We start from the raw sequence: 46240 nt of genomic DNA on the forward strand, positions 1-46240 counted from the left end.
CATTATCGGGGACACTCACAAGGTAACGGGCAACACCTGCGAAAGTATGACACCAATTGGGGTAAGTCATTCACCATTCACTCGCTAGGTGACTAACCTCACAAAACGCGAAATAATTACACAACACGCATGTTCTCTAATTGCGAGTTGCCAAGGTGGCGCCACATTTCCTAAAACACAGATTTGGGCACCCTTACCTAAAGCTAGGGAACTTCACAGTGAGCGAAAGTTGCCCGCGGTGCTTAAGGCCAGCTCATAACTAGGAGAAAGGCCCATATCCTGCGTAAAGTCGAGGTTGACTATGGAGGTGTCATGACTTTGAAGAAACCTGACCGTGAGGCAATCGCTCACGGTCGTATTAGTGAAGAACCGATTCGCCAGACCCCCGGCGTCCCGTCGTGGGTTCTCAAGCTCATCATGGCGGTCAGCGGTCTCTTGTTCGCCCTGTTCGTCGTCGGCCACATGGCCGGCAATCTGAAGCTGTACTTGCCGGCACATGACGGCGAGGAAGCCTTGGACGTCTACGGCGAGTTCCTGCGGTCCCTAGGGGAGCCGCTGCTGCCGCACGGCTCCGCCCTTTGGATCATCCGCATCGTGCTCATCGTCGCCCTCATCGGGCACATCTACGGTGCAATCGCGCTGCATTCCCGCTCCAAGGCTTCGCGTGGCAGTTTCCGCCGTTCCAACCTGATGGGCGGCCTAGACTCTTTCGCGACCAAGTCCATGCTGGTCACCGGCATCGTGCTGCTGCTGTTCCTCATCTTCCACCTGCTGGACCTGACCATGGGCGTGGCCCCGGCCGCTCCGGACGCCTTCGTCCACGGCGCCGTCAAGGCCAACATGATTGCTACCTTCAGCCGCTGGCCCGTGACCATTTTCTACGTGCTGGCCATGTGCTGCTTGTTCCTGCACCTGACCCACGGCATCAAGCTGGCTGCGTCTGACCTGGGTATCACCGGCTACAAGTGGCGTCAGACCTTCCTGGTGTTGGCCTACCTGATTCCGGCCATCGTCTGCATTGGCAACATCGTTATGCCCCTGTCCGTCGCCTTTGGCTTCGTCAGTTAGTAACTAGGACTGATAGGAATATTTGAACCCATGACTAATACCGAACTGAAGCGAGAGCACCCGGACTTCTCGCACCCAGAGTCCATCGTCGAGGGTGTGCGCCCCGGCAAGATCCTGGAGTCGAACGAGCCCCACGGCGTCCCGATGAAGGATATGTGGAGCTACCAGAAGGACCACATGCAGCTGGTCTCCCCGCTGAACCGTCGCAAATTCGAGGTCCTCGTGGTCGGCACCGGCCTGTCCGCCGGCGCCGCCGCTGCCGCCCTGGGCGAGCTCGGCTACAACGTGAAGGTCTTCACCTACCACGACTCCCCGCGCCGCGCGCACTCCATCGCGGCCCAGGGCGGCGTGAACTCTTCGCGCTCCAAGAAGGTCGACAATGACTCGGCCTACCGCCACACCAAGGACACCGTGAAGGGTGGCGACTACCGCTGCCGCGAGTCCGATTGCTGGCGCCTGGCCTCCGAGTCCGGCCGCGTCATCGACCACATGAACGCCATCGGCGCCCCGTTCGCCCGTGAGTACGGCGGCACCCTGGCCACCCGTTCCTTCGGCGGCGTGCAGGTCTCCCGCACCTACTACACCCGTGGCCAAACGGGCCAGCAGCTGCAGCTGTCGACCACCTCGGCGCTGTACCGCCAGATCGGCCTGGGGAATGTGGAGCTGTTCTCCCACCACGATCTGCAGGACATCATCACCTACGATGACAATGGCACCAAGCGCGCCGGCGGCATCGTCACCCGTAACCTGATTACCGGCGAGCTGAAGGCCTTCACCGGCCACGCCGTCATCCTGGGTACCGGTGGCTACGGCAACGTCTTCCACATGTCCACCCTGGCGAAGAACTCGAACGCCGGCGCCATGATGCGCGCTTACGAGCAGGGCGCCTACCTGGCCTCCCCGTCGTTCATCCAGTTCCACCCGACGGGCCTGCCGGTCAACTCCGAATGGCAGTCGAAGACCATCCTGATGTCCGAGTCGCTGCGTAACGACGGCCGCATCTGGTCCCCCAAGACCGAAGGCGATGACCGCGACCCGAACTCCATCCCGGAGGAGGAGCGCGACTACTTCCTGGAGCGCCGCTACCCGGCCTTCGGCAACTTGGTCCCGCGTGACGTCGCTTCCCGCGCCATCTCCCAGCAGATCAACGCCGGCCTCGGCGTGGGCCCGCTGAAGAACTCGGTCTACCTGGACTTCCGCGACGCCATCGAGCGCCTCGGTAAGGACAAAATCCGCGAGCGCTACTCGAACCTGATCGAGATGTACAAGGAAGCCATCGGCGAGGACGCCTACGAGACCCCGATGCGCATCGCCCCGACCTGCCACTTCACCATGGGTGGCCTGTGGAGCGACTTCAACGAGATGACCTCCATCGACGGCCTGTTCGCCGCCGGTGAGTGCTCCTGGACCTACCACGGTGCTAACCGCCTAGGCGCGAACTCGCTGCTGTCGGCTTCCGTGGATGGCTGGTTCACCCTGCCGTTCACCATCCCGAACTACCTGGCCGACCACCTCGGTGAGGACAAGCTGGCCGAGGATTCCGAGGTCGCCCAGCGCGCCCTGCAGCGCGCTCAGGGCCGCATCGACCGCCTGATGAACGTCCGCGGCAACGACCCGCACGGCCCGGCCTATTACCACCGCAAGCTGGGCGAGCTCCTCTACTGGGGCTGCGGCGTGTCCCGCAACGTCGAGGATCTGAAGACCACCATCGGCAAGATCCGCGAGCTGCGCGCGGAGTTCTGGGCCAACGTCCGGATCCCGGGTTCCGCCGAGGACATGAACCAGGTGCTTGAGTACGGCGCCCGCGTGGCCGACTACCTGGACCTGGGTGAGCTGATGTGCATCGACGCCCTGGACCGCGACGAGTCCTGTGGTGCGCACTTCCGCGACGATCACCTGTCCGAGGACGGCGAGGCCGAGCGCGACGACGAGCGTTGGTGCTTCGTCTCCGCTTGGGAGGCTGGCGAGGGTGAGCACGAGTTCATCCGCCACGCCGAGCCCCTGTACTTTGATTCGATCCCGCTGATGACAAGGAACTACAAGTAATGAAACTGACACTTGAGATCTGGCGTCAGGCCGGACCGACCCAAGAGGGCAAGTTTGAGACGGTCCAGGTCGACGACGCCGCAGAGCAGATGTCCATCTTGGAGCTGCTCGACCACGTCAATGACGGAATGATTGAGCGCGGTGAGGAACCTTACGCGTTCGCTTCCGACTGCCGCGAGGGCATCTGCGGTACCTGTGGTCTGACTGTTAACGGCCGCCCGCACGGCCCGGGCCAGAACACCCCGGCCTGCCAGCAGCGCCTGTTCCAGTTCAACGACGGCGACACCCTCAAGATCGAGCCCTTCCGCTCCGCGGCCTACCCGGTCATCAAGGACATGGTGGTCGACCGCAGCGCTCTTGATCACGTGATGGAGCAGGGTGGCTACGTCTCCATGGACGCCGGCACCGCCCCGGATGCCGACACCATGCATATCAACCACGAGACCGCCGAGTACTCGCTGGACCATGCGGCCTGCATCGGCTGCGGTGCCTGCGTGGCGGCGTGCCCGAACGGCGCAGCCCACCTGTTCACCGGCGCCAAGCTGGTGCACCTGTCGCTGATGCCGCTGGGCAAGGAAGAGCGCGGTCGTCGCGCCCGCAACATGGTCGACGACCTGGAGCAGAACTTCGGCCACTGCTCGCTGTACGGCGAGTGCGCCGACGTCTGTCCGGCCGGCGTTCCGCTGACCGCGGTCTCCGCGGTCACCCGCGAACGTGCCCGTGCTGCTTTCCGCGGCAAGGACGACTAGACTATAGTCAGTAGAGAAACACCAGTAACAACCGATTCCGGCAGAAAGTTCATCCCTATGAGCACTCATTCCCAGGCAATCGCGGATCACGCGAGCGAGACCTACCCGGAGTTTTCCGGCAAGATCCAGGACAACTACATCGAAGGCTACGAGCCCATGTCGTTCGCCGCGCCGCACTCTTCGCTGCTGCGCACCTCCACCTGGGTGGGCATGGGCCTCATCATGGGCATCCTGCCGGCCATCGGCATCATCACCTGGGGCCTCGGCATTTACCTGTTCCCGAACGGCACCGCCTCCGAAGCGCACGTGGACACCACCATCATCATCGGTGTGGTCTTGGCCGTCATCATCTCCATCGCGGCCATCGTCTCCGTGAAGTTCGGGCGCCGCTACTACCACCAGTACCGCAAGGAAACTGGTCGCGTAAACTAGCTAAATCCCAAGAACACAAGCCGTACCCGCTGCTGGCGGGTACGGTTTTTTCTTGCCTTGCCGGGCTTGACTCTCCGGACTTGACGATGCCGCCCTGCCCCAGACCCAGCACCTCGGCGCCGGTGGCAGCCAGGCCAGGGCACCGCCGTGCTAGGCCGGCGCCGGGGCCGGCCCCGAAATGAGGCAGAATGGTTGAGAGGATCGACACAGCGCATAAAGAGCGGCAGTTAAGGAGTATTCACGTTGGGCAAGCACAGCACTGCTGCGAACTACGAGGGGGCTAGCCATGAGGGCGTTAGCAACGCCGGGGCTAGCCGCGAAGGCCAGGCCGCGGAAGCAACCGCCGGCAGCGCTAGCCGCCCCGTGCCGGGGCCGTCGCCGGAGGTGGAGCAGGAGCGGCGCCGCACGCTGCGGAACCACAAGATTTTCGTCACCGCGCTGCTGGGCCTGGCGGCCGTCATCTTCTTCGCGTGCTCCTGGTGGCAGAACCAGCCCGGGGGCGCGCCGGTGTGGGTCGGCTACGTGCGCGCGGCCGCGGAGGCCGGCATGGTCGGTGGCCTGGCGGACTGGTTCGCCGTCACGGCTCTTTTCCGTCACCCAATGGGCATTCCCATCCCGCACACGGCGCTCATCCCGCGCAAGAAGGACCAGGTGGGCGAGGCTCTGTCGGAGTTCGTCGGGGAGAACTTCCTCAACGCCGAGCTGATCACGGACAAGGTCTCCCAGGCGCAGCTGCCGGACAAGCTGGGTCGCTGGCTGTCTCAGGAGGACAACGCCGCGAAGGTCTCTCGGGAGGCGGGCAAGCTGACGGCCAACGTCATCCGCGCGCTGGACCCAAAGGACGCCGAGGCGCTCATCCAGTCCCAGATCCTGGACCGGCTGGCCGAGCCCGAGTGGGGCCCGCCGGCCGGACGCCTGCTGGAGGGGCTTATCGCCGACGGTAAGGTCGAGCCCGTCGTCGACGAGCTCATTGACTACGCCCACGCCAAGGTCGGTCAGATGGAAGAACCCGTGGTGCGGCTCATCGACGAGCGCATGCCGCAGTGGGCGCCGCGCTTCGCGCGCTCGCTGGTGGGCGAGAAGGTCTACCGGGAGCTGGTCCAGTTCGCCGACGAGGTCAAGGCGGACAAGAACCACCCGGCCCGCCAGTCCATCCGCCGCAACCTGGACAAGTTCGCCGACGACCTGCAAAACGACCCGGGCATCATCCGCCGCGTGGAGGAGCTCAAGGTGGACCTGATGGGCTCGGAGCGCATGCAGCGCGCCCCGCAGGCCATCTGGCGCCAGTCGGCGGCCGCCATCATCGCGCAGGCCGAAGACCCGGACTCGATGCTGCGTGAGAAGATCCGGGATCTGTGTCTGCAGTGGGGCACCAATATCTGCGAGGACCCGCAGCTGCGCGCTAGCCTGGACCGCCGCATCAACGGCACCGCGGCCTTCCTGGCGGACAACTACTCCGGCGAGGTCACCGCGATCATCTCGGAGACCATCGAGCGCTGGGACGCGGAGGAGGCCTCCGAGAAGATCGAGCTCATGGTGGGCAAGGACCTGCAGTTCATCCGCCTGAACGGCACCATCGTCGGTGCGCTGGCCGGCTTGGTCATCTACACTGTTAATCACCTCATATTTGGCGTTTAGGGACGGCGTTCTAGGACTTTCCTCTGGGACTTTCCACTAGGACCCTCTCCCCGGCGCCGAATCCGCCTGCACGACCAGTTTTCACAATCTCATACCGGCACGACCTAAGACCCCGAAAAGACAAATATCTGAGGAGAAAAACCATGGCCGAGCACACCCAGCAGCCGAACAACGGAAACATCGGAGACAACGACAAGTCGATTACGGATTCCCTGAAGGAATCTTGGGGCCCAATCAAGGAGGCCGGTGCCTCCGCACTGGGCGTGGCGAAGGACTTCACGGACCGCTTCCGCGAGGACCGCACTGCCCACGCCGCCGACAAGCCGGAGGTCGGCGAGGACGCCTCCCTGGTGGACAAGGCGAAGGCCGCCGCGAAGGACTACGGCGGATCCCTGCGCCGCGCGGCGGAGGGCACCAAGGACTCCGAGTCCTTCAACGCCGCCAAGGACAACTTCGGCCAGGCCTACAACGCCACCAAGGACGGCGTGAACGAGGCCGTCAACACCGCGCAGGAACGCCGCCGCGCCAACGGGGCCACCGCCGAGCCGGAAAGCACCGGCAAGCGCGCCAAGGGCGCGGATTCGGTGGCGGATCCGACGCAAGATATCATCGATGGAGAGGTAATCTCCGCCGAGGACAATCAAGAGAAGTAGGTTTAACAGCTAGTGTTCTTTCTCGATAATCCCGTTATTTTCGTACTGACCGCGATCGAGATGGTGCTGTTCTGGGGCGTGGCCATCGCCGCCATCGTGGGCGCCGTGATGGCTGCCAACACCCGGGAAGACGCGTTCACGGCCGGGGACCGCCAGTCTAAGATGACGTGGGTTGCGATCATGGCAGGCTCGGCCCTGGCACTGCTGCTGAACCTGCCCTTCCTGAAGTGGATCGCGGCGGTCTGCGTGGGCGTGTACTGGTTCGACGTGCGCCCGCAGCTGCGCGCCCTCATCAACGGCGACTACCGCTACTAGGCCAGGCGCAGCTATGTCGCTCAACGATGCCGAGTGGCTCGCCCAGCGCGTCTTCCACGACCTGACCAGCGCGTCCCGGCCGCAGGTGGAGCGCACCCTGCAGGAATTCTCCGGCCCCGTGCTGCTTAGCCCGCACCACCTGCCGCAGGCCGCAGCCGGCCACGTGGCCGCCGTCGCGGGCTTTCCCACCGGCCGCCACCACAGTCTGGTCAAGGCCACGGAGGCCCGCCTGGCGGTCCAGAACGGAGCCGCCGAAATCTGGCTGGCTGTCGATGCCACCTTGAACGACCCCAACTCCCTGCTCACCGATCTGGTCACGGTCCGTGAGGCCTGCCCCGACCCGGTCGTGCTGGGCGTCATCCTGCCGGCTGCCGATGCCGCCCCGGCCGACTCGGCCCTCGTACTAGGTATGGCCGAGAAGGCCGGCTACCAGCGCGCCATCACCCGCGGCGCGCAAACACCGGGGGCGGAAGCGACCCGACTCGAGCAGGTCTACTGGGCGGATGCCGCCTTGGATACCGCGCAGCAGGTGGACGCGCTGGCCGCCGGCTGCGTGGCCATCGCCACGCCTTAGGCCACGGCGTTTGGCCACGGCCTAGGGCGCTTTGAGGTTTAGGCCGGCTGCGAGTCCTGCTCGTTGGCGGCCCCGCCGGCGGCGTTCTGTGCCTCGGAGAGGTTGACGTTGTCCCCGGCGACGGTAATTTTCAGTGTGCCGTCCTGGACCTGCACGTCCTCGATGGTCAGCGCGTTCCCGGCCATTTGCTCGGACAGGCCGTCGGACAGCGACTGGGTGATCTGCTCCGTGACCTCCGCGGGCAGCTCCATGCCGAAGAGGGTGGACTTGGTGGCCTCAATTTTAAGGTTGCCGTCGACGGCGTGCGGAGAAAGCGACAGGGTGGCCAGCCCGCCGCCCAGCTGCACCTCGAGGACGTTTTCGGCGTCCTGGGAGGTGATGTCGGTGACCACGATATCGCCCAGCATGTCCAGGCCGGACTGCTCGCGCAGGCTGTCCTGGAAGGTCTTGAGCAGGAAATCGTCGGGCAGGGTAGTGGTGGCCACCAGGTGCCCGGCGGTCTCGGAGTTCATCTCCAAGTCGGTGACCTCGAGCTGCGCGGCGGGCTGGCCCTTGATGCCCGCGTCCGAGATATCCAGCGTGGAGGGCACGTCCATGTTGATCTGCCCGATGGTGCCACTGAGCACGCCGATGACCAGCGGGCTGGCGCCGAAGTTCACGGAAGGATCTTCCTGCATGACCACGCCGTCGGACTCGGCGTTCTCGCGCAGCTGCGTCTTCATTTTGTCGCCGACGAACCAGCGCAGGCCGAACTCGGCCACGAGGACGAGGACGAGGAGGGCGACGAGCACCCCGACGATAATCTTCCAGGCCGTCGATGCGGCAGATTTGTTTTGAGCCATGCTCACCAGTTTCGCCCATAACGGTGGGTTTCGGCAACGCGGGGCGGCAAATTCGGCCTAGGGGGCGACGAATTCCCAGCCAACGGTCAGGTGGTTGTCGCGCAGGCGGCGGCGTGCGGGCGCGATGGGTAGGCCGGCATCGCGAAGCAGGGCTTGGGCCATCCGCCAGCGGACGCGCGGGCCGTGCGGCGCCCAGCCGGCGCAGTGATCCCAGGCGCGGTCCGCGGCCGATAGCAGCTCGTGGATGCCCTCTCCCGGCACGTTGCGGTGGATGAGCGCCTTCGGCAGGCGCTCGGCGAGCTGGGAGGGGCGCTCCACGTCGAAGGGATCCCACGCCAGGGTCAGCGTCTGCGGGCCGGCAGCGTCCAGCAGGATCCAGGTGGAGCGGCGGCCCAGCTCGTCGCAGGTACCCTCCACGAAGACCCCGCCCGGGGCCAGCCGCGCGCAGACCGTCTCCCAGGCCTCCGGAACTTGGTCGACGTCGTACTGGCGCAGCACGTTGAAGGCGCGCACCAGGTGCGGGCGGTAGCCGGCCAGCTCGAAGCCGCCGAGTTCGAATTCCACGCCGTCGCGCGGCGGCAGGACCCGCTCCGGGTTGACCTCCAGCCCCGTGACCCGCGTGTGCGGGTTGACTCGGCGCAGCCAGCGCGCCCATTCCACGGTGGTGGTGTGGGACGCGCCGTAGCCGACGTCGATGGCGTGCGGGACCGGGTGGCTGCGCAGCAGCGAGGCGATGTCCGGGTGGGCGTGCATCCACCTGTCGCAGCGCCGCAGCCGGTTGACCGCGGTGGTGCCGCGGGTGATGACGCCAAAAGGCCGACCCGCGCTGGGGTTAGCCTTCAGGTTATGCGCGTGGTCGGCCATTTAAGGAGTGGGTGTTTTAGAGGTTGTCGGTGATCCACTTGTCGGTCAGGGCGCCCTCGTTGTTGAAGAGCTCCTCGAGAGCCTCGCCCACCTTGGGCTCGATGGCGGCGCCCATCATCGGGATGTTGACGGAGATCTCGTTGGTGTAGGCCAGGATGGTGGTCTCTCCCTCGCCGGTCAGCTTGATCTCGCCCTTGAAGTCCACCGGGGTACCCTTGACGTCGGCGGTGTAGTTGGCATCGGCCGCGTTGCCGTCCAGGTCGGAGGTGGTGAACACGCGCTTGACCTTCAGGTCCTGGGAAACCATGGCGCGCACGGCCTCCGGCAGGAGGGTGGTCGGCAGGATCTCGTACAGGATCGCGGTGTCGTTGGTGAAGTCGTGCACCTGGCCCGGATCCGGCGACAGGTTGGCTACCACGTACTCCCAGTAAGCCTCGGTACGCAGAGCTTCGTGCACCTTCTCGATGGGCTGATTGATAGTCACGGTGTTTTCGCTACGAGTTGACATGGTATACAGACTACCGTGGATAACGTGCCTGAAGAATTATTGACCCAGCAGCTGAATGAAATTGACGGGGTGGAGCTCGATCCACAGGTGACGTTCGCGGACCTGACCACCTTGCGCATCGGCGGCTCCCCGCGGGCCTGCGTGCGCGCCGCGACACCCGAGGCGGCCGCCCAAGCCATCGCTGCTATCGATGCCTCCCGCGCGCCCCTCGTCATCGTCGGCGGCGGCTCCAACCTGGTCGTCGCCGACGGCCAGCTCGACCACGTCGCCGTGCTGCTCGACTTCGACGCCGTGGCCATCGATACCGAGTCCGGCATCGTTCGCGCCCAAGCCGGCGCCAACTGGGACGCCGTGGTGGCTGCCACCGTCGAGGCGGGCCTGGGCGGCATCGAGTGCCTGTCCGGCATTCCGGGTAACGCGGGGGCTGTTCCCGTGCAGAACGTCGGCGCCTACGGGGCGGAGATTTCCGACGTGCTCACCCAAGTCAAGCTCTACCACCGTGAGAGCGGACAGACCGAGTGGGTGGCGGCTGCCGACCTGGAACTGGCCTACCGCTACTCCAACCTGAAGTTCACCGGCCGCGCCGTCGTGCTGGAAATCGAGTTGCGGCTGACCACCGACGGGCTCTCCCGGCCCCTGCGCTTCGGTCAGCTCACTGACACCCCGGGCGAGCAGCGTCCCGTCGCCGACGTGCGCGATCAGGTCCTCAGCCTGCGCCGCGGCAAGGGCATGGTCTTAGACGCCAGCGACCACGACACCTGGTCCGCCGGCTCCTTTTTCACCAACCCCATCGTGCCCAGCGCTATTGCCGATTCCATTCAGGCCGCCACCGGGGAAGACTCCATGCCGCGCCATGTCGTTTCTGCGGTTTCTGCCGGTTCTGCTGACCCTGCCGTTTCTGGTGGAGACAGCGAAAGCGGCACCCAGGAGAAACTGAGTGCCGCGTGGCTCATCCAGCGCGCCGGCTTCGACAAGGGCTACCCCGGTCACGGGGCCGCCACCCTGTCCACCAAGCACACGCTGGCGCTGACCAACCGGGGTGGGGCCAGCGCGGACGACATCGTTCGGCTAGCCCGCGACATCCGCGCCGGGGTCCAGGAGGCCTTCGGCGTGGAGCTGGTGCCCGAGCCGGTCTGGCTGGGCGTGAGTATCTAGCTACTTGTACTCTAGCTAGTTGTCCTCTAGCTAGTTGCCCTCGGCCATGACCTGGTCCCACTCGTCCTTCTTATCCAGGAAGGCGCGGGCGGCTTCCTGCGCGCCCTCGAGGGAGTGGTTAGCGCCCCAGCCGCACTGGACCTCGTTGGCGGCGGGGACCTCGGCAGCGTTCAGGATGTCGTTCAGCCCGCCCTCGAGCGCGCGCAGCAGCTCCTCGCGGCCCATGCCGTTGGTGATGGCATAAAAGCCGGTTAGGCAGCCCATCGGGGCAAAGCCGATGAGCTTGTCGGTGTAATTGCGCATGAACTGGGCCATCATGTGCTCGATGGAGTGCATGGCCTTCGGGTCTAGGTGCTCCTTGTTGGGCTGGCAGAAGCGCAGGTCATACTTGATGACCTCCTTGCCATCGTCCAGATCCGTCTTGCCGGCCACGCGCACGTACGGCGCGGCCACTAGGCGGTGGTCCAGCTCGAAGGATTCGACGTTCGACGGGGTCTTTTCGGAAGCATTGTTCTTCTCAGTCATACCTCCCAGTCTAACGACACCCCGCCGGGGAGGGTGTCCATTTCTTGCGCACCCAGTGGGTGCTTTAAGGTCTATAGCTGTGACTAAGCACGAACCGGTGGACGCTGTACCCGTGGAGACCGTTGTCCCCACGGACGGCTCCGACATCCTGCGCGTGGCCGGCCACTCGGAGGACGCCGATCCCTTAGCGCGCAGCAACCGGCTGCGCAAGGACAGCTGGGCGCTGGTCGTGCGGCGCACCTGGCGCGACTTCTTCCACGACGGCTTCTTGGACCGCGCCGCCGCGATGACCTACTTCACCCTCATGGCCTTTGCCCCGACGGTGCTGGCGGCCTATTCCATCGCCACGCTGCTTTTCGCCAGCCGCAAAGAGGAAGTCCTGCGGGTGACCTCCGATTTCATCGACCAGTACCTGCCGCAGACCTTCGAGGACCAAGCCAATTCCATCGTCGGCTCCATCATCGGCTCGACGGCTGAAGGCACCCTGGCGCTGGTGATCTCGGTGCTCATCTCCCTGTTTTCCGCCTCTGCCTACGTGCGGGCCTTTTCACGGACCGCGAACCTGGTCTACGGCCGGATGGAGGGCCGCAGCTTAATCCGCACCTGGTCGCTGATGTGGGGGCTGACGCTGGTTCTGGTCATCGGCGCGGTCATCGTGCTTTTTGCCAACCTGCTGCGCGATACCATCGTCACCGGCGCCATCCAGCCCGTCGCGGAGCAGCTCGGGCTACAGGAAACCGCCGATTTCCTCATCAGCATCTTCCTACCGGTGTGGAACTGGCTGCGCTTGCCCATCACGCTGCTAGTCGTTTTGGCCCTGGTGGCGGTGCTCTACCACTTCGCGCCCAACGTGCGCCCCAAGCGCTTCCGCTGGCTGACCCTGGGCTCCATCGTCGCCGTCGGGGTCAACGGTCTGGTCTGGTTCGCCTTCAGCCTGTTCGTGCAGTACGTGGCCAGCATGAGCGCTTACGGCGCCATCAGTACCGTCATGGCCTTGTTCGCCGCGATCTGGATCATGAACACGGTGCTCATCGTGGGTATCAAGATCGACGCCGAGATCCTGCGCGCCAAGGAACTGCAGCTGGGCCTGCACTCGGAGCAGCACATCCAGGCGGCCCCGCGTGACGACACCGCCGCCCGCGCCCAACTCGCTGCCCAGGAAGACCTCTGGGCCCGGTCCGAAGGCATCCGCGATGCCGCCGAGGCCGACAGCCCCGAAGCCCCGGACGAGTCCTAGGGGGCCGTTGGCCATGCGCGATGAATTCACGACACCATTCGGCGATTCGTCGCTGTCTGCCAAACTACAGAGTGCGTTGAGCGGCGTGGACTGCCGCGGGGCCTGTGCCGCGGTGCTGAGCCCTGAGCTTCCGGGCGGGCAGTCAACCGCCGGCCAGGGATTTTCTCCCGAGCGTACTTTCCACATCGGCTCCGTTGGCAAAGCATTAAACGGGCTCATCTTCTCCGCGATGGTTGCCGAGGAGGCAATCTCCCGCTCAGCGTCCTTGTCAGACTTCTTGCCTTTGGCTGGGGCGCCCGCTGGGGACGTCACCCTGGAAGCGCTGGTCAATCACACCTCTGGGCTGCCCAGCGTGGGCGGTGGCCGGGTGGCCGCCCTGCGGTCCCTGTGGCGGTTGATCCGGAAGAAGGATCCGCAGCCCGAGGGCTTTAGCGATCTGATGGCTCAGCTGTGGCGGGCTCGCCTCGGACCGCCGGAGTTCCACTACTCGAATCTGGGCGGCGCCGCGCTCGGGCACGCGCTGGCTGCTGCCGACGGCGTTTCCTACCCACAGCTGATCGCACAGCGCATTGCGCAACCGCTGGGGTGTCCGACCCTCGCAGTTCTAGACCCGGGCGCGGCGGAACGTGAGGCCGATGTCCCAGGCCTGAGCGTGTACAACACCGCGCAAGAGCCCTGGTCAGGGGAGGGGTACGCCCCGGCGGGTGGGATTCGCGCATCCGCGCAGGACATGGTCATCGTGCTCGAGGCCGTTCTCGATGGCCGGCTACCAGGGCAGGGGCCGGGGCCATCGCAGCGGTACTCCACGGGCATGGAGGACCCCAACGGCGGTGAACATCTTGTCTCGGATGGGTGGTTTATCCAGGAGGCAGCCGGTAATACTGGCGAGCTGGCGTGGCATAACGGCGCTGCCAACGGATTCGTGTCGGCGGTCGTCCTCGACCGCGCGGTACGACGCGGCGTGTTCGTCTCGCTGCGCGACGGGACGATGGACAGCGACCCACTGTCGGTGGCGCTGTCCCTGCTGCGGGAGGTGTGAGGCTCAGGTTGCCGCCTTGGGGTCGGGGATGGGGCCCGGGTTTTGGGGCCAGGCGCGGGCCGTCTCAAGTCATCCCGGCCTGCAGGGGAGTTCCGGGCAAGTTTTGAGATGGGGCCCTGCCTGGGAGGGCGAAACTTGTCCGGAACTCTCGTGGTGGCGCCTAGAGCGGCTAGAGCGGCGCCGGCAGCCAAAGAGCGCCTAGAGAACTAGGCCTCCGGGTAGAAGCCGTCCGCGCCGAGGCGGGCGTTCTCGTCTAGGAGCATGGCGGCCTCGGCCTGCTTGGACTCGCCGGGCAGGCGGCGGGACTCGATGACCTCGAACAGCGGGGCGCGGCCCAGCATGCCGGCTTCGAAGTGGGCGTGCCCGCGGGCTAGGCGCTGGTTGGCGCGGGCCAGCCAGGCGTCGGCGGCGTCTTGGCCGCGCTGTTGGCGCACCGCGGCGTAGAAGACGCCGGGGTGGGCGTAGACCAGCAGGGCGCCGACGTGCCCGAAGCCCAGGGAGGTCAGCGCCGCCGCGCGGACGGGCTGGCCGCCGGCCGCCAGGTTCAGCGGGCTGCGCAGCCAGACCAGGTTCTTCGCCTTAGGAGCAATCAGCGGATCCACGCAGTCCAACGACACGTTCGCCGGCAGGACGCCGGTGCGGAAGACGTCGATGAGCCCGCCGGTCTGGAACAGGGCCGCGCCCGCCTTGGAGTGGCCGGTCAGGGTCTTCTGCGAGATGACGAAGAGCGGCTGGTCGGCATCGCGGCCGATGGCCGGCCAGAGCAGCGAGTGCAGCTCCGACTCGTTCGGGTCGTTGGCGTTGGTGGAGGTGTCGTGCTTGGACAGAACGCTCACGTCGTTGGGGGAAAGCCCCAGCCCGCGCAGCGACTTGGCCAGGCGGGAGTTCTCCCGTCCGCGGCCGGCACCTAGCGCACCCAGGCCCGGAGCCGGGATGGAGGTGTGCGCGCCGTCGCCGTAAGAAGCCGCGTGCGCGACCACGGCGTGGACCGGCAGGCCGAGCTCGGCGGCCAGGCTGCCGCGGGCCAGGATGACGGTGCCGCCGCCCTCGCCCTCCAGGAAGCCGCCGCGCCGGCGGTCGTTGGCGCGGGAGATGAACCGGCCGTCGATGCCCTTGTCCAGCATCGCGGCGGTTTCCGCCGTGGCGTTCATGTCGCCGAAGCCGGTCAGCGACTCGACCTGCACGTCGTCAATGCCGCCGGCGATGACCACGTCGGCCTTGCCCAGAGCAATCTTGTCCACGCCTTCCTCGATGGACACGGCCGCGGTGGCGCAAGCGCCGATGGGGTGAATCATTGAGCCGTAGCCGCCCACCAGCGACTGCATGGTGTGCGCCGCGATGACGTTCGGTAGCGCCTCCTGCAGGATGTCGCTGGGCCGGTCGCCGCCCAAGAAGCGGGTGACGAAGACCTTGTGCAGGCTCTCCATGCCGCCGATGCCGGTACCCTGCGTCGTGGCCACCTGGCCCGGGTGCACGGCCTGGAGCAGCTCGGTGGGGCTGAAACCGGCCTGGGTGAAGGCATCGACGGCCGTGACCAGGTTCCAGACCGCCATGCGGTCCAGTGAGTCCAGCATGTGGTCCGGGATGCCCCAGCGGGAGGCGTCGAAGTTGTCCGGCATCTGGGCCGCGATGGTGCGCGTCAGCGTGGCCTTGCGTGGCACCTGCACGCGCGCGCCCTGAAGGCGGGTGACCTCCCACTCGTCGTCGGCCGGCTGGATGCGGACGAAGTCCGGGTCGGCGGCGGCGATGTCGCGGGCGGACTGCTCGTCGGGCACGGGGAAGGTGATGTCGCGGTCCAGGAAGACCTCGGTGAGATCGATGGAGCCCTGGTCGACCAGGTGATACTTGTCGCTGAGCGTGCGCACGCCGGCGCGCGCGACGACCTCGTCGCGGAAGCGGGAGTAGATCTCCTCCTCGGCGACCTCGTTGCCCTCGGCGTCGAACCAGCCCGGGTGCGGGTCCTCCGACCAGGAGATCAGCCCGGTCATCCAGGCCAGCTCGAGCACGCCAGCGGCGGTCAGCTCGGCGCCGCCGTCGCGGTCCAAGCCGTATTCGGCCTCGAAGCGGGTGCGGCCCGAGCCCCAAGAGCTGACCTCGCCCACGCCGGCGATGACCACCAGGTCATCCAGGTCCGTGGTGACGGTGCCAACGCCTTCGTCCGGGGTGGAGCCCAGCACCGGCTGCTGCGGGCGCGCCGGGGTCGGCAGGGCGGTGATCGTGGCGGGGGCCTCGGCGGCTTCCTCCGTCGCGGCCGGCTGGGAGGCGGCGGCCTTCTCGGCCAGCTCGCGCAGGGAGACGCCTTCCAGCCCGCCGGTCAGATCGAGCTCGACCGGGGCCTGGGCGGCGCGCTCCCGGCTACGCGCGGAAGCCAGGTCCAGCAGCTGCGCGGAGATCTCGGCCGGGGACCAGACATGGATGCCGGCGGCCTCGGCGGCGGGCACTAGGCCGTCGTTGCCGCCCATCAGGTGCGTGCCGGCCACCCAGCCGATCTTCGCCTGCGCCAGGGTGATACCGGCCGGCCAGCCGGCTTCGGCGCTCCACTTGGCCAGGATGGCATCGAGGGCGGCCTTGACCTCGCCGTAGGCGCCGTCGCCGCCGAAAAGCCCGCGGTTCGGCGAACCCGGCAGCACGACGTGGCAGCGGGTGTCCACGGCCTGCTGCGCCAGGGAGCTTAAGCCCGCGATGGTGCGCTCCAGCGACCACAGCAGCAGGCGGGCTTGATTCTCGGTGGCGGAGCCGGCATCGGCCAGCGAGCCGGACACGGAAGGAGCGGCGAAGGGGAAGGCCAGCGTCGGGGTCAGCGCGGGCTTTAGGACCTTGACCTCGTTGCCCACGGACTCGCGCTGCTCGGTGCCGATCCACTCGATGAGCGAATCCACGTCGCGGAAGCTGGACAGGTTAGCCGGCACCAGCCACAGGGCCGCGCCCGGGGCGGCGTGGCGGGCGTAGAGCTTTCGGGCGAATTCCTTGCGGGACTGGCTGACACGGGAGGCGGTCATGATGACCGTCGCGCCCTTGGCCAGCAGGCCCTCCACCAGGGCAGAGGCGATCGAGCCCGGCGCCGCGCCGGTGACCAGCGCGACCTCGCCGGCAAAGTCGCCGGCAGGTTCTTGGCCCGCCAGCTTGGCGATGCCACGCAGGCGCCGCTGGGCAGCCTCCGGCAGGTCGCCGTGCTCGGCCCACCAGGTGGCCTGCTCGGCGACGGTCTGGCCCGCGCCGCTAAAGCGGGCGGTGTCCTGGTCCGCGGTGTCGGCCGCGTCTGTCTCGCCCAGGGCGATGCGGGCGATGTCCTCGCGGGCGCTGGCCCAGCGGTCGTCAAAGAGGACGGCGCGGTTGGCGTCGAAGGACGGGGTGACCAGTTTCAGCCAGCCGGAGCCGAGCTCGGCCTCGACGGCCTCGATGAGCGTGGTGTCCGGGGCCTCGGGCGTGGTCTCCTGTGGGGTCAGGCCCAGCTGGTCGAGCACCTGGCGCGCGGCGGTGGCCAGCACGCCGTTGTCGCCGGTGACGGTCTCGGCGTAGGCCTCCAGCGCGGCGGAGTCCACCACGCCTCCGCCGGCAGCGGAGCTGGCCGCGCCCTTGCTTACGGAAACGGAATGATCCGCTGCGACGGCCTCGATGGCCTGGTCCAGAAGATCGGTGACCGCGGACTTGGAGCTGGCCGAATCCGGCAGGGTGGCCAGGCTGCCGCCGCGCACGGAGTCCTCCGCGCGGGTGCCCAGGAGAACTTCGGCCTCCACGAAGGCGGTCCAGGACTCGGGCAGGCCCCAGGTGCCGGTGACGTACTCGCCCACGAAGGCCGGCTTCAGGCCGGCGGCGCCGAAGAGCTGGCGCAGGCGGGAGCCGATGGCCTCGGTGAGCACGGAGCCGAAGGCGGCGTAGCCGGGCGCGGCGGTGTTGACGCGTTCGCGCAGGGTGGCGACGTCGGCATCGGCGGCGCCGTCGATGGCGGGCACGCCGATTTCGGCCGACATGTCCATCAGCAGCTGGTTGCGCCGCGAGGACACGCCGTTGGTCAGCTCCTCGACGGTGTCCGTGTCGTTGATCTGGGACAGGCGGATCTTGTTCTGGAAGGCAAAGAGCACCATGATGGCCTGCGCCGCGTCGAAGTTCAGATCCGGGGCGGCAGCAGCCGGGGCGGCAGGCTGGGCAGGCGCAGGCGGAGCCGGGGCAGTGGCGGGCTCAGCACCAGCGGCCGGCTCACCCGGCTCAGCAGCGGAGTCAGAGTCCGCAGCCGCGGTCTCCTCCGGCGCAGGGGTGGCCGGGGCGGAGCGGACGTCGGAGAGCATGACCTGGTCCTGGTCGCGCTCGACGTTGAAGACGGGCAGCTCGAGCCCGGCCACGGCGAGGGAGCGTTGCGCCAGGTTGGTCAGCGTCGGGGAGCTGGCCAGGCCGACCTCGATGATCTGGTCGACGCGGCCGAAGAGCAGCTCCTGGGTCTCGATCCAACGCACCGGGGAAGCGAACTGCCAGGACAGCAGCTCGATCATGAGCAGGCGGGCCAGCTGGTTGTCGTCCATGTCGTCCACGCGCAGGCCGTCCAGGCGGCCAGAGGGCGCCAGCGGGGCGACGGCGTCGACGAAGTCCTGGGTCAGCTCGAAGGGGCGGGCCACTAGGTTCGGCACGTAGCGGCCGACTAGGGCGTCCAGGTCGAGCTGCTCCGGCAGGAGCTCGTCCAGCTTGTCGGCGAACGCCGGCACGCCGTCGCGCAGCACGCGGGAGTGGAAGGGCACGTCGATGCCGGGCACCATCACCACGGCGCGGTCCTTGATGGCGTTGGTCTTTTCTAGCAGCGCGGCCAGGCCGGCCTTGGTGCCGGCCACGGAGTACTGCTGGCCGGCGATGTTGTAGTTGACGATCTCCAGGAACTCGCCGGCTTCTTCGGCCACGCCGGCGACGTAGTCGGCGACGTCCTCGGCCGGGATGCCCACCATGTTCGGGCGCAGCGCGGCCATGGCGTAGTTGGAGTTGCCCTCGGCATCGCGCGGGACCAGCGAGCCCATGGCGGAGCCTCGGGAGTAGACGATGTCGATAACGCCCTCGAGGTCGAAGATGTTGGCCAGGGAGGCCAGGGCGGTGTACTCGCCCAGGGAGTGGCCGGCGTAGTAGGAACCGGAGGCCAGGGCGTCGGCCTCGCGGAGGCGCTCGGTCTGGGCGTAGGCGACCACGGCCAGGGCGACCTGGGTGAACTGGGTCAGGTGGAGTACGCCCTGCGGGTGGCGGAAGACCTCGCCGCGCACGGTCAGCTCGGTCGGGTTGTCGTCGATGACCTGCTGGATGGAGAAACCAAGGTGGTCGCGGGTGTGCCGGTCGGCGCGGCGCCAGATCTCGCGGGCGGCCGGGGAGGCGTCGCGGTCGCCGCGGCCCATGCCGGGGGCCTGGATGCCCTGGCCCGGGTAGACGTAGGCGGTGCGTGGCTGGGCCAGCAGCGCCTGTCCGACGGAGACGACCTCGTCGTCGATCCGGCAGGTGACCTCCAGGGCGGCGTGGATGCCTTTGCGGCCGACGCGCTCGACGGTGATCTCAATCGCGTCGTTGAGCTGGACCATCCCGAACATGGAGTAGGTCCAGCCCACCACGCGGCCTTGGCGCCCGGCCAGGTGCTGGGCAGTGGCAGACAGCCACATGCCGTGCACCAGCGGGGCGGAAAGGCCGACCAGGCCGGCGGCGTTGGCGGAGGTGTGGATCGGGTTGTAGTCGCCGGAGACCAGCGCGAAGGGGGTCATGTCAGTCGGGGCGGTGACCACGGCGCGGTCCAAGAAGGAGCGCGGGGTGGTCTCCACCTTGGTGGCGGACTTGCCGCCGCCCCACTCCGGGGCGGGGCTGGGCTGGTTGTGCCCGTGGGCGCGGCCGCGGATGGCAAAGCGCTGCATCTGGGTGGCCACGACCTCGCCGCTTACGTGGTCGCGCAGCTCCAACTCGACGGTGACGATCCTCCCGGAGCTGGACTCCTCGATGGCCGAGCACCAGGAGGTCACGTCGATTTCCCGGCCGTCGGCCAGCTCCTCGAGCGGGACGCGCACGTCGATGACGTGGTTGAGGTGGACGGCGTTGAGCAGGCCCTCGATGACCGGGTAGCCGTCGTCCAGCTGGCCGGAGCCCAGGGCGGTATAGATGGCCGGCCAGCAGGGCCCGACCAGCACGTCCGGGGTGCCGGCGGCGGAGCTGGCCGATGCCTCCTCGGCCGGGGTGCTCACCGGCAGGGCCGCGCCGGTCACGGCGGTGTGGGCGGACAGGAGGGAGGCGGGCAGATGGAAGGAATAGTGGGCGACGCCGAAGGGGGTGGACTCGGTGATAGAGCCCGGCACGATTTGGGGCATCTCGGTGATCTCGTCGCCCTGCTCGGCGGTGGAGCCAACGCCGGCGAGGCCGGACAGGAGGGCGAAGACGGAGTCGGGCAGGCGCTCGTCGGAGACGACCGGGGAGCCGCCGGTGGCCACGTCTTCCGGCAGGTCCACTGGGACGGTGACCTCGCGGACGTAGAAGGGGCGCTCGGCCTCCGGCAGGTTGTCCCAGTAGGAGTCCGCGGTAATGCGGATGGACCAGTTGCCGTCTTCGTCCTGGACGAGGTCGTAGGCGTCCGGGTCCATCTCGTAGGCGGGGTTGGCCATCAGGTGGCCGTGCCAGACCAGGGTGGGGGCGGCGCGCAGGAAGGCGGCGGCATCGCGGGCGCCCGCCAGGCGGGAAAATGCCTCGACTGGCTGCTGGCCCGCGGATTCCAAGGTCTCCGTGGTGCCCTGCTCAAAGCGGGCCAGCAGCTCGGCGACGGGCTCGTTGAGCTTGGTGATGCCGGCAACGGCCACCGGGCCCGGGATGATGCGGACCTGGTCGGCGGTGTAGCGGGCGTCCTGGGCTTGCCAGAGGGTGTCCTTGCCGAACCAAGTCTTGAGATCGCCATCGATGGCGGGCACCCACGGCATGGGCTTGACGTGCTTGTAGTGCAGGGAGATCCACCAGGCGGCATCGCGCGGCGAGACCTGCACCTCGTGGGCCTCCGGGTAGTCTGCCAGCAGACGGGCGGCCGCGGCCGGGGCGTCGGCGACGTCCGCGACGGTAGCAAAGAGGGTGTCGATCTCGCCGTGATCGGCGGGGTTGAGGCGCGCCTCGATGCGGTGCAGCAGGTCGAGGAAGCGGTCGTCCCAGCTGGGATCGGCAAAGGGGTGGGCCAGCTCGACGAAACGGTTGACCCACTCGGCATAAGTCATGGTCTCCACGTCGCCGAAGTAGGGCTTCGAGGTCTTGGCCAGTGCGGCGATGATGTCGTCGCGCCAGGCGTCGTAGTCCTCGATGGGCAGGGAGGTAATCAGCCGGGAGGCCTTGGCGAAGGAGTTGTCCAGGTCGTGGATGTCGGCCAGCAGGTGGGACTGGGAGGAGGCTACGCCGCCGGTGCCCTGGCCGCGGCCGACCCAGCCACCGTTGTCGTTAGGGGTCACGCCGGGGGTGTCGACCAGCAGCTGCTTGACGGAGTCGGTGGCCTTGGCCTCCTTGGTGGCCATGGCGACGGTGCCGATGAAGACGGCATCGACGGGCATGGCCGGCAGGTTGTAGTCGGTGGACCAGGTGCCGGTCAGGTAGGTCGCGGCGCGCTCCGGGGAGGAGATGCCGCCGCCGACGGCCAGCAGCACGTTGCGGTGGGCGCGGATATCGGCGTAGGTGGCAAGCAGCATGTCGTCCAGGTTGACCCAGGAGTGGTGGCCGCCGGCGTGGCCGTCCTCGACCTGCATGAGGATGACCGAGTCCGGGTTGGCGGCGGCGATCTTCAGGGTGTCCTGGATCTGGCGGGCCGTGCCCGGCTTGAAGGAGACGAAGGGGAAACCGTCCGCGTGCAGCTGGTCGAGCAGGGCCGTGGCCTCGTCGACCTCCGGGATGCCGGCGGAAACACACACGCCGTTAAACGGGGCGCCGGCCGCGCGGGCCTTGGGTACGATGCGCGCCTGCCCGAACTGCAGGTTCCACAGGAAGCGGTCGAAGAACATGGTGTTGAACTGGGCGGTGCGGCCCGGCTTGAGCTGCGCCTCCAGGTTCTTGCGGTGTTCGGTGAAGACCTCGTCCGAGTACATGCCGCCGCCGGCCAGCTCGGTCCAGTGGCCGGCGTTGGCGGCCGCGGCGACGATGTCCGCGTCCGCCGAGGTTGGCGTCATCCCGCCCAGCATGATGGGCGACAGGCCCGTGGCTGCGGAAAAGCGCGTCTGGGTGTAGACACCGCCGTCCGGCAGGCGCACCAGGCGCGGGGCGAACTCGGAGTAGTCCGTGCCCTCCGGCAGCTCGCTGCCCGGGGTGGCCAGCGCGTTGCGCGCCGCCGCGGTGGTGGCGTCCACGATGGCCACCCCGGTGCCGGCCACTAGCGGCTGGGTCAGCTTGCTCAGTCCCTTGTCCAAGCTCAGCAGGTAGTCGGCGTCCAGGGCGGCGACGGTGGCCGGCCAGTCGTGCTCGTCGACCAGGATCTGCTGGGCAAGCGTGCGGGCGAAGTCTTCGTCGAGTCCGCACAGCCCTGCGAACTCGACGGTGCGCTCGACGGCGCCGGCCAGGCTGGCGTGGTGGAAGGGCAGGGCCACCGGTAGGTAGTCGAAGACGGGGGCGAGCTCGTCGCCGCCGAATTCGCGGGATTCCAGGCGCTCGTTGAAGGCGGCGGCCGCGGTGGTAATGGCCGTCTGCGTGGCGGCCAGGTCATCCGGCGCGCCCGCGATGACGACGTGGCGGCGGCCGTTGACCACCGCCACGGCGGCTGAGCCTGCCAGGTGCTGCTCCACCTGCGCGCGGTCCAGGCCTCGGATGGAGAGCATGTGGCTGCGAGTGTCGTGGGCGCCGTGGACCTGGGCCGCGGCAGTGCCCATGAGCACGGCCAGCAGCAGGGCGTCCTGCGGGTTGTCCACCGCGGCCGCGCCCAGGGCCCCCTGCGAGTGGCCGGCGGTCTGCGCCTTGTCCACGTTCAGGCCGAGGTCCCGCAGCTGGCCCACGGCGGCGATCTGGCCCAGGACGATGCCCGGTACCGAGTAAGCCGGGAAGGCGTCCGCGTCGACGGCCTCGGCCGCCGGCGCGCCGGGCTTGTCCGCGGCTGCGGCCTCCGCGTTGGTGGCCTCCGGGCTGTTCAGCAGGGACTCCAGGCGCTCGAACACGCCCGGGCAGGTGGAGGCGATGGTCCGGGCCACCGGGCCGGCGGCCACGCGCACCCGGGCGAGCAACCCGGTCAACTGCTCCGCCTGCGGGCTCGCTCCGGCGGCGGCCACTGCCTCTTGCCAGGGGGAACCTTGGCCGGCGAAAAGGAGGGCCGGTGAGGTCTCAGCGGCGTTTAACGTCAACAAGGGAGTCAAAGACATATAGGTGTCTACCTCGATTTTTCTGGATTTGGCAACAACTTGTGTGGCACCAACTTCTCCTGTTGCTGGAAACGATGTTGTTAGCAATAGGAAATCAATGCGGTCTAGACACAGTAACCCATCCCACAGCCGCAGGCGTACCGCCACGCGCGAAATGTGAGTAATTACTCATATTTTGGGGGAGGGTGACTTCCTTGCACACCCCGCCACGGATCCGTTGGCCCATTCCCGTGGACCCGGCCGCGTCCAATCGACAAATCAGTAGCGTGCAGCCCCGTCCCGTCCGCGAACTCGCGGCGCACCCCAGCAAGCCGGATATACGGCTGCGGCTCAGTCTGGGCGGATAGTGGTGAAGCAGTCATGGTGGATGTCCCGGGGCTCAAGAAGCTGTGATAACTTCGGCGGTCGTGAAGGTGTCGCGGTGTTCGACCGTCGCACTGGCAACAGGGCCGACCTCGGCAATTGAGGTGCCTGTAGCCTTGCTGAGCTTGCCCGGCTCTAGCTCCGCAGCGATATCCACCGTACGGTCGCCTTTGGGCAGGTTGGACTGCTTATCGATGCACCCCGCCTCCTTCTTGTTGTTGAAATCAAGGGTGGTACTCGCGTAGCTGGCGTTTACCTGCGCGGCGTAGTTGTCGTCAGAGGAGTCAAAGCCCGCGTCGCGGGCTTCTTCCAGGGCGCGATCCACTGAATCCTTCGATACCGAGTTGTCGGTAAGTTCTGCGCGGCGCTTGAAGGTGACGTCGTAGGAGTCCTCGCCCTCCTTATGGCGCGACCGGATGCTCCAACCCCGGGGGTCGTAGAAGCGGTCCGGGGTGTCTACATAAACGGAGTGCTCCGTGCCTTCGAACTCTCCGAGCTTAAACCGGGACGTCAGCGCCTGACTGGGCTGCTCCTCGGCATCCACAGCGTCACCTTTAAGAAGCAACTTCACCTGGTAGTCGGGCTTCGCAACCGCAGCAGCAGACGCCTCACCAGCCCCGTCGGGGGGGCGCCATCGCAACCGCCATGAGCATGCCGCAGGCAGCTCCGATACTTCTCTTAAACACGGCGAGAATACTAGAGTGCTTAGGTTTCGAAACTACTAAATAGTTATGTAGATAACGTGAGCATCAGGTAAAGCACTACGTCCTGCCCCGCACAGATGATGGACTCTGCTCCCCAAGCGCCGCTGACGCTCGCAGTTTTAGATAATCCATTCGGACAAACACCACGCTGGGTCTGGTCGTTCACATACAATTTAAAGTGATTTGTCTACATCCCCCTAAGGAGCGTGAATGTCGAAGCTCAGCATCGACCAAAAGACCGTCTTGTCGCTGTTCAGCGATAAGCGGGCCGATTTCCTCATCCCCGACTACCAGCGCCCCTACGCCTGGACTGAGGATCAGTGCCTGACCTTATGGGAAGATATTTTCGCTTTCGCCATCCCGGAAGGCGACGTGGACCAGTTCGACGACAACGACGAGTACTTCCTGGGGCCCATCGTGACCTTTCGCAACACGGAAGGCCAGCTCGAAATCATCGACGGACAGCAGCGACTGACGACCTTGATGCTGCTCCTGCGTGCTTTCTATGCGAAGTTCGAGCACATGAAAGACGCTCGATCGGTGAAAACCCGCGATCTTATCGCGTCGTGCCTGTGGAAGACCGATGAGTTCGGCGACCCCGACTACGAACAGCTGAAGATCGACTCTGAGGTAGCCTCCGACGACGACAAGGGCGAGTTTCTCGAAATCCTGCGAAAAGGTGAGGTAGTTCCGGGCCGTCGCAGCCGGTACGCGGAGAACTTCGCGTTCTTCCAACGCAGCATCGACGAGTTTGTCGACAAGTTCCCGACCTATACGCCTTCGCTGGCCATGCGCATCCTGAAGAACCTAATCCTGCTTCCGATTGAGGCAGAGTCCCAGCGAACAGCCCTTCGGATCTTCTCCACGCTCAACGACCGCGGGCTCCCGTTGGCGGATGCGGACATCTTTAAATCGCAGTTCTACAAGTACTTTGCGGACAAGGACAAGAAGGACGAGTTCATTGATCGCTGGCGGGTGCTGGAAGAGACCAGTAGCCGAATCTTTGACCGGTCCAGTTCCAATGCGATGGATGAGCTGTTCACGCGTTACATGTACTACCGGCGTGCGAAGCTGGGTATTCGCAAGACGACGACGGTGTCCCTGCGTGATTTCTATGAGCGTGGCAACTACGAGCTGCTGAAATCAGAGCAGACCCTCGCCGACCTGGAGACCCTCCTCTCGTTCTGGGTAAGGGTCAACGACCGAGAAGGCTTCAGCGAGGAGGTAATCCGCCGCCTCTTTGTCATGTCGCACGCGCCGAACAGCATGTGGACCTACTTCGTGTCCGTGTACTATATGCATAACCATGATGAGAACGGCGATCTGGATGACAAGAAATTCCTGGACTTCCTCTCTCGTATCAATGCATTTATCTGGGCATACTCGATTGAGCGGCCCGGCGTAAACGCGCTGCGTACCCCGATTTTTCCGGCGATGGTCCGGCTGGTCAACGACGAGCCAGTCACTTTCGAGCAACACCGTTTCGACCGCACCGGCTTGGAAGAACGGATGAAGTCCTTCCGGTTCAACAACGGGCGGCCGATTACCCGTTCCATGCTGGTGTGGTGGGCCTTCCAGGATCCCGATCAGCAGCCGTTCGATCCGGACGTAAAGCTTGAGCTCGAGCACATCTACGCCAAGAAGCGTGCCGACGTGGAAAACTCCCTCGACCCGCGCAGCCTGCTCGAGTCACTGGGCAACAAGGCGTTCTTGGAAAAGTCCATCAACATCCGCGCATCGGACTACCGCTTCTCCGACAAGAAGAACTACTACAACGGCTTCACCACGTCCCGGGGCCAAGTCCGCCCAGGCACCCGCAACGTCGAGCTCAAGAAGCTCGCGGAGAATCAAAACGACTTCAAGCAGGAGGACATCATCGCACGAAACGAGAAGATCGTGTCCAGCTTCCTCGACTTCGTGGGTGAGTGGGGACTGCTGGCTTAGCGTCCTCCCACCCATGGATGGGGGAGTAGAAGAGGCGAAAGCAAAAGGATCTGAACCAATCTATGTAAACCAAGCGATGAATATATATGCCCCCGGGCAGAGAAAGGAAGAAGCTTAAGGTCGTCAATGACGTTTCTTTCGACGTCCGCCGCGGCATCACGCCAGCGCATTGCCATGGCCCGCGCCCTCGCTCTCAACCCGGAGGTCGTCGTCCTGGACGAGGCCGTGTCCGCCTTGGACGTGTTGGTGCAGAACCAGATCATCCAGCTGCTGGCTGAGCTACAACGCGACCTCAGTCTGTCCTACCTGTTCATCACCCACGACCTGGCTGCGGTCTGCCAGACCGCCGGAGACATATTGGTGATGAAGAAGGGCCAGGTAGTCGAGCAAGGCGCTGTCGATGCCGTCTTCGACAATCCGCAGCAGGACTACACCCGCAACCTCATCGACTCCGTACCCGGCCTCAACATCGAGCTCGGCACCGGCGCGAACCTCGGGCTGGCGGAGTAGCCACCGGCACCGCGCTCCGCCTTGTTCAGCGGTTAGGTTTATGCCTGAACCCCAAAACCTCAGGCCGCCTGAGCACCGGTGCGGTGACTTCAATGGGATGGCATCCCGCCCATTATAGGATTGCTGGGCATACCTAGAAGAAGCGCTACACCTAGCGCGAATATGACGTAGGGATCATCCGTCATGCCTGTTTTTTGATGCCCCAAAGAAGAACGTGACGAGTGCCGATGCAGCAAGCGCCATCGGGACTAGTGTCGTTGTACTACCGGTAACCAGTACTATTACCGAAGCTGCTGCAAGAACTATGGTCAAGAGATTCGTTAACTTCATACGGAATGCCTAGCCTAGATGAAGTGCCCCGGGTTTTGTTCCTAGGCTTGTGCCTTGATTTCCATTATTTCTTGGGAAGGGTTGCGGCTCCAAAACTCGGATTCAACATCCGCCGGCGCCCGGTAGCCCAGGCTCTGGTGGAGCCTTGACTCGTTCCACCAATTCACCCACTCAAACGTGGCAATCTCAACATCAACCACGTCGGTCCACAACCTGGTATGAATCAGCTCGTTTTTGTAGGAACCGTTGACGTTTTCAGCCAGTGCATTGTCATAAAAGTCACCAACAGTACCGGTCGACGCGATAATGCCATGCTCAGCAAGACGCTCATTGTAGATAATGCTCACATATTGCGAGCCGGGGCCCGACCCCCGATGTGTCTACTTTCCGGGGGCCGGGCCCGTCGTCACGGGAGACCGGCCTTTACCTTTGCCAGGCACACCTGCAAGGCGCATCAGACGCGCGGTCTGTTCACGTCCAATGTCGATTCCTTCACGGCGCAGCGCGTGCCACATTTCGCGAATCCCGTAGACACCGTAGTTTTGTTTATGAACTTCGGTAATGCGCTCTACTAGGGCGGCGTCGCGAAGGCTACGGACACTTAATCCCCGAGCCTTAAATTGGCGGTACCCACAACAGGTAAGGAAGCCGCCAACACGGTGGGTGTTTAACGTCGTGCAGATGAACTCGACGGTGAAATGATTCCGGTGTTTATCGATGAACTGGATCATTTCCGACGTTTTGGGTCGAGTTCCGATGCGAAAAAGCCGACGCGGCCTTTAACAGCTCGTTGGTGTCGCGAAGTTCTTGATTCTCACGCCGAAGCTTGGCTACCTCTGCCACGAGGTCTTCGGACAACGGCTCGGCAATACGACCGTCGCGGCGAGTAGCTTGTGTCCACTGCCGAGCAGTATGCCATGACACACCCAGCTTCGGCGCCACTGCCTGGCACGCAGCCTGCATCGACATGTTCTCTGCCAGGATGCGATCCTCCACCAAGCGAACGACGCGGTCCTTGGCATCCTGATCAAATTTTCTTGGCATGTTCCAGATTTTCCCATCTACTCAAACGGAACAAAACCTGGGACACTTCAGGCCACCAAGTCAATGCCCGTGTCTGCGCGGACACCGTTGTACTTCCAATCAGCCCAGCGCACGACCTCGTCGAACTGCTGGGATTGGACCGGATCCGTCCGCAGGTAGTTGACCATCAGCTTTTCAAAAGCAATGCCGTGGGGTGGCCTAAGAATTCGGTCCAGTTGGTTTAAGCGTTGACCGTGTTTTCATGTTGCCATTGTTCCGCATACTTGCGCGGGCTGAGGTAGCCCAGCGAGGAATGCGGGTGGAAGTCATTGTACCGCTGCGACCACTGGGCCACGAGCATCCGTGCATGTTCGAGATTCTCGATGCTGTTGTCTTCTAAGAGTTCGTCACGCATTCGGTTGTGGAAAGACTCGACATACCCGTTATGCCAGGGCTGGCCTGGCGGGATAAACGCCTGAATCGTTTCATCCTCCCCAGCCCATTCGTTGAGCGCATGAGCGATGAACTCGGGGCCGTTATCCATCCGGATCACCCGCGGGCGCCCGCCTTGGTCACAACAAGCGAGGTCGAGCAGCTCGATCACCGAGTCCGCGTCGATCTTCTTGTCGACCGTGAAGGCGACGTGCTCGCGAGTGTATTCATCGATGATGTTGCAGATCTTTATCGTCTTGCCGTGCCATGTTGAATCGAACTGGAAATCCAGCGCCCACACGTCGTTCGGGTACTGGCTGGCAGGAACATCGCGCTGGCCGTGACCATCGACGCGTTTGTGCTTCTTCCTGGGTAGGACGCGCAGGCCTTCTTCACGCCAAATCCTCCGGAAGGTTTCCCGGCATATCCCATACCCCTCGGTGAGGGCGGTCCTCCAGGCGCGCCGGTGTCCCCACCGGCGGTGATCACGCGCGAACTCGTGCATCCACGCCCTTAGGTCCGCGTACTTATCCGGCTTGCCCTGACGGATCCTAGCGCGCCGATAAGCACTACGAGAGAGTCCAACGATCTGGCAGGCACGCCTTTGGGAGTAGCCCAGCCCAACGAGATGCCAGACGGCATCATGACGGCGAGCTGGGCTTAGAAGTTTCCCTCCGATAATTCTTTCCACGCCGCCTTTTCCAGCTCTGCCTGCCCAAGGAGACGTTTGAGGCGCGTGTTTTCCTCGCGCAATCGCTGGAGCTTTTTAGCTTCGCTCTTGGTCATCGCCCCATAGGTTGCCTGCCACCTGTTCAGCGTGGCTTCGCTGATCCCCAGCGCGGTGAGGATTTGAGCCGTGGTCGATCCTGATTCTCTGAGTTCTCGAGCCTTATCCAGCTTGCGAACAATCTGCTCGGGAGTGTGTTTACTGAACTTCTTCACCATTTATCCATTCTCCCCCACCCACAGGAAGGGCATCAATGGACAACACTCAAGTCACCCGGACCTAAAAACCTAAGACACTCCAGCCGTACTTGCCTTGCGGCTGGTTGTCGCGGAGCTGGTCAAGGACCTCGGAGAATGTAGACATGTGTCTATTTTGCCCGACCGGGGCCGTCTTGGTGCCAGGGAGGGGTGGCGAGTCGCCCTAGGGTTGGGGCTCGGTGAGGTGGGTGGTGAGAGTTCCCGACACGAAGAGGTGTTAACTTCTGCGCTGCGGCGGTGTTTTGTGTCGGTAACTCTCGCGCGGGGGATTAGGAGTCGCGGTGGGCGAGGATGCGGCCGGCTAGGGACTCCGGCTGGAGGTGCTCTTCCCACTCGGGGGTGTGACCGGACGGGGACCAGGTGATGGCCCAGGATTGGGTCTCCTTCGGGCTGTCGCCGCCGTGGCCGCCGGCATCGATATGCCCGTGGTCGGTGGTGACGATGAGCAGCCAGTCCTCCTGGAACTGCAGGTGTCGCTGGGTAAGGGCGGCGGCGAGCCGCTGGGTGTGCGCGTCGACGCGGCCCAGTGCTTCCCGGTATTCGGGGCCGGTGAGGCCGTGGACGTGGCCGGCATCGTCGACATCGCAGCAGTAGGTGAATCCTACGTCGAAGGTGCCGCCTTTGAGCGCGGCCAGGGTGAAATCGGTGAGCTCGGCGTCGATGGTGCGGTAACCGTAGGTCTCGCCATCGCGGGAAACTATGCGGTGCAGGCCGGCCTTCTGCTGCTCGACCCGCGGGTGGATGATGGGGCCTAGGCCGTTCGGATCCGTGAGTACCGGCCAGCCCGCCGCGGCATAAGTCCGCGTTGACTGGTCCTGGTAGAAACACTGGGACAAGACGTCGGGGCAGTTCCACGTGCGTCCGCCGACGCAGGAATTGTCCACCAGGCCATGCTCGGCGTGGGTGGTGCCGGTCAGGAGGCTGGCCCACCCGGGCGCGGAAATAGTGGGCACCTCCATGGTCATGGTGTGAAAAGCGCCGTCAGCCGCCAGACGCTGCAGGGCGGGAGCCACGCTGTCTTCCGCGGCGATGTCCCAGCGCACGCCGTCCAGCCCCACGATCAGCACCCGCGCGCGCCGGCTGGCAGGTGCGGGCCGGAAGCCAGGTTCTGGGTTAAGCATTGGTACCACCCTCCACGGAAGCCGGGTGGGAGACTGTCGCCGCGCCGTCCGCCTTGTCGACCACTACGTCCTGGGTAGTACCGCGCGAGAGCAGGCGCAGCGAGACCGGCTGGCCGGCGTGGAAGCGATCGGCGCTGATGCTGGACATGTCGACGCGGACGGGGCATCGTCCGGCCCGGTCAGCTTCACCGAGGTGAACAACCCGCGCAGCTGCTTGTTCAGCACGCGGTACGGACCGGAAGAATCAGGCAACGCCTCGATCTCCTCGGGGCGGATGAGCGCTACGCCTGTAGTCCCATCGGCCACGCCGTGGTCCGCGTTGCGGATATCCAGCTCGTTGCCCAGCACCGAGATTCGGCCGGCTCGGCAGAGCCCCGGAATGCGGTTGACCACGCCCACGAACTGCGAAATAAAGGGCGAACGCGGGGTGTGATAAACCTCAGACGGCGTGCCGATCTGCTCGATGACCCCGGCGTTCATCACTCCAATGCGATCCGCCATGACCAGCGCCTCCTCCTGGTCGTGGGTGACCAGCAGAGTGGTGATCCCTTCGGCCAGCTGGATGCGGCGGATTTCGTCGCGGAGCTGGGAGCGGACCGTGGCATCGAGGGCGGACAGCGGCTCGTCCAGTAGGAGCAGCTGCGGGGAGATGGCCAGCGCGCGGGCCAAGGCCACGCGCTGTTGCTGCCCGCCGGACAGTTGTGCCGGGTACTTGTCCATGTGCTCGGTCAGCCCCACGAGCTCCAGCAGCTCTTCCGCGCGCTTGCGCCGCGCCGCGGTGGACTGGCGGCCTATCTTTAACCCGTAGGCTACGTTGTCCTTCGCCGTCATGTGCGGAAAGAGGGAATACGCCTGGAATACGATGCCCATGTTGCGTTTGCGCGTGGGCACTTTCGAGATGTCCTTGCCGCCGACCTGGATGAGGCCGCGATCCGCTGCCTCGAGGCCGGCCAAGATCTTCAGCGTGGTGGTTTTGCCACAGCCGGAAGGGCCCAACAGCGCGACCAGCTCGGACTGATCCAGCGTGAGGCTCAGTTCCTGCAGGACGGTCTTGGACCCGTACGTCTTGGTGAGGTTGTCCAGAACAACGTGGGGAGTAGACATTACTGGGCGGTTCCTTTCTGGGCTTTACCCGCGCGGGATACGGCGGAGATCACGGACAGCAGCGCCCACGTGACCAGGATGGTGATGAACGACAGCGCCGCGATGCCGCGCGGGTTAGTCCGGGAGATTTCCACGATGAAAACGGGGAAGGTGTAGTGCAGCAGCAGGGAGGCCATGGCGAACTCGGCCAGCGTCATGGCAATGCACAACAAAGACGCCGAGAGCATCGAGACCTTCAAATTAGGCAGGATGACGCGAAAGAGCGTGCTCCACTGGGAAGCCCCGAGCGAGGCCGAAGCAGAAAACAGGGTGCGGAGGTTCAGGGCTTTGACACCGGCATCGATAGCGCGATAGCACAGGGGCATCGCCGTGACGATGTAGAGCGGGACCAGGGACCACAGGGAGGTCAAAAAGCCGGGTGCCACCGCGCGGTAGAACTCGGAGACGCCGGACACCAGCGCGACCGCCGGGATGACGATGGGCAACACCGATAGCATCTCCGCGACCTTGGCCAGCTGCGGCGCCTTCAGATTCAAAAACACGATGGTCGGGACCAACAGGACCAGCATGCCGAGCGTGCTGGCCACGCACAGCAGGAGAGTATCGCGCAGGGCCGGCCAAGCACGGGGGTTCTCGAAGGCGCTGAAAAGCGGAGCGAAGGTAAAACCCTCACCGGGGCGGTTGAAGCCGAAAACCGCGGCCGCCAGCCACGGCGTGAAGAAGAGCACCAGGGCGATGACGAAAATGGTGGGAACCAGCCAGCCTTGCTGCTTGTGCCGGCGGCGGGGCGGGTGGGACAGCTGGGGATCTATTGTGCTAACCACTTGTTACTCCTCCGCGTGAGAAAGAAACGCACCGCCATGGCGACAATGATGATCACCATCATCCACGTGACCATCGCGGCGGCCATTCCGGGGTTGAGCAAGACGTTGCCGCTGATGAAGAAACCGATGATGATGGGCACCAAGTCCAGCGAGCCGCCGGCCAGCGCGTAGGCCGTGGCATAGGCCGCGAAGGCGTTGGCGAACAGCAGCAGGACCGAGCCGAGGATGGACGGCCATAGCACGGGGACGGCCACGTCCTTGATGAACTGCCCGCGGGTCGCGCCCAGAGACGCCGCGGCGTCGTACCATTCCTTTTTCAGCCCGGCCATCGCCGGCAGCATCAAAATGGTCATCAGGGGCACCTGGAAATACAAGTACACCAGGCTCACGCCCCAGAAGTCCGTGATGGAAAACCACTCGCCGAACGAGGGCATGACCATGTTGATCGCGGTGGTCAGCAGGCCCTGCGTGCCCAGCAAGGCGATGAAGGCATACGCCAACTGCACGCCGCCCGACTGAGCCGCCAGGGCGGAAAAGCTATTGACCAGGCCAGGGAGCCACCGCGGCCCAGACGGGTTCGTCAGAGCCCACGCCACGATGAGCCCGAGCACGCCGCCGATAAGCGCGGTCAGTGCGGAGAGGTTGAAGGTCAGCGCGAAGGCCGGACGGTAGGCCTCGTCGATGGCTTCCGCCATGGTTGTCAGCGAGAAGCTCCCGTCTGGGGCCTGGAAGGCCCGCACCACGTTAGCCAAGATGGGAATGACAAGGAACGCCGCCATGAACGCGAGAAAGGGCAAAGCCCCCAACCAGCCGGTCACCTTGACCGAGGCGAAGCTGCGGGCCTTGGGCTCTCGCTCCGGCGGCTGCGGGGTACTCGCGTTTGCAGCCACGTCGAGAGAAGCAGTCATTTAATATTTCACCTTCTGCGACCATTCCTTCGCGATGGCCTCGTTAGCCTTATCGCCCTGCTCCGGAGTCGGCAGCTTGACCTTCTCCACGATCTTCGGATCCGGCAGCTTCGACAGCGCCTCGTCCGAGAGCTTGCCCTCCTCGGCCAGCTGGGTGAACCGCGCCGGGATGGCCCCGCCGCGAGCGTACTGCTCAGAGCCCTCGTCCGAGGTCAACCAGTCGATCCAGAGGCGACCGGCGTTCGGCTGCGGCGAGTTCTTGGTCACCGGCTGCGCGTAGTAGTTACCGAAGACGCCGTCCTCCAAGACGGCCATCTCGAAGTTCACGCCGTCCTTTTCCAGCTGGTCTTCCACGCCCAGCCAGTTGTAGTTCCAGTCGAAGATGACCGAGGCCTCGCCGGTGGTGATGGCCGAGGCTGCATCGGAAACCGGCACGAGGTTGCCCAGCTCCGCCAGCTCGGCGAAGTAGTCGATACCCGGCTGGATATCATCCAGCGAGCCGCCGTTGGCTAGGGAAGCGGCGAAGACCGTAGCGATGCCGGAAGCGCCCTTGCGCGGATCCCCCGGCAGAGCAATCTTGCCCTTGTACTTCGGGTCCTTGAGGTCTTCGAAGCTGGTGGGTACGTCAGCGGCGTCCTTGTCGACGCCCACCGACAGCACACCGTAGTAGGCGCCTACCCACTTGCCATCCGGGTCCTTGAGCTCGTCTGGGATCTCGTCCCAGTGCGAGGGCTTATACTCTTCGATGAGGTCTTGCTGCTTGGCCGGGCCCGTGAACGAATAGCCGATATCCAGTACGTCCGGCTGGGAATCCTGGCCGCGCAGGTTCTTGACTGCCTCCAGCTCTTCTGCGGAAGACGCGTCCGGCGAATCCACGACGACGTCGACGCCGTACTTCTTTTCAAACTCTTCGAAATGGCCCTTGTAGTTCGCCCAGGTTTCCGGGTAAGCGATGAGGCGGACCTCGCCCTCATCCTTGGCGAGGGAGGCGATCTCCTCGATGTTTTCACCAATCTGGGCGTCGTTGTCGCTGTCGCTGCCGCAGGCAACGAGCGAGGAGGAAGCTAGGGTAACGGCTGCGCCAATGCCGGCTAGGCGCAGCAGGGTTCGGCGTTTAAAAGACACTTTCACGGACATGACGGAACCTTTCATGGGATGAAGACGTGCAGTAGGCAAATGCAAATGAGACAGAGACGCGGGATGGCCCAACGCATCTGTGTAGTAGTCTCACACGCCTAGTTAGCCTGCAGGTTCCGTTCACATGAACGTCGGCCAAATCTCTTTTAGTACCTTTAACTAACTGTTCCGCACCTTTTGGCCTTTGCCTTAGAATGCGAAGAAATGTCCACGAAACACTTATGAACAGGGCGTTTATGCAACAAAGTGAAGTCTGCCGGCGTACGGAAGCGGTCTTATTCGACTTCAACGGAACGTTAAGCGATGATGAGACCATTCTGGAGCGCTCCTACGCCCAGGCGCTGGAAAACGCCGAGCTCGCCCCGCTCGGTCCCGGCGAATACGCGGCGTGTTTGGGTAAATCCGAACCCGAGATTGCCCGTGACATCTTGACGCCCCGCCACGCCACTGACCGGTACACGGAGTTCCTCGCCGCGGTGGGTGCGGCTTATGCGCAGCTGAGTTGGCGCGCGGGGTGCATCGATAAGCAAACGGTGGAGTTCGTTCGGAGCTTGAAAGGGCAAGGCTACCCCTTAGGGATCGTAACGGGCACCCTGCGTCAGATGATCATGCCGGCCGTGCGGGACAACGGGCTGGAGGATCACCTCGACGTCATCGTCACCATCGAAGACGTCGCCCACGGTAAACCCGCACCCGATGGTTACCTCCAGGCGGCCGCAGTGCTGGGGGTAGAGCCCGGTGCGGTACTGGCTTTTGAGGATTCCCGCGCCGGAGTGGAATCCGCTCGTTCGGCCGGCATGTCGGTGGTGGGGATAGGGCCGAACACCGGTGAGTCCAGCGCCCTAGTGGCTCGTTTTCCCGATATGCGCAGCGCCGCCGCGTCCCTGATGCGTGTGCTTAGGAAGTAAAGACCTGGATCTGCGCGAGATCGGAACGCAGGGTGTCTTCCGAATACTCGACGGGGAGTTGCTCGGCGTCTAGTGCGGTCCGCTTAATCCGCAGCAAGAGGTGGCCGGCGGGCACCTTCAGCAGCTCGCGCTCCGTGCGGTTGGGATCGTGCGGCAAGACGACCTCGGTCTTGGCCGCAGGTGGGTGGCCGTAGTGTTGGCCTAGCAACTCGTAGAGGGAACCTTCCAGGTCGTGGTCGAGAAGATCCGGGAACACCGTTACTGGGAAGAAGGAGTTCTCCAGCAACAGCGGGGTGCCGTCCACCGACCGAAGGCGCACCACCTGGAAAGCAAAGCTGCCCGGATCCAGGCTTAAGGGTTGGCGCACCCGCTCTGGGGCCAAGATGAGCTCGCGGCGCAAGACCTGTGAAGTGACCGACATCCCCCGGGCGCGCAGCTGGGGGAGGAAGCCCCCCAGGCGGTTGAGCTGCACCAACGGCGGGATGGTGGTGACGAAGGTGCCGCCGCCGCGGCCGCGCCGGCGCTCGACCAGCCCGTCCTGTTCCAGGACCTGCAGCGCGTGCCGGACGGTGATGCGCGATACCGCGTACTTGACAACCAGGACTCGCTCGGCCGGCAGGCGGTCCCCGGGGCGCAGCTGTCCTCGCTCGATCGCGCGGCGCAGCTCGTCAGCAATGCGCTGGTAGGTGGGGAGCGAAGCGAAGCCCATAGGTTTCAGGGTAGACGATGCGCGTAGGGGGCTGTTCTGTGTGCAGGTGGTGAGAGTTCCGGCCGAGTAGTTTTGCTCTGGGAGACGGACTTGGCAGGCAAAAGTCGGCAGGAACTCTCATGTGGGGAAGGCTAGTGCTTGTCGTCGACGGTGGGGATGACGGAGGTGTCGTCGCTGGCCGGGGCCTGCTGGTGGTAGACGTGCTTGTTCAGGGTGGTCGGCTGAGTAGGCGCGGTAGGTTGCGCTTGGGGAGTGCTGGCCGTGGCGGAGCAGGGGGAGGCGCTGGCCGGGGTGGCAGCCGGGGCGTCGGCTGGTGCGGCGTACTGGTCCGCGGGCTCCTTTTTCTTGCCCAGCTTCGACCAGATGGGGTTCAGTCCGGGCATGAACCAGACCAGGGCGGCGACGAGAAGGGCGATGATGATGCCGCCGAGCACGTCGTGCTCGGGTGGGATGAACCAGAAGCCGGCGGCAATTAGCACACCGATGACCGCGATGAAAAGTGGCAGGAGCAGGCCTAGGTTGAGGCGGCGGGCGGTGCGGTATTCCACCCAGTCCTCGCCAGGGAAGCGGCTGCGAGCCTGGGCGCGGATGCGGCGGTTGGTCTTCGTTGTCTCGATGATGCAGGCGGCGAGTGCTAAGACGAGGCCGACGGCGGCGACGATGATATCGCCCACCACGGCGCCGTAGGCCATCACCGCGAAGGCCACCGCGAGGGCGAGCCGCTCCGTCCCTGAAAGGGGGAGTCCTTCATGTGGATCCACGTCTGGGTACAGCGTGGAGAACGCTGATTCATTCCGCAAGGTCATGCTGCTTTACCTCACTGTATCTCTCGGTGCAGCGTGGGTCGCACGGGCCCACCGTGACAAATTTAAACAAAGGGGAGTCTACCCTAATGAAAAATCGTGTGCTAGTTTCCTTTTAGGACTGCCTTACCTTGTGAAGCGTAGGCTACATTAAATTTACAATGTGTGGCCTGACGTGCGGATTAGGCAGCAAGAGTCTCTCTGAAGTTTCTGTACGTAGCTAGGATCTGTATGTCCCTTTCACTGCGCGGGATCACCCGCTTGTTCTCGTTCCGTACCTCCGCCGCGGTGGCCGCCGCCGGTGCCTTGGCCTTCGCGCCGGCCGCAGCGTTTACCGTCGCCACGCCCGCGGCCCACGCCGCGGGCACCTGCGAGTTCAACTGGGGTATCAAGCAAAGCTACCGCGCCTACATCCAGGGCAACGTCGCTAAAGGCGGCTGGGGCGGCGACGGCATCGGCTTCACGGGTAGCGAGACTGGCGACGACGGCGCGTTCCAGTTCAAGCCGAAGAAGCCGCAGGTAGACGGGGATGCCGTCACGGTTCCGCTGAACGGCGTGCTGCATTTCAACGGCCACAACTACGGCGGTGACGACCTGCTGGACATGACCCTGTCCGACTGGAAGGTACGCGCCCAGGGCAACACCGCTGACATCATGGTCGACTACGTCTCCTACGAGTCCGACATGGTGGATACCTCCAAGCGCGGCGACAAGATCACCGGCGACGACGAGGTCATCGCCACCATCAACCTGGACAGCCCGTTCAATCCGGATTCCGGCGCGGTGGATCTGTCGGGCTCGACCACCCTGACCCAGGGAGGCAACCGCCTGTTTTTGGCCTACGATCCCGGCACCCCAATGGATCCGACGAGCGGCGGGGCGGCGCTGGACGGCAGCTGCGGCTCCGAGTCTGGGCCGGGCAGCGACTCCGGCTCGGGCAACAAGCGCACGCTGACCACCATCAGCGGCAACTTCACCGGCTTCAACAAGCAGGTCATGGACATCCTGTCCGAGACCAACGACACCATGAACGCCCTGACCACGTTCATGGGCAATACCCAGGCCTTCCTGGACGAGTACGAGTCCTTCACCAACCGCGGTGGGAAGAGCGGATCTGGCTCTGGCTCGGGTACGACTTCGGGCACGACCTCCGGCACGAAGTCGGGTAGCACGTCGGGCGCGACCTCGGGGTCTAAGTCTGGTTCTAATTCTGGGTCGAACTCTGGGCCCAACTCGGCCTCCGGCGGCAAGACTTCTGGCGGCACGACCTCTGGCGGTTCCGGTTCCAAGTCTGGGTCTACGTCTGGCACTGGATCCGGCTCTGGCGCAGGGGCCGGCTCGACCGGCGGCAGTGCTGCCGGCGGCTCTGGCGGCTCGGACGTGAAGTGCGAGGCCGTGAAGGCCGTGGAGAGCGCGGAAGCGGCGTGGGCGCTGAAGGAATCCTTCCAGTCCTATATCACCGGGTCCATCGCCAAGGGCAAGTGGGACTTGAGCGGCGTGGGCTACGAGGGTGGCGAGTACCGCTTCACCGGCAACGGCGGCAACGTGGACACCGACTCTCAGCAAGGCACCATCATCTACGGCGGATCCATGCAGTTCACGGGTCACAACGGCATTCTGGACCTGAACATTGCCAACCCGGAGATCCAGTTCAACGGTAACGGCGGCCAACTGGTGGCGGACGTGCGCTCGTCCAACATGGAGGGCGAGAAGATCGACTTCGGGCGCACCGCGCTGGGCGAGCTGAACTTCTCTGACCTCAACGTGACCGATAGCTCCGTATCCGGCAGTGCGACCGTCCTGCTGACCAACGACGGTTCCAAGGCCTTCGCCGAGTTTTACGACCCGGGCACCGAGCTGGCCCCGCTGTCCTTTAGCGCCCAGCTGGGTGGCGCCGGCGACTGCGACGGTGTCGGCGGCACCGCGGCCTCCGGCTCGAGCTCCGGGTCTGGGTCTACCGGCGGATCGGCCGCGGCGCGCAGCGCAGGGGCGGCGAAGCTGGCCGAGCGCAACGGCGGCTTCAGCTCCAGCACGGGTGCCGACGGCGAGAATTCTTCCGCCGGCTACGAGGACGGATCCGGCAATTTCAAGATTAAGTCGGCCGCGGCGGGTGGCGCCGGTAGCGATGCCACCACCTACCTGCTGCTGTTGATCGCGGGCGTGGTAGTGGCCGGTGGCAGCATCGGCCGCCTGGCGGCCAGCAACCCGTCCTAGGTTAAACCTCCCATAGAGTAAGAAAGCAAGATCCAATGTTCTATACTCTGCACCGCTCAGCGCGGGTGTGCATCCTGGCGTTTGTCGCGCTGCTGTGCGCGGTCAGCCTGGCCGCCTGCGGCGTCCAGGGCGCTTACGAGTCCAGCGGAGACGCCGCCCTGCGCGACGAGCTGAAAAGCTCCGGTGACCCGCAAGACCCCCGCACCTTCGAGGGCGTTAGCGAGGTCAAGGATTTCCAAGATGTGGAGCCGGTCAATGACAACCCGTCGCCGGCGCTGCCGGTAGAGCTTACCGATGCCGACGGCTACGACGTCACCGTGGACAACGTAGACCGCATCCTCGGGCTCGACCTGTACGGCACCTACACCAAGACGCTGACCGGCCTGGGGCTGGCCGATAACATCGTGGGCCGCACGGTCTCCTCCACCGAGGACATCCTGGCCGACCGGCCCGTGGTCACCCAGGGAGGGCACAACATCAACGTCGAGGCGGTGCTCTCGCTGGAGCCGACCCTGGTGATTGTGGACCACTCCATCGGTCCGCAGGACGCCATCGATCAGATCCGCGCGGCCGGCGTGACCACTGTGGTCATGGAGCCGACCCGCACCATCGACTCCGTGGCCGAGGACATCAGCACCCTCGGCGCCGTGGTGGGCCTAAGCGAGGACGCCGAGGAACTGGCGCAGCGCTCGGTCGAAGAGATCGAGCTGGACAAGGAGGCCATCGCCGACATGGCTCCGGAGGATCCCATGCGCGTGGCGTTCCTCTACGCCCGCGGCAACGGCGGCGTGTTCTTCATCATGGGCGACGGCACCGGCGCGAAAGACCTCATCGAGGGCGTCGGTGCGGTGGACCTGGCCACGGAGAACAACCTGTCCTATATCGAGCCCGCCAACGCGGAAGCGCTCGCCCGGTTAAACCCGGACGCGTTCATCATGATGACGGGCGGGTTGGAGTCGACGGGTGGCATCGACGGCCTGCTGGAACGCCCCGGCGTTGCGCAGACCACGGCGGGCCAAAAACGCCGGGTCATCACCATCCCGGACGGACAATCCCTAGCGTTCGGCCCGATGACCGGACAGACCCTATTGCGGACGGCACAGGCGTTGTATGACCCACAAGATTAAACCGGACGAGGTCTTCGCGGCTCGGCGGCGCCGGCGCGTGGGCATCTTCATCCTGCTGGCGGTGCTGATGCTCATCGCCGTGGTGCTCTCCATAGTGCTGGGGCAGTACTACGTGCCGCTGCAGGATCTAGTGCCCATTCTGCTGGGCAGCGATCACCACGCGGGCCTGGCCGCCAGCGTGGTCTGGGACATCCGCCTGCCGCGTATCCTCCTCGGATTTTTAGTGGGCGCGTGCTTGGGCGTGGCCGGCACCCTGATGCAGGCCGTGTTTGCCAACCCGCTGGCCGAGCCGTCGATCATCGGCGTGACCTCGGGCGCGGGCGTGGGCGCGGCGCTGGCCATCGTGTTTAACATCGCGTTTCTGGGCACCTTCACCGTCCCGTTTTTCGCCTTCCTGTCCGCGCTGGTGGCCGCCGGGCTTATTTACCAGCTGGCGCGCAGCAGCGGCCGGGTGGCGGTTATCAACCTGGTGCTGACCGGCATCGCTGTCAACGCGGTCTGCGGCGCGATTATCTCGTTCATGGTCTACCTGGCGCCGACCACCAGTCGCGAGGAGATCATCTTCTGGCAGATGGGCTCGCTCAATGGCGCGCAGTGGAAGCACACCTGGGTGGTGCTGCCGATTGCCATCGTGGGCATCGCCGTGGCGCTGCGCCTAGGCGGAGCGCTCGACGTGCTCGCGCTGGGTGAGCGCGCCGCTGGGCACACCGGCATCAACGTCTCCCGGCTGCGCGTCATCGCGATTGTCGCCTCGGCGATTTTGACCGCGGGCGCGGTGGCCTTCGCCGGGCTCATCGGGTTTGTCGGCCTTATCGTCCCGCACCTTTTTCGCACGGTAGTGGGGCCGGAGAACCACCTTCTCATCCCGGCCTCCGCGCTGGGCGGGGCGGTGCTCATCGGGCTGGCTGACGTGGCGGCGCGCACAATGATCGCCTTCGCCGACCTGCCCATCGGCATCTTCACCGCCCTGGTAGGCGGGCCGACGTTCTTCATCCTCCTGCGGCGGATGATGCGAAAGGGGATGCACGCATGAGCGATAAGACGTATTCCGCGGCCATTGAGGTGCGCGGCCTGCGCGTGGACATAGGGGATGCCCGCCTGCTCGACGACATTACGTTCGCGGCCCGCCCGGGCGAGGTCACCGGGCTTATCGGCCCCAACGGCGCGGGCAAGTCCACGCTGCTGGCCGCCCTGTCTGGGGACGTGGAGCGGAGCGCGGGAACCGTGAGCGTGTGCGGACTAGATCCGGTAAGCGCCGGAGCGCAGGCGATGGCCCGCTGCCGGGCGGTCATGCTCCAGGACGTGCGCGTGTCCTTCGAATTCCTAGTCCGCGACGTCGTGGCCATGGGCCGGCGCCCCTGGCGGGGGACGGATAAGGAGCGCCTCGATGACGCAGTTATCGATGCCTCCTTGGCCGCCACCGGTACCAACCATCTGGCCGCCCGCGACATCGTCACGCTCTCCGGCGGGGAGCGCGCCCGCGTGGCCTTAGCGCGCGTGCTCGCGCAAGAGACCCCGGTGGTCTTTCTGGACGAGCCGACCGCCGCGATGGACATTCGCCACCAGGAGCAGGTGCTCAGCCTAGTCCGCGAGCTCGCCCACACCACCGGCGTGGCCGTGGTGATAGTCCTCCACGATCTCAACGCCGCGGCCGCCTACTGCGACCACATCGTCTGCCTGTCCAACGGGCGCATTGCTGCCGATGGCCCGGTAGACGCGGTCTATACCGATTCCACTCTGTCCGACGTCTACGGCTGGCCGGTGAAGGTCAGCCGCCGCACGGACGGGGCCATCTCCGTCCTGCCCAGGCGGAGAGATCCCCCTGATTCAGCGAACTCACTGCTGTCTCTGTTTCACCCCACACCCACATCCGACAAGGAGTAACACTCATGACCGTAAAGTCCACCCGCACCACCTTTGGGGCGAGCGTCATCGCCCTAGCCCTGGGCGGCACCGCCCTCGTCGTCCCGACCGCGGGCGCTCAGAATGCAGAAGAATCCACCGCCCCGCAGTGCGAGACCGTCGTCACCGGCGGCACCTTCAACTGGGGCCTGAAGGAAAGCTTCCGCAGCTACATCCAAGGCCCCATCGCCCGCGGTGGCTGGGCCACCAAGGGCGACGTCAAGGAGTCTGACCCGGAAAACCCGAAGGCCAAGGACTTCCAGTTCCAGTACGAGATCGACCCGGCCAAGTCTACCATCGAGATCGATGACGAAGGCAACGTGACCTCCGCGGACCTGCACACCAAGGACTCCGAGGTCATTTTCGAGGGCCACCACGGCGCGCTGTACTCGAACTTCCAGTCCCCCTACGTCGAGGTCACCGGTAACGATGTTCAAGGCGGCGCTGGCTACGAGGGCTACTACGTCGAGGGCAAGCCCATGACCCAGTACACCCCGGAAGACCGCACCGATGAGAACAAGCGCACCGGCGCCGACGTCTTCTCCAAGGGTGACGGCGAGTGGCAGGTCAACGGCGATACCATCACGCTGGATGCCACGAACATGACCTACGTCCCGAAGCCGGGCACCGACCCGGACAAGAGCATCGTCGAGGGAGTCGACATCCTGTTCATGGGCATCTACAGCGCCGAGTACAAGCCCGAGCTCGACGACATCAACATCTCCCTGACCACCGAGGAAAAGTGCGTCACCCCGGAGTCGACTACCTCTGAGGAGCCCACCTCTGAGGATCCGACGTCCGAGGAACCGACTTCTGAGGAACCGACCTCTGAGAAGCCGGCTAAGCCGACCGCCTCGACCTCCAAGCCGGCGGAAACCACTTCGGCTGAGCCGACTAAGACTGAGGCTCCGGATGAGGACGAGGAGCAGAACAAGGACGAGGAGCAGGGCTCCAGCCTGATGACGAAGTTCGGCTCCGTGTGGAACTACGTGTTGGGTGGTCTGGGCATCCTGGGGATGTTCGGCATCATCGGCCACGCGCTGAACGTTGCGGGTGTCTTCGGCGGCATCCAGAAGCAGTTCAACAAGTTCCTGCGCCAGTTCAACCTGCGCTAGGAGTCCTCTAGGGGGCGCTATCGCGGGGTAGCGCTTCACGCCCCGCGGCCGGTTCCTCACCAGGGAGCGGGCCGCTGCTCATACCGGGGGTACTAGGTGTCATACGTTGGGTTGATCTTGCATGACGCCTCTGTACTTTCAGGTAAGGCAAACCTTAATCTGTGGGGGGCGATAACGCTCGGGCCCGTCTATAGCGGGCTACCGAGCTGCGGTAAAACTCCCCGCTCTCACTGACCCGAAAGGAGACGACGATGGCCTCGACTGCCACAGCTACCGAAACGACCACTGGTGTGACACAACCACTGTCCCAGGTGTTGCGCGGGGCCACCGCGCAGGCCCATGAGCAGGCGGAAGGCTCCGACTTCATGGCCTCCCTCATCCAAGGCGACTTGGATGCGGAGGCAGTGCACTCGCTGACGGGTCAGCTCTGGTTCATCTACGACGCACTGGAGACCGCGGTGCGCCGCGTCGCGGAGACTCCGCTGGGCTCCGCCGTGGCGGACCCGCGCCTCGAGCGCCGCGCCGCCTTGGACAACGATCTGGCCAACATGCTGGGGTCCGACTGGCGCGACAAGGTCCGCATCCTGCCGGCTACCGCCCGGTATGTGGCACGCCTGGAATCTTTACGCGAGGACGAGGCGGCGCGTGTTATCGCCCACCACTACGTCCGCTACCTGGGCGATATCTCCGGCGGCCAGGTCATCGCCGCCCGGCTGGGCACCCTGTACGACATCGATCGTGACGCCCTGCAGTTCTACGACTTCTCCGCTATCGGCAAGATCCCGCCCTACCGCGCGAGCTACCGCCGCCAGCTGGATGAGCTGGGTTTGACCGACGAGCAGCGTGACATGCTAATCGTCGAGGCCAAGGACGCCTTCGCCTTCAACTCCGCAGTTTTTGCAGACCTCGCCCACGCGCGGGCGTAGCGCAAAGCCGTGTGCGTTGCGCTTTCCCCTCATTCTGTTTATTCACAGCCTTTCCATCCACAACTCAATCAGAAAGGAGACCTCCGTTGTCTCGTATCTCTTCCCGCTCTCTGACTGCCGCAGCCGTGGTCACTGCCGTCGCCTTGGGTGGCGCCACTGTGCCGACCGCCTTGGCGGCTGAGGGCACCGCCCCTGCGCTGGAGTCGGGCTCGTTCGCTTGGCCCATCAAGGATTCCTTCATCAGCCACCTGCGGGGCCCCTTCGCCAAGGGTACCCTGACCGGTGATAACGGTGCGGAGTTCAAGGAAAACCAGTTCGTCTTCCCAGTCGATGTGGAGAACACGCAGCTGGACGCCGAGGGTAACGGCACCATCCCGCTGACCGGTGGGGCACACCTCGTGGCCTACGAAGGCATGGGCAAAAACGGCGGTCCGGGCTTGGATGTGGCCTTCGACGATCTCAAGCTGGAGGTGGCCGGCCAGAACGCCAAGTTGGTAGGCGACTTCACGCTGGACGGGCGCACCGCAAACGATCCGACCCAGCTGGATAAGGCCGGCGATGACGAGGTGCTGGTGACCTTCACCTTCGACGAGCCGATCGCCCCGGGCACGGACTTTACCGCGCAGGACCGTCCGACCACCGCGGGCATTGGCCTGCACCACTCCCTTCTGCGTTACGAGGAGGGCCAGGAGTTCGACGACGCCAACGTCGATCTGGTGCTGGATTACGCCGACGGCGAGCAGGGCGGAGACGTGTCCGGCAAGGACCTGGCAGGCATTGACAGGCTGTCCTCCGAACTGGCAACCGTCAGCTCCGATAACCCGAGCGCTACCGGCATCGGTACGACCATCGGTCTCGTCCTCGGCTTCATCGCGGCCGTGGGCGGTGCCGCTGTGGCTCTGGGCCACTTCGATTGGCGGGGGATGCTGAAGAACTTCGGCATTAACCTCTAGGCCCAACGGAAAATATCGACCTCTGTGGTTTCAGCCGATCCCTCACCTGGGGAAACGCGGCTGTTGCCGAGGACAGGGATCGATATTTTTTCGTAAGCCGTGGGAAATATCGACCTCTGTATCCGCAGGGGGCGCGTGAGCTGGGGGAATAGGGTAGCGGTTGGGCTAGAGGACGATATTTTTCCTAAGCCTGGATTAGTTCGAGCAGCTCGGCCTGGACTTCGCGGCGGCGGATCTTGCCCATCTGATCGCGGGCGAGTTCCTCGAAGTGGTAGAAGGTGCGCGGGACCTTGTAGCGGGCTAGGCGCTGGCGGGCGAAGTCCTGCATGCCCTGCGGGTCCAGGGCGGCGCCGTCACGGAGGGTTACGCAGGCGACCACGTCCTCCGAGCCGTCCTTGCGCGGGCGGCCCACCACGGCCACGTCGGTGACGTCCGGGTGGGAGAGGATGGTTTCCTCGACCTCCGCGGGGTAGACGTTGAAGCCACCGGTGATGACGACCTCCTTGATACGGGCGACCAGGCGGATGAAGCCGTCTTCTTCCATGACGGCCATATCGCCGGTGCGGAACCAGTCCTTGTAGAAGGACTTTTCGGTCGCTTCCGGGTTGTTGAGGTAGCCAGAAAAGACCTGCGGGCCGCGGACGAGCAGCTCGCCTTCCTCGCCGTCCGGCAGGGTAACCGAGGGATCGTCCGGGTCGGCCACGCGGGCCTCAGTATTGGGGAAGGGGAGGCCGATGTAGCCGGGGCGGCGGTGCTCATTCATCGGGTTGCCGCAGATGACCGGGGAAGTCTCCGTCAGGCCGTAGCCTTCCACCAACATGCCGCCGGTGGTCGCCTCCCACTTTTCCACCGTGGCGACCGGCAGGGTGGCAGCACCGGAGAAGGACTTCTTGATGCCCTTGAGGCTCACGCCCTTGTCCTTGGCGGCGTCGGCGAGCTTTTCATAAAGCGTCGGCACGCCCGGGAACCAGGTCGGCATGTGCTTTTTAACCACGCCCAGGATGAGATCCATCTTCGGGGCGGGCAGCAGGATGATCTCGGCGCCGACGAAGATGGACATCGTGCACACCGCGGTCATGCCGTAGGCGTGGAAGAGCGGGAGGGCGGCCAGGAAGCGCTCGGGTTCCTCGCCCAGGTTGGGCACCCAGGCGATGGCCATCAGGCAGTTGGACTGCAGGTTGCGGTGGGTGAGCACCGCGCCCTTGGGTGCGCCGGTGGTGCCGGAGGTGTAGAGGATGAG

At 65.0% G+C, this 46240-nt stretch carries 39 protein-coding genes and 2 pseudogenes; 21 read left to right on the forward strand and 20 right to left on the reverse strand.

Translation table 11 applies throughout. From position 1 onward, the window contains the following. Nucleotides 1-312: 312 nt before the first annotated feature. The 8 genes from HMPREF3067_RS06350 to HMPREF3067_RS11515 all read left to right on the forward strand — a co-directional run bounded on the left by HMPREF3067_RS06350 (nt 313) and on the right by HMPREF3067_RS11515 (nt 7475). Nucleotides 313-1068, forward strand: a complete 756-nt coding sequence (locus HMPREF3067_RS06350) for a succinate dehydrogenase cytochrome b subunit (protein ID WP_070768888.1) — start codon at nt 313-315, stop codon at nt 1066-1068. A gap of 30 nt (nt 1069-1098) precedes the next feature. Beyond that, nucleotides 1099-3114 carry a fumarate reductase/succinate dehydrogenase flavoprotein subunit gene (locus HMPREF3067_RS06355; RefSeq protein WP_070768889.1) on the forward strand — a complete coding sequence of 672 codons (2016 nt, stop codon included), beginning with the start codon at nt 1099-1101 and terminating at the stop codon, nt 3112-3114. Next, the gene (locus HMPREF3067_RS06360) at nt 3114-3863 is read left to right on the forward strand and encodes a succinate dehydrogenase/fumarate reductase iron-sulfur subunit (protein WP_070768890.1); all 750 of its coding nucleotides are present in this window, start codon (nt 3114-3116) and stop codon (nt 3861-3863) included. The genes HMPREF3067_RS06355 and HMPREF3067_RS06360 overlap by 1 nt, the downstream gene beginning before the upstream one ends. A gap of 57 nt (nt 3864-3920) precedes the next feature. Next, on the forward strand, nt 3921-4295 hold the full coding sequence (locus tag HMPREF3067_RS06365) for a hypothetical protein (protein ID WP_070768891.1): 375 nt from the start codon (nt 3921-3923) through the stop codon (nt 4293-4295). A 363-nt stretch (nt 4296-4658) separates the two neighbouring features. Continuing rightward, nucleotides 4659-5933, forward strand: coding sequence for a DUF445 domain-containing protein (locus HMPREF3067_RS06370; protein ID WP_070768930.1), 1275 nt, complete (start codon nt 4659-4661; stop codon nt 5931-5933). A 143-nt stretch (nt 5934-6076) separates the two neighbouring features. Then, nucleotides 6077-6586: a CGLAU_01105 family protein gene (locus tag HMPREF3067_RS06375; RefSeq protein WP_141759348.1), complete on the forward strand. Its 510-nt coding sequence runs from the start codon at nt 6077-6079 to the stop codon at nt 6584-6586. A 36-nt stretch (nt 6587-6622) separates the two neighbouring features. Beyond that, the gene (locus tag HMPREF3067_RS06380; protein WP_371259779.1) at nt 6623-6901 is read left to right on the forward strand and encodes a DUF2516 family protein; all 279 of its coding nucleotides are present in this window, start codon (nt 6623-6625) and stop codon (nt 6899-6901) included. 13 nt (nt 6902-6914) lie between these two features. Beyond that, nucleotides 6915-7475, forward strand: a complete 561-nt coding sequence (locus HMPREF3067_RS11515; protein WP_246819254.1) for a hypothetical protein — start codon at nt 6915-6917, stop codon at nt 7473-7475. Between the two features lie 38 nt (nt 7476-7513). Here the strand turns inward: HMPREF3067_RS11515 and HMPREF3067_RS06390 are convergent, their stop codons facing one another. From HMPREF3067_RS06390 to HMPREF3067_RS06400, 3 genes are read right to left on the reverse strand one after another with little or no spacing between them, the layout of a single operon-like run. Continuing rightward, the gene (locus HMPREF3067_RS06390; protein WP_070768892.1) at nt 7514-8317 is read right to left on the reverse strand and encodes an LmeA family phospholipid-binding protein; all 804 of its coding nucleotides are present in this window, start codon (nt 8315-8317) and stop codon (nt 7514-7516) included. Between the two features lie 57 nt (nt 8318-8374). Beyond that, nucleotides 8375-9181 (reverse strand): class I SAM-dependent methyltransferase, encoded by an 807-nt coding sequence (locus tag HMPREF3067_RS06395; RefSeq protein ID WP_070768893.1) that lies wholly within the window; start codon nt 9179-9181, stop codon nt 8375-8377. Nucleotides 9182-9197: 16 nt separating this feature from the next. Beyond that, complete coding sequence (locus tag HMPREF3067_RS06400) at nt 9198-9689, reverse strand: DUF2505 domain-containing protein (protein WP_070768894.1); 492 nt, start codon at nt 9687-9689, stop codon at nt 9198-9200. Nucleotides 9690-9713: 24 nt separating this feature from the next. On the opposite strand from HMPREF3067_RS06400, the gene HMPREF3067_RS06405 reads away from it, so the two are divergent. Further along, complete coding sequence (locus HMPREF3067_RS06405; RefSeq protein WP_070768934.1) at nt 9714-10844, forward strand: UDP-N-acetylmuramate dehydrogenase; 1131 nt, start codon at nt 9714-9716, stop codon at nt 10842-10844. 30 nt (nt 10845-10874) lie between these two features. Here the strand turns inward: HMPREF3067_RS06405 and HMPREF3067_RS06410 are convergent, their stop codons facing one another. Next, nucleotides 10875-11369, reverse strand: a complete 495-nt coding sequence (locus HMPREF3067_RS06410; RefSeq protein WP_070768895.1) for an S-ribosylhomocysteine lyase — start codon at nt 11367-11369, stop codon at nt 10875-10877. 79 nt (nt 11370-11448) lie between these two features. Between HMPREF3067_RS06410 and HMPREF3067_RS06415 the strand changes: the two genes are divergently transcribed. Then, nucleotides 11449-12606, forward strand: a complete 1158-nt coding sequence (locus HMPREF3067_RS06415; protein ID WP_246819255.1) for a YihY/virulence factor BrkB family protein — start codon at nt 11449-11451, stop codon at nt 12604-12606. A gap of 13 nt (nt 12607-12619) precedes the next feature. Beyond that, the gene (locus HMPREF3067_RS06420; RefSeq protein WP_070768935.1) at nt 12620-13645 is read left to right on the forward strand and encodes a serine hydrolase domain-containing protein; all 1026 of its coding nucleotides are present in this window, start codon (nt 12620-12622) and stop codon (nt 13643-13645) included. Between the two features lie 206 nt (nt 13646-13851). Here the strand turns inward: HMPREF3067_RS06420 and HMPREF3067_RS06425 are convergent, their stop codons facing one another. Both HMPREF3067_RS06425 and HMPREF3067_RS06430 read right to left on the reverse strand, forming a co-directional pair. Further along, complete coding sequence (locus tag HMPREF3067_RS06425; RefSeq protein ID WP_070768897.1) at nt 13852-22959, reverse strand: type I polyketide synthase; 9108 nt, start codon at nt 22957-22959, stop codon at nt 13852-13854. A 379-nt stretch (nt 22960-23338) separates the two neighbouring features. Next, entirely contained in the window at nt 23339-23887 is a 549-nt protein-coding gene (locus tag HMPREF3067_RS06430) for a hypothetical protein (RefSeq protein ID WP_141759350.1), read from the reverse strand. 349 nt (nt 23888-24236) lie between these two features. On the opposite strand from HMPREF3067_RS06430, the gene HMPREF3067_RS06435 reads away from it, so the two are divergent. Both HMPREF3067_RS06435 and HMPREF3067_RS06440 read left to right on the forward strand, forming a co-directional pair. Continuing rightward, nucleotides 24237-25970 (forward strand): DUF262 domain-containing protein, encoded by a 1734-nt coding sequence (locus HMPREF3067_RS06435; protein WP_070768899.1) that lies wholly within the window; start codon nt 24237-24239, stop codon nt 25968-25970. Nucleotides 25971-26117: 147 nt separating this feature from the next. Next, a pseudogene (locus HMPREF3067_RS06440) lies at nt 26118-26480 on the forward strand (ABC transporter ATP-binding protein); the annotation flags it as partial. Between the two features lie 371 nt (nt 26481-26851). On the opposite strand, the gene HMPREF3067_RS11015 reads toward HMPREF3067_RS06440, so the two are convergent. The 11 genes and pseudogenes from HMPREF3067_RS11015 to HMPREF3067_RS06480 form a co-directional block, all read right to left on the reverse strand. Further along, the gene (locus tag HMPREF3067_RS11015) at nt 26852-27157 is read right to left on the reverse strand and encodes an integrase core domain-containing protein (RefSeq protein WP_141759351.1); all 306 of its coding nucleotides are present in this window, start codon (nt 27155-27157) and stop codon (nt 26852-26854) included. Between the two features lie 33 nt (nt 27158-27190). After that, nucleotides 27191-27541, reverse strand: a complete 351-nt coding sequence (locus HMPREF3067_RS11020; protein ID WP_083319174.1) for an IS3 family transposase — start codon at nt 27539-27541, stop codon at nt 27191-27193. Then, nucleotides 27522-27900 (reverse strand): annotated as a pseudogene (locus tag HMPREF3067_RS11520) (transposase). The gene HMPREF3067_RS11020 and the pseudogene HMPREF3067_RS11520 overlap by 20 nt, the downstream one beginning before the upstream one ends. 1 nt (nt 27901) lies before the next feature. Further along, a complete protein-coding gene (locus HMPREF3067_RS11030; protein ID WP_083319175.1) occupies nt 27902-28021 on the reverse strand; it encodes a restriction endonuclease in 120 nt (39 codons plus the stop codon). Between the two features lie 53 nt (nt 28022-28074). Further along, nucleotides 28075-28956, reverse strand: coding sequence for an IS3 family transposase (locus HMPREF3067_RS06450; protein ID WP_083319176.1), 882 nt, complete (start codon nt 28954-28956; stop codon nt 28075-28077). Beyond that, nucleotides 28926-29210: a transposase gene (locus HMPREF3067_RS06455; protein WP_083319177.1), complete on the reverse strand. Its 285-nt coding sequence runs from the start codon at nt 29208-29210 to the stop codon at nt 28926-28928. The genes HMPREF3067_RS06450 and HMPREF3067_RS06455 overlap by 31 nt, the downstream gene beginning before the upstream one ends. 308 nt (nt 29211-29518) lie before the next feature. Next, nucleotides 29519-30370 carry an alkaline phosphatase family protein gene (locus tag HMPREF3067_RS11035; RefSeq protein ID WP_083319178.1) on the reverse strand — a complete coding sequence of 284 codons (852 nt, stop codon included), beginning with the start codon at nt 30368-30370 and terminating at the stop codon, nt 29519-29521. Nucleotides 30371-30433: 63 nt separating this feature from the next. Further along, the gene (locus tag HMPREF3067_RS06465; protein WP_070768901.1) at nt 30434-31474 is read right to left on the reverse strand and encodes an ABC transporter ATP-binding protein; all 1041 of its coding nucleotides are present in this window, start codon (nt 31472-31474) and stop codon (nt 30434-30436) included. Then, nucleotides 31474-32298 (reverse strand): ABC transporter permease, encoded by an 825-nt coding sequence (locus tag HMPREF3067_RS06470; RefSeq protein ID WP_070768902.1) that lies wholly within the window; start codon nt 32296-32298, stop codon nt 31474-31476. Before HMPREF3067_RS06470 ends, HMPREF3067_RS06465 begins: the two co-directional genes overlap by 1 nt. After that, the gene (locus HMPREF3067_RS06475) at nt 32283-33206 is read right to left on the reverse strand and encodes an ABC transporter permease (RefSeq protein ID WP_070768903.1); all 924 of its coding nucleotides are present in this window, start codon (nt 33204-33206) and stop codon (nt 32283-32285) included. The genes HMPREF3067_RS06470 and HMPREF3067_RS06475 overlap by 16 nt, the downstream gene beginning before the upstream one ends. Next, nucleotides 33207-34343: an ABC transporter substrate-binding protein gene (locus HMPREF3067_RS06480; protein ID WP_083319179.1), complete on the reverse strand. Its 1137-nt coding sequence runs from the start codon at nt 34341-34343 to the stop codon at nt 33207-33209. 236 nt (nt 34344-34579) lie between these two features. Here HMPREF3067_RS06480 and HMPREF3067_RS06485 point away from each other — a divergent pair, with 236 nt between their 5' ends. Beyond that, complete coding sequence (locus HMPREF3067_RS06485) at nt 34580-35251, forward strand: HAD family hydrolase (RefSeq protein ID WP_168166955.1); 672 nt, start codon at nt 34580-34582, stop codon at nt 35249-35251. On the opposite strand, the gene HMPREF3067_RS06490 is transcribed toward HMPREF3067_RS06485, so the two are convergent. Beyond that, nucleotides 35241-35960, reverse strand: coding sequence for a GntR family transcriptional regulator (locus tag HMPREF3067_RS06490; protein WP_070768905.1), 720 nt, complete (start codon nt 35958-35960; stop codon nt 35241-35243). The two genes, HMPREF3067_RS06485 and HMPREF3067_RS06490, sit on opposite strands and share 11 nt — an antisense overlap. 131 nt (nt 35961-36091) lie before the next feature. Further along, nucleotides 36092-36766, reverse strand: coding sequence for a hypothetical protein (locus tag HMPREF3067_RS06495; protein ID WP_210400094.1), 675 nt, complete (start codon nt 36764-36766; stop codon nt 36092-36094). Nucleotides 36767-36994: 228 nt separating this feature from the next. Between HMPREF3067_RS06495 and HMPREF3067_RS06500 the strand changes: the two genes are divergently transcribed. The 7 genes from HMPREF3067_RS06500 (at nt 36995) to HMPREF3067_RS06530 (ending at nt 45000) form a co-directional block, all read left to right on the forward strand. Further along, a complete protein-coding gene (locus tag HMPREF3067_RS06500; RefSeq protein ID WP_070768907.1) occupies nt 36995-38977 on the forward strand; it encodes an HtaA domain-containing protein in 1983 nt (660 codons plus the stop codon). Nucleotides 38978-39012: 35 nt separating this feature from the next. Next, the gene (locus tag HMPREF3067_RS06505) at nt 39013-40104 is read left to right on the forward strand and encodes a heme/hemin ABC transporter substrate-binding protein (RefSeq protein ID WP_070768908.1); all 1092 of its coding nucleotides are present in this window, start codon (nt 39013-39015) and stop codon (nt 40102-40104) included. Further along, nucleotides 40088-41137: a FecCD family ABC transporter permease gene (locus HMPREF3067_RS06510; protein ID WP_070768909.1), complete on the forward strand. Its 1050-nt coding sequence runs from the start codon at nt 40088-40090 to the stop codon at nt 41135-41137. Before HMPREF3067_RS06505 ends, HMPREF3067_RS06510 begins: the two co-directional genes overlap by 17 nt. Beyond that, on the forward strand, nt 41134-41988 hold the full coding sequence (locus HMPREF3067_RS06515) for a heme ABC transporter ATP-binding protein (RefSeq protein ID WP_070768910.1): 855 nt from the start codon (nt 41134-41136) through the stop codon (nt 41986-41988). The genes HMPREF3067_RS06510 and HMPREF3067_RS06515 overlap by 4 nt, the downstream gene beginning before the upstream one ends. Before the next feature lie 5 nt (nt 41989-41993). Beyond that, entirely contained in the window at nt 41994-43121 is a 1128-nt protein-coding gene (locus tag HMPREF3067_RS06520) for an HtaA domain-containing protein (RefSeq protein WP_070768911.1), read from the forward strand. Nucleotides 43122-43372: 251 nt separating this feature from the next. Next, entirely contained in the window at nt 43373-44047 is a 675-nt protein-coding gene (locus tag HMPREF3067_RS06525) for a biliverdin-producing heme oxygenase (protein WP_070768912.1), read from the forward strand. Between the two features lie 86 nt (nt 44048-44133). Continuing rightward, on the forward strand, nt 44134-45000 hold the full coding sequence (locus HMPREF3067_RS06530) for an HtaA domain-containing protein (protein WP_070768913.1): 867 nt from the start codon (nt 44134-44136) through the stop codon (nt 44998-45000). A gap of 184 nt (nt 45001-45184) precedes the next feature. Here the strand turns inward: HMPREF3067_RS06530 and HMPREF3067_RS11525 are convergent. Beyond that, the coding region (locus HMPREF3067_RS11525) for an AMP-binding protein (RefSeq protein ID WP_246819257.1) at nt 45185-46240 on the reverse strand (1056 nt) is incomplete at its 5' end.

The sequence above is a fragment of the Corynebacterium sp. HMSC04H06 genome, assembly GCF_001815935.1.
Classification (GTDB): Bacteria; Actinomycetota; Actinomycetes; order Mycobacteriales; family Mycobacteriaceae; genus Corynebacterium.

What these genes read in the sequence shown, in the direction of transcription:
- HMPREF3067_RS06420 (WP_070768935.1), top strand. Translation starts at nt 12,620, where the DNA reads ATGCGCGATGAATTCACGACACCATTCGGCGATTCGTCGCTGTCTGCC.
- HMPREF3067_RS11020 (WP_083319174.1), bottom strand. Translation starts at nt 27,541, where the DNA reads ATGATCCAGTTCATCGATAAACACCGGAATCATTTCACCGTCGAGTTC.
- HMPREF3067_RS06410 (WP_070768895.1), bottom strand. Translation starts at nt 11,369, where the DNA reads ATGACTGAGAAGAACAATGCTTCCGAAAAGACCCCGTCGAACGTCGAA.
- HMPREF3067_RS06435 (WP_070768899.1), top strand. Translation starts at nt 24,237, where the DNA reads ATGTCGAAGCTCAGCATCGACCAAAAGACCGTCTTGTCGCTGTTCAGC.
- HMPREF3067_RS06510 (WP_070768909.1), top strand. Translation starts at nt 40,088, where the DNA reads ATGACCCACAAGATTAAACCGGACGAGGTCTTCGCGGCTCGGCGGCGC.
- HMPREF3067_RS11030 (WP_083319175.1), bottom strand. Translation starts at nt 28,021, where the DNA reads ATGGTCAACTACCTGCGGACGGATCCGGTCCAATCCCAGCAGTTCGAC.
- HMPREF3067_RS06375 (WP_141759348.1), top strand. Translation starts at nt 6,077, where the DNA reads ATGGCCGAGCACACCCAGCAGCCGAACAACGGAAACATCGGAGACAAC.
- HMPREF3067_RS06455 (WP_083319177.1), bottom strand. Translation starts at nt 29,210, where the DNA reads ATGGTGAAGAAGTTCAGTAAACACACTCCCGAGCAGATTGTTCGCAAG.
- HMPREF3067_RS06355 (WP_070768889.1), top strand. Translation starts at nt 1,099, where the DNA reads ATGACTAATACCGAACTGAAGCGAGAGCACCCGGACTTCTCGCACCCA.
- HMPREF3067_RS06360 (WP_070768890.1), top strand. Translation starts at nt 3,114, where the DNA reads ATGAAACTGACACTTGAGATCTGGCGTCAGGCCGGACCGACCCAAGAG.
- HMPREF3067_RS06515 (WP_070768910.1), top strand. Translation starts at nt 41,134, where the DNA reads ATGAGCGATAAGACGTATTCCGCGGCCATTGAGGTGCGCGGCCTGCGC.
- HMPREF3067_RS06500 (WP_070768907.1), top strand. Translation starts at nt 36,995, where the DNA reads ATGTCCCTTTCACTGCGCGGGATCACCCGCTTGTTCTCGTTCCGTACC.
- HMPREF3067_RS06465 (WP_070768901.1), bottom strand. Translation starts at nt 31,474, where the DNA reads ATGTCTACTCCCCACGTTGTTCTGGACAACCTCACCAAGACGTACGGG.
- HMPREF3067_RS06525 (WP_070768912.1), top strand. Translation starts at nt 43,373, where the DNA reads ATGGCCTCGACTGCCACAGCTACCGAAACGACCACTGGTGTGACACAA.
- HMPREF3067_RS06485 (WP_168166955.1), top strand. Translation starts at nt 34,580, where the DNA reads ATGCAACAAAGTGAAGTCTGCCGGCGTACGGAAGCGGTCTTATTCGAC.
- HMPREF3067_RS06505 (WP_070768908.1), top strand. Translation starts at nt 39,013, where the DNA reads ATGTTCTATACTCTGCACCGCTCAGCGCGGGTGTGCATCCTGGCGTTT.
- HMPREF3067_RS06395 (WP_070768893.1), bottom strand. Translation starts at nt 9,181, where the DNA reads ATGGCCGACCACGCGCATAACCTGAAGGCTAACCCCAGCGCGGGTCGG.
- HMPREF3067_RS06425 (WP_070768897.1), bottom strand. Translation starts at nt 22,959, where the DNA reads ATGTCTTTGACTCCCTTGTTGACGTTAAACGCCGCTGAGACCTCACCG.
- HMPREF3067_RS06390 (WP_070768892.1), bottom strand. Translation starts at nt 8,317, where the DNA reads ATGGCTCAAAACAAATCTGCCGCATCGACGGCCTGGAAGATTATCGTC.
- HMPREF3067_RS06475 (WP_070768903.1), bottom strand. Translation starts at nt 33,206, where the DNA reads ATGACTGCTTCTCTCGACGTGGCTGCAAACGCGAGTACCCCGCAGCCG.
- HMPREF3067_RS11515 (WP_246819254.1), top strand. Translation starts at nt 6,915, where the DNA reads ATGTCGCTCAACGATGCCGAGTGGCTCGCCCAGCGCGTCTTCCACGAC.
- HMPREF3067_RS06400 (WP_070768894.1), bottom strand. Translation starts at nt 9,689, where the DNA reads ATGTCAACTCGTAGCGAAAACACCGTGACTATCAATCAGCCCATCGAG.
- HMPREF3067_RS06495 (WP_210400094.1), bottom strand. Translation starts at nt 36,766, where the DNA reads ATGACCTTGCGGAATGAATCAGCGTTCTCCACGCTGTACCCAGACGTG.
- HMPREF3067_RS06480 (WP_083319179.1), bottom strand. Translation starts at nt 34,343, where the DNA reads ATGTCCGTGAAAGTGTCTTTTAAACGCCGAACCCTGCTGCGCCTAGCC.
- HMPREF3067_RS06490 (WP_070768905.1), bottom strand. Translation starts at nt 35,960, where the DNA reads ATGGGCTTCGCTTCGCTCCCCACCTACCAGCGCATTGCTGACGAGCTG.
- HMPREF3067_RS06350 (WP_070768888.1), top strand. Translation starts at nt 313, where the DNA reads ATGACTTTGAAGAAACCTGACCGTGAGGCAATCGCTCACGGTCGTATT.
- HMPREF3067_RS11035 (WP_083319178.1), bottom strand. Translation starts at nt 30,370, where the DNA reads ATGCTTAACCCAGAACCTGGCTTCCGGCCCGCACCTGCCAGCCGGCGC.
- HMPREF3067_RS06365 (WP_070768891.1), top strand. Translation starts at nt 3,921, where the DNA reads ATGAGCACTCATTCCCAGGCAATCGCGGATCACGCGAGCGAGACCTAC.
- HMPREF3067_RS06520 (WP_070768911.1), top strand. Translation starts at nt 41,994, where the DNA reads ATGACCGTAAAGTCCACCCGCACCACCTTTGGGGCGAGCGTCATCGCC.